Annotated in this window: 53 protein-coding genes (2 of these 53 only partly in view); 27 read left to right on the forward strand and 26 right to left on the reverse strand. The window is 73.2% G+C overall.

Annotated features, from left to right (window positions below; all coding sequences use genetic code 11):
- A protein-coding gene (gene secD, locus ACZ6ZN_RS17670) for a protein translocase subunit SecD (protein ID WP_469647150.1) crosses the window boundary here: on the forward strand, nucleotides 1-2235 show its 3' portion. The gene continues 18 nt to the left of window position 1, outside the view; only the last 2235 of its 2253 coding nucleotides appear in the window; its start codon lies off the left edge, out of view; the stop codon is at nucleotides 2233-2235.
- A gap of 12 nt (nucleotides 2236-2247) precedes the next feature.
- Here the strand turns inward: secD and ACZ6ZN_RS17675 are convergent, their stop codons facing one another.
- Together ACZ6ZN_RS17675 and ACZ6ZN_RS17680 are read right to left on the reverse strand one after the other, a co-directional pair.
- Nucleotides 2248-2673 (reverse strand): hypothetical protein, encoded by a 426-nt coding sequence (locus ACZ6ZN_RS17675; protein WP_469647152.1) that lies wholly within the window; start codon nucleotides 2671-2673, stop codon nucleotides 2248-2250.
- A complete protein-coding gene (locus tag ACZ6ZN_RS17680; protein ID WP_469647155.1) occupies nucleotides 2670-2999 on the reverse strand; it encodes a helix-turn-helix transcriptional regulator in 330 nt (109 codons plus the stop codon). Before ACZ6ZN_RS17680 ends, ACZ6ZN_RS17675 begins: the two co-directional genes overlap by 4 nt.
- A 108-nt stretch (nucleotides 3000-3107) precedes the next feature.
- Here ACZ6ZN_RS17680 and ACZ6ZN_RS17685 point away from each other — a divergent pair, with 108 nt between their 5' ends.
- Nucleotides 3108-3518 (forward strand): STAS domain-containing protein, encoded by a 411-nt coding sequence (locus ACZ6ZN_RS17685; RefSeq protein WP_451879067.1) that lies wholly within the window; start codon nucleotides 3108-3110, stop codon nucleotides 3516-3518.
- A 21-nt stretch (nucleotides 3519-3539) separates the two neighbouring features.
- Here ACZ6ZN_RS17685 and ACZ6ZN_RS17690 read toward each other — a convergent pair whose 3' ends face one another.
- The 5 genes from ACZ6ZN_RS17690 to ACZ6ZN_RS17710 all read right to left on the reverse strand — a co-directional run bounded on the left by ACZ6ZN_RS17690 (nucleotide 3540) and on the right by ACZ6ZN_RS17710 (nucleotide 7659).
- Nucleotides 3540-4316, reverse strand: coding sequence for a GAF and ANTAR domain-containing protein (locus tag ACZ6ZN_RS17690; RefSeq protein WP_469647159.1), 777 nt, complete (start codon nucleotides 4314-4316; stop codon nucleotides 3540-3542).
- 212 nt (nucleotides 4317-4528) lie between these two features.
- Nucleotides 4529-5293, reverse strand: a complete 765-nt coding sequence (locus ACZ6ZN_RS17695; RefSeq protein WP_469647162.1) for an alpha/beta fold hydrolase — start codon at nucleotides 5291-5293, stop codon at nucleotides 4529-4531.
- Nucleotides 5294-5347: 54 nt separating this feature from the next.
- The gene (locus ACZ6ZN_RS17700) at nucleotides 5348-6070 is read right to left on the reverse strand and encodes an SDR family oxidoreductase (protein WP_469647165.1); all 723 of its coding nucleotides are present in this window, start codon (nucleotides 6068-6070) and stop codon (nucleotides 5348-5350) included.
- Nucleotides 6071-6074: 4 nt separating this feature from the next.
- Complete coding sequence (locus tag ACZ6ZN_RS17705) at nucleotides 6075-6992, reverse strand: LysR family transcriptional regulator (RefSeq protein ID WP_469647169.1); 918 nt, start codon at nucleotides 6990-6992, stop codon at nucleotides 6075-6077.
- A gap of 139 nt (nucleotides 6993-7131) precedes the next feature.
- Nucleotides 7132-7659, reverse strand: coding sequence for a DUF4232 domain-containing protein (locus ACZ6ZN_RS17710; RefSeq protein ID WP_469647172.1), 528 nt, complete (start codon nucleotides 7657-7659; stop codon nucleotides 7132-7134).
- A gap of 311 nt (nucleotides 7660-7970) precedes the next feature.
- On the opposite strand from ACZ6ZN_RS17710, the gene ACZ6ZN_RS17715 reads away from it, so the two are divergent.
- Both ACZ6ZN_RS17715 and ACZ6ZN_RS17720 read left to right on the forward strand, forming a co-directional pair.
- Nucleotides 7971-8417, forward strand: a complete 447-nt coding sequence (locus tag ACZ6ZN_RS17715) for an SRPBCC domain-containing protein (RefSeq protein ID WP_451879073.1) — start codon at nucleotides 7971-7973, stop codon at nucleotides 8415-8417.
- Nucleotides 8414-8800 carry an ArsR/SmtB family transcription factor gene (locus ACZ6ZN_RS17720; RefSeq protein ID WP_469647175.1) on the forward strand — a complete coding sequence of 129 codons (387 nt, stop codon included), beginning with the start codon at nucleotides 8414-8416 and terminating at the stop codon, nucleotides 8798-8800. The genes ACZ6ZN_RS17715 and ACZ6ZN_RS17720 overlap by 4 nt, the downstream gene beginning before the upstream one ends.
- A 41-nt stretch (nucleotides 8801-8841) precedes the next feature.
- Here the strand turns inward: ACZ6ZN_RS17720 and ACZ6ZN_RS17725 are convergent, their stop codons facing one another.
- The 3 genes from ACZ6ZN_RS17725 to ACZ6ZN_RS17735 form a co-directional block, all read right to left on the reverse strand.
- Nucleotides 8842-10314 carry a hypothetical protein gene (locus ACZ6ZN_RS17725; protein WP_469648020.1) on the reverse strand — a complete coding sequence of 491 codons (1473 nt, stop codon included), beginning with the start codon at nucleotides 10312-10314 and terminating at the stop codon, nucleotides 8842-8844.
- 293 nt (nucleotides 10315-10607) lie between these two features.
- Nucleotides 10608-11153, reverse strand: coding sequence for a DinB family protein (locus tag ACZ6ZN_RS17730; RefSeq protein ID WP_469647177.1), 546 nt, complete (start codon nucleotides 11151-11153; stop codon nucleotides 10608-10610).
- 51 nt (nucleotides 11154-11204) lie between these two features.
- Entirely contained in the window at nucleotides 11205-11594 is a 390-nt protein-coding gene (locus tag ACZ6ZN_RS17735) for a cupin domain-containing protein (protein WP_469647180.1), read from the reverse strand.
- Nucleotides 11595-11736: 142 nt separating this feature from the next.
- Between ACZ6ZN_RS17735 and ACZ6ZN_RS17740 the strand changes: the two genes are divergently transcribed.
- The 7 genes from ACZ6ZN_RS17740 to ACZ6ZN_RS17770 all read left to right on the forward strand — a co-directional run bounded on the left by ACZ6ZN_RS17740 (nucleotide 11737) and on the right by ACZ6ZN_RS17770 (nucleotide 18366).
- Nucleotides 11737-12498 carry a ZIP family metal transporter gene (locus ACZ6ZN_RS17740; protein ID WP_451879077.1) on the forward strand — a complete coding sequence of 254 codons (762 nt, stop codon included), beginning with the start codon at nucleotides 11737-11739 and terminating at the stop codon, nucleotides 12496-12498.
- Between the two features lie 222 nt (nucleotides 12499-12720).
- Nucleotides 12721-13014 (forward strand): hypothetical protein, encoded by a 294-nt coding sequence (locus ACZ6ZN_RS17745; protein ID WP_398108110.1) that lies wholly within the window; start codon nucleotides 12721-12723, stop codon nucleotides 13012-13014.
- Between the two features lie 274 nt (nucleotides 13015-13288).
- A complete protein-coding gene (locus ACZ6ZN_RS17750; RefSeq protein WP_469647184.1) occupies nucleotides 13289-13852 on the forward strand; it encodes a snapalysin family zinc-dependent metalloprotease in 564 nt (187 codons plus the stop codon).
- Nucleotides 13853-14213: 361 nt separating this feature from the next.
- Nucleotides 14214-16232 (forward strand): galactose-binding domain-containing protein, encoded by a 2019-nt coding sequence (locus tag ACZ6ZN_RS17755; RefSeq protein WP_469647186.1) that lies wholly within the window; start codon nucleotides 14214-14216, stop codon nucleotides 16230-16232.
- A gap of 109 nt (nucleotides 16233-16341) precedes the next feature.
- On the forward strand, nucleotides 16342-16632 hold the full coding sequence (locus ACZ6ZN_RS17760) for a hypothetical protein (RefSeq protein WP_469647188.1): 291 nt from the start codon (nucleotides 16342-16344) through the stop codon (nucleotides 16630-16632).
- Between the two features lie 233 nt (nucleotides 16633-16865).
- Nucleotides 16866-17612 carry an SDR family oxidoreductase gene (locus ACZ6ZN_RS17765; RefSeq protein WP_469647189.1) on the forward strand — a complete coding sequence of 249 codons (747 nt, stop codon included), beginning with the start codon at nucleotides 16866-16868 and terminating at the stop codon, nucleotides 17610-17612.
- 97 nt (nucleotides 17613-17709) lie between these two features.
- Nucleotides 17710-18366, forward strand: a complete 657-nt coding sequence (locus tag ACZ6ZN_RS17770; protein WP_469647191.1) for a TetR-like C-terminal domain-containing protein — start codon at nucleotides 17710-17712, stop codon at nucleotides 18364-18366.
- 22 nt (nucleotides 18367-18388) lie between these two features.
- Here ACZ6ZN_RS17770 and ACZ6ZN_RS17775 read toward each other — a convergent pair whose 3' ends face one another.
- Together ACZ6ZN_RS17775 and ACZ6ZN_RS17780 are read right to left on the reverse strand one after the other, a co-directional pair.
- Entirely contained in the window at nucleotides 18389-20551 is a 2163-nt protein-coding gene (locus ACZ6ZN_RS17775) for an FUSC family protein (RefSeq protein WP_469647194.1), read from the reverse strand.
- A gap of 177 nt (nucleotides 20552-20728) precedes the next feature.
- On the reverse strand, nucleotides 20729-22348 hold the full coding sequence (locus ACZ6ZN_RS17780; RefSeq protein WP_469647195.1) for an FAD-binding oxidoreductase: 1620 nt from the start codon (nucleotides 22346-22348) through the stop codon (nucleotides 20729-20731).
- 67 nt (nucleotides 22349-22415) lie between these two features.
- On the opposite strand from ACZ6ZN_RS17780, the gene ACZ6ZN_RS17785 reads away from it, so the two are divergent.
- From ACZ6ZN_RS17785 to ACZ6ZN_RS17795, 3 genes are all read left to right on the forward strand, one after another.
- The gene (locus ACZ6ZN_RS17785; RefSeq protein ID WP_469647198.1) at nucleotides 22416-23060 is read left to right on the forward strand and encodes a TetR/AcrR family transcriptional regulator; all 645 of its coding nucleotides are present in this window, start codon (nucleotides 22416-22418) and stop codon (nucleotides 23058-23060) included.
- 103 nt (nucleotides 23061-23163) lie between these two features.
- On the forward strand, nucleotides 23164-24018 hold the full coding sequence (locus ACZ6ZN_RS17790) for an endonuclease/exonuclease/phosphatase family protein (RefSeq protein WP_469647200.1): 855 nt from the start codon (nucleotides 23164-23166) through the stop codon (nucleotides 24016-24018).
- A gap of 90 nt (nucleotides 24019-24108) precedes the next feature.
- On the forward strand, nucleotides 24109-24726 hold the full coding sequence (locus ACZ6ZN_RS17795) for a TOPRIM nucleotidyl transferase/hydrolase domain-containing protein (RefSeq protein WP_469647202.1): 618 nt from the start codon (nucleotides 24109-24111) through the stop codon (nucleotides 24724-24726).
- 909 nt (nucleotides 24727-25635) lie between these two features.
- Here ACZ6ZN_RS17795 and ACZ6ZN_RS17800 read toward each other — a convergent pair.
- The gene (locus ACZ6ZN_RS17800) at nucleotides 25636-26517 is read right to left on the reverse strand and encodes an NAD(P)-dependent oxidoreductase (protein WP_469647204.1); all 882 of its coding nucleotides are present in this window, start codon (nucleotides 26515-26517) and stop codon (nucleotides 25636-25638) included.
- Nucleotides 26518-26671: 154 nt separating this feature from the next.
- On the opposite strand from ACZ6ZN_RS17800, the gene ACZ6ZN_RS17805 reads away from it, so the two are divergent.
- Nucleotides 26672-27271: a TetR/AcrR family transcriptional regulator gene (locus ACZ6ZN_RS17805; RefSeq protein ID WP_469648023.1), complete on the forward strand. Its 600-nt coding sequence runs from the start codon at nucleotides 26672-26674 to the stop codon at nucleotides 27269-27271.
- 27 nt (nucleotides 27272-27298) lie between these two features.
- Here the strand turns inward: ACZ6ZN_RS17805 and ACZ6ZN_RS17810 are convergent, their stop codons facing one another.
- The 3 genes from ACZ6ZN_RS17810 to ACZ6ZN_RS17820 form a co-directional block, all read right to left on the reverse strand.
- Nucleotides 27299-27937: an HD domain-containing protein gene (locus ACZ6ZN_RS17810; RefSeq protein WP_469647206.1), complete on the reverse strand. Its 639-nt coding sequence runs from the start codon at nucleotides 27935-27937 to the stop codon at nucleotides 27299-27301.
- A gap of 134 nt (nucleotides 27938-28071) precedes the next feature.
- Nucleotides 28072-29061 (reverse strand): GlxA family transcriptional regulator, encoded by a 990-nt coding sequence (locus ACZ6ZN_RS17815; RefSeq protein WP_469648027.1) that lies wholly within the window; start codon nucleotides 29059-29061, stop codon nucleotides 28072-28074.
- Between the two features lie 5 nt (nucleotides 29062-29066).
- Entirely contained in the window at nucleotides 29067-29654 is a 588-nt protein-coding gene (locus tag ACZ6ZN_RS17820; protein ID WP_469647208.1) for a helix-turn-helix domain-containing protein, read from the reverse strand.
- A gap of 182 nt (nucleotides 29655-29836) precedes the next feature.
- Between ACZ6ZN_RS17820 and ACZ6ZN_RS17825 the strand changes: the two genes are divergently transcribed.
- Together ACZ6ZN_RS17825 and ACZ6ZN_RS17830 are read left to right on the forward strand one after the other, a co-directional pair.
- On the forward strand, nucleotides 29837-30475 hold the full coding sequence (locus ACZ6ZN_RS17825; protein WP_469647210.1) for an HD domain-containing protein: 639 nt from the start codon (nucleotides 29837-29839) through the stop codon (nucleotides 30473-30475).
- 44 nt (nucleotides 30476-30519) lie between these two features.
- Nucleotides 30520-31440 (forward strand): NADP-dependent oxidoreductase, encoded by a 921-nt coding sequence (locus tag ACZ6ZN_RS17830; protein ID WP_469647213.1) that lies wholly within the window; start codon nucleotides 30520-30522, stop codon nucleotides 31438-31440.
- A 57-nt stretch (nucleotides 31441-31497) separates the two neighbouring features.
- On the opposite strand, the gene ACZ6ZN_RS17835 is transcribed toward ACZ6ZN_RS17830, so the two are convergent.
- Nucleotides 31498-32004 (reverse strand): carboxymuconolactone decarboxylase family protein, encoded by a 507-nt coding sequence (locus ACZ6ZN_RS17835; RefSeq protein WP_451879996.1) that lies wholly within the window; start codon nucleotides 32002-32004, stop codon nucleotides 31498-31500.
- Between the two features lie 134 nt (nucleotides 32005-32138).
- Nucleotides 32139-32594, reverse strand: coding sequence for a tellurite resistance TerB family protein (locus tag ACZ6ZN_RS17840; RefSeq protein WP_451879997.1), 456 nt, complete (start codon nucleotides 32592-32594; stop codon nucleotides 32139-32141).
- Nucleotides 32595-32724: 130 nt separating this feature from the next.
- Between ACZ6ZN_RS17840 and ACZ6ZN_RS17845 the strand changes: the two genes are divergently transcribed.
- Nucleotides 32725-33102 carry a nuclear transport factor 2 family protein gene (locus ACZ6ZN_RS17845; protein WP_451879998.1) on the forward strand — a complete coding sequence of 126 codons (378 nt, stop codon included), beginning with the start codon at nucleotides 32725-32727 and terminating at the stop codon, nucleotides 33100-33102.
- Between the two features lie 76 nt (nucleotides 33103-33178).
- Here the strand turns inward: ACZ6ZN_RS17845 and ACZ6ZN_RS17850 are convergent, their stop codons facing one another.
- The gene (locus ACZ6ZN_RS17850; RefSeq protein ID WP_469647217.1) at nucleotides 33179-33931 is read right to left on the reverse strand and encodes a helix-turn-helix transcriptional regulator; all 753 of its coding nucleotides are present in this window, start codon (nucleotides 33929-33931) and stop codon (nucleotides 33179-33181) included.
- 121 nt (nucleotides 33932-34052) lie between these two features.
- Between ACZ6ZN_RS17850 and ACZ6ZN_RS17855 the strand changes: the two genes are divergently transcribed.
- From ACZ6ZN_RS17855 to folE, 3 genes are read left to right on the forward strand one after another with little or no spacing between them, the layout of a single operon-like run.
- Nucleotides 34053-34604, forward strand: coding sequence for a DUF2231 domain-containing protein (locus ACZ6ZN_RS17855; RefSeq protein ID WP_469647219.1), 552 nt, complete (start codon nucleotides 34053-34055; stop codon nucleotides 34602-34604).
- Nucleotides 34605-34657: 53 nt separating this feature from the next.
- A complete protein-coding gene (locus ACZ6ZN_RS17860) occupies nucleotides 34658-35116 on the forward strand; it encodes a hypothetical protein (protein ID WP_469647222.1) in 459 nt (152 codons plus the stop codon).
- A gap of 1 nt (nucleotide 35117) precedes the next feature.
- Nucleotides 35118-35762: a GTP cyclohydrolase I gene (gene folE / locus ACZ6ZN_RS17865; protein WP_469647224.1), complete on the forward strand. Its 645-nt coding sequence runs from the start codon at nucleotides 35118-35120 to the stop codon at nucleotides 35760-35762.
- Between the two features lie 20 nt (nucleotides 35763-35782).
- Here the strand turns inward: folE and ACZ6ZN_RS17870 are convergent, their stop codons facing one another.
- From ACZ6ZN_RS17870 to ACZ6ZN_RS17900, 7 genes are all read right to left on the reverse strand, one after another.
- Nucleotides 35783-38140, reverse strand: a complete 2358-nt coding sequence (locus tag ACZ6ZN_RS17870) for a S9 family peptidase (protein WP_469647226.1) — start codon at nucleotides 38138-38140, stop codon at nucleotides 35783-35785.
- Complete coding sequence (locus ACZ6ZN_RS17875) at nucleotides 38113-39897, reverse strand: N-acetylglutaminylglutamine amidotransferase (RefSeq protein WP_469647227.1); 1785 nt, start codon at nucleotides 39895-39897, stop codon at nucleotides 38113-38115. The genes ACZ6ZN_RS17870 and ACZ6ZN_RS17875 overlap by 28 nt, the downstream gene beginning before the upstream one ends.
- A gap of 208 nt (nucleotides 39898-40105) precedes the next feature.
- On the reverse strand, nucleotides 40106-41299 hold the full coding sequence (locus ACZ6ZN_RS17880) for a carboxylate-amine ligase (RefSeq protein WP_469647229.1): 1194 nt from the start codon (nucleotides 41297-41299) through the stop codon (nucleotides 40106-40108).
- A 232-nt stretch (nucleotides 41300-41531) separates the two neighbouring features.
- Nucleotides 41532-42644 carry a PP2C family protein-serine/threonine phosphatase gene (locus tag ACZ6ZN_RS17885; RefSeq protein WP_451880012.1) on the reverse strand — a complete coding sequence of 371 codons (1113 nt, stop codon included), beginning with the start codon at nucleotides 42642-42644 and terminating at the stop codon, nucleotides 41532-41534.
- Nucleotides 42645-42838: 194 nt separating this feature from the next.
- Complete coding sequence (locus ACZ6ZN_RS17890) at nucleotides 42839-44122, reverse strand: ThuA domain-containing protein (protein ID WP_469647230.1); 1284 nt, start codon at nucleotides 44120-44122, stop codon at nucleotides 42839-42841.
- On the reverse strand, nucleotides 44119-46368 hold the full coding sequence (locus ACZ6ZN_RS17895; RefSeq protein WP_469647232.1) for an RICIN domain-containing protein: 2250 nt from the start codon (nucleotides 46366-46368) through the stop codon (nucleotides 44119-44121). The genes ACZ6ZN_RS17890 and ACZ6ZN_RS17895 overlap by 4 nt, the downstream gene beginning before the upstream one ends.
- Before the next feature lie 63 nt (nucleotides 46369-46431).
- Nucleotides 46432-47817, reverse strand: coding sequence for a ricin-type beta-trefoil lectin domain protein (locus ACZ6ZN_RS17900; protein ID WP_469647235.1), 1386 nt, complete (start codon nucleotides 47815-47817; stop codon nucleotides 46432-46434).
- Nucleotides 47818-48256: 439 nt separating this feature from the next.
- On the opposite strand from ACZ6ZN_RS17900, the gene ACZ6ZN_RS17905 reads away from it, so the two are divergent.
- From ACZ6ZN_RS17905 to ACZ6ZN_RS17930, 6 genes are all read left to right on the forward strand, one after another.
- A complete protein-coding gene (locus ACZ6ZN_RS17905) occupies nucleotides 48257-48517 on the forward strand; it encodes a hypothetical protein (RefSeq protein ID WP_469647237.1) in 261 nt (86 codons plus the stop codon).
- A gap of 83 nt (nucleotides 48518-48600) precedes the next feature.
- The gene (locus ACZ6ZN_RS17910; protein WP_469647239.1) at nucleotides 48601-48897 is read left to right on the forward strand and encodes a hypothetical protein; all 297 of its coding nucleotides are present in this window, start codon (nucleotides 48601-48603) and stop codon (nucleotides 48895-48897) included.
- A 207-nt stretch (nucleotides 48898-49104) separates the two neighbouring features.
- A complete protein-coding gene (locus tag ACZ6ZN_RS17915; RefSeq protein ID WP_333930574.1) occupies nucleotides 49105-49950 on the forward strand; it encodes an RNA polymerase sigma factor SigF in 846 nt (281 codons plus the stop codon).
- Between the two features lie 127 nt (nucleotides 49951-50077).
- On the forward strand, nucleotides 50078-50494 hold the full coding sequence (locus ACZ6ZN_RS17920; RefSeq protein WP_451880010.1) for an ATP-binding protein: 417 nt from the start codon (nucleotides 50078-50080) through the stop codon (nucleotides 50492-50494).
- A gap of 196 nt (nucleotides 50495-50690) precedes the next feature.
- On the forward strand, nucleotides 50691-53300 hold the full coding sequence (gene rph / locus ACZ6ZN_RS17925; RefSeq protein WP_469647242.1) for a rifamycin-inactivating phosphotransferase: 2610 nt from the start codon (nucleotides 50691-50693) through the stop codon (nucleotides 53298-53300).
- A gap of 383 nt (nucleotides 53301-53683) precedes the next feature.
- Nucleotides 53684-54773, forward strand: partial view of an MFS transporter gene (locus ACZ6ZN_RS17930; RefSeq protein WP_469647244.1) — the 5' portion only. It continues 164 nt past the right edge of the window; the window shows 1090 of its 1254 coding nt (coding positions 1-1090); the start codon lies at nucleotides 53684-53686; its stop codon lies off the right edge, out of view.

Genomic DNA, 54773 nt, shown 5'->3' on the forward strand with positions numbered 1-54773 from the left:
GTGAGAGCCCTGCTCGCCCTCACCGTGATCGCCCTGTCCCTGTACATCACCGTCACCGTGCCGGTCCGTCTCGGACTTGATCTGCGCGGCGGCACCCAGATCGTCCTGGAGACCCGCTCCACCGACACCGCCGAGGCCGGTCCCGAGGCCACCGACCGCACACTGGAGGTGCTGCGCGGCCGCATCGACGCCCTCGGCGTCGCCGAACCCACCCTCCAGCGCTCCGGCGACCGCCGGATCATCGTCGAACTGCCCGGCGTCCAGGACCCGAGGAAGGCGGCCGACGTCCTGGGCCGCACCGCCCAGCTCACCGTCCACCCCGTGACCGGCCTCGCCGACGGCACCGACGCCCGCGGGGGATCCGCAACCGAGCGGGCGGGGGAGCGTGTCCTGCCCGACGAGTCCGGCCGGCCGCTGCACCTGGGGCCCGCGGCACTGACCGGACGGGACGTCGAAGGCGCGGACGCCCGGTTCGACCAGCAGAGCGGCGCCGGGTGGCACGTGACCGTCGACTTCGACGACTCCGGCCGCGACGCGTGGGGCCGGCTGACCGGCGCGGCCGCCTGCCGTCCCGCGGGGAACCCCGAGCGCCGCATCGCCATCGTCCTCGACAAGAAGATCATCTCCTCGCCGCAGGTCGACCCGTCGGTCGCGTGCGGGGCGGGCATCACCGGCGGCGCCACGCAGATCACCGGGTCCTTCACCGACGACGAGGCGCGCGAACTGGCCCTGCTCATCAGCGGCGGCGCCCTGCCCGTCCCCGTGGAGACCGTCGAACAGCGCACCGTCGGCCCCACGCTGGGCGCCGAGGCCATCACCGCCAGCTCCTGGGCCGCGGTCATCGGCACCGCCCTGACCGCACTGTTCATCATCGCCGTCTACCGGCTCATGGGCGCCCTCGCGGTACTGGCCCTGGCCGCGTACGGGCTCATCTCCTACGGCGCCCTGGCCGCACTGGGCGCCACCCTCACGCTGCCGGGCCTGGCCGGTTTCGTCCTGGCCATCGGCATGGCCGTCGACGCCAACGTGCTGGTCTTCGAACGCGCCCGCGAGGAGCACACGAAACGCCGCCGGGCCAGTCCGCGCTCCGCCCTCACCACCGGCTTCCGCAAGGCCCTCAGCGCCATCGCCGACTCCAACATCACCACCCTCATCGCCGCCGGACTGCTGTTCTTCCTCGCCTCCGGGCCCGTGCGCGGCTTCGGCGTCACCCTCGGCATCGGCGTCCTCGCCTCGATGATCAGCGCCCTGGTCGTCACGCGGGTCCTCGCCGAGCACGCGGCGTCCCGCCCGTGGGTGCGCCGCCGGCCCCATGTCACCGGTCTGGCCACCGCCGGGCGGGTCAGGAGCCGCCTGGCACGCTCCGGGCCGGAACTGATGCGCCGCCCGCGGCGCTGGCTGGCCCTGTCCGCCGCCGTGCTGGCCGTCGCCGCCTCCGGTATCGCCGTCCGCGGTCTCGACCTGGGCGTCGAATTCACCGGCGGACGGCTGATCGAGTACACCACCGCGCGCCCCGTCGACCCCGAGCGCGCACGCACCGCGCTCGCGGACGCCGGGCTCCCGCACGCCGTCGTCCAGTCCTCCGGCGACAGCGCCCTGTCCGTGCGCACCGGCGAGCTGAGCAACGCGCAGGCCGAGACGGTGACCCGTACCGTCGGCACACTCGGCGGCGCCACGGAGAAGGTCCGCGACGAGCTGATCGGACCCAGCCTCGGCGAGGAACTGCGCCGCAACGCCCTCATCGCCCTGGGCGTGGCGCTCGCCGCCCAACTGCTCTACCTGACGGCCCGCTTCCGCTGGCTGTTCGGCACCGCGGCGGTCGCCGCCCTCGCCCACGACGTGGTCATCCTGGTCGGCGTCTTCGCCTGGCTCGGCAAGCCCCTGGACGGGGTGTTCCTCGCGGCGCTGCTCACCGTGATCGGCTACTCGGTGAACGACTCGGTCGTGGTGTTCGACCGCGTCAGGGAGCTGTGGCGACACGACCGTGCCACCCCGCTGCCGGCCCTGACCGACCGGGCGATCGTCCAGACCCTGCCCCGCACCGTCAACACCGGCATGGGAGCCGCCCTGATCCTCACCGCCCTGGCCGTGCTCGGCGGGGACTCCCTCACAGACTTCGCCCTGGCCCTGCTCATCGGCCTCGTGATCGGCACGTACTCGTCGGTCTTCACGGCCACCCCGCTGGCGATCGAACTGGACCGGCACACGTCCCGCTCCCGGAGACGCCGCCACTGACCGGACGCTGGATCAGCCGGGCTTCTGATCGTCGACCCGTTCGAAACGGCACCCAATGCTGTTGTCGGGGTCGTCTCCCGGAATCTGGAGGAGGATCAGTCGGCCATCGGCCGACAGCATGTCCAAGGGCTCGAAGTCACCGCCTCGCTCCACCTCGACATGCTGCTCGCCCTCCACGGACTCCAGCGCCCAACTCCCCTTGCCGTCTTCCGTGCCGGTGATGCGGCCCTCATCCAGGCTGTAACCGGTCGCCCAGTGTTCCCACCGGGCCGAGCCGTCCTTCTCCAGCACGAGCAAGGAGTCGCACGACTCGCCGGCATGCCAGCGGCCCACCAGGTCGGAGCGCCTGACGTCCTTCGCTTCCGCATCAAAGGAGCATCCGGTGACAAGACCGATGCCGAGGCAGAGAAGCGCTGCGACGGCCGGACGACGATTCATTCATGCCCCGGTTCGGTGTGGCGGTCGGTCTCGTCCTGGACGAGGAGGGAGAGCAGGGAGGCGACGGGGAGTCCTGCTTCGGCGGGGTGGCGCAGGACTTTGCCGGGCTGGACGCGGTAGGTGTTGCTGCGTCCGTCGCGGGTGTGGGAGAGGTACCCGTCGTGTTCGAGGTCCGCGATGATCCGGGAGACGGCGCGTTCGGTGAGGTGGCAGCGGGCGGCGATGTCGCGGATGCGGGCGTTGGGGTTGTCGGCGACGGCGGCGAGCACGCGCGCGTGGCTGGTGATGAACGTCCATCCGCTGTGGGACCGGGGTACTGCGACCATGACCTGCATCTTAGACGCCCGTGGTTGCCTGAACCCGGATACATGACATACTTTTCCGGCAACCGATGACGTGCTCCCGCAGGGGAGAACCACAGAAGGAGCCCGAAGGTGCCCTGGGAAGAGGCCGCCGAGACGGCGCTCACGAGCAACGCCGGCGGAACGCCGCTGTTGCGGCGAGAGACGACCGGGCCCGCCGTGGAGGCGGCCTCGGTGCATCAGTACGCATGGCGCGGGACCTGGGTCGTGGCCGCGCGCGGCGCCTACGACCTGAACTCGATCCAGCCGCTGACGGACGCGCTGGCGAGCGCGGTCCGCGACCACCCGGTCGTGGTCCTGGACGCCTCCGGTGTGACGTTCGCGGATTCGACGCTGCTGAACCTGCTGATCCTCACGCACCAGAGCGGCAAGCTGCGCCTGGTCGCTCCCTCGGCCCACCTGCGGCGGCTCTGCGAGATCACCGGGGTCGACGGCGTGCTGGACATTCGCGAGACGCTGGACGCCGCCACCGGCCCGTCGTGAACGACGGCCCCTGGGCCGCGCCTAGGCCGCTCCAGGGGCGTCGCGCAGGACGTCCGCGGTGATGTCCGCCAGCGACCTGCCGCTGCGGAACGCCTCGGCGCGCATCAGGGCCAGCGCGTCCTCCTGGCTGAGCCCTCGCCGGGTCATTAGCGTCGCGACGGCCCGCGCGGTGTCGAACCAGTGGGCCCGCACGAGCGCCCTCGGCTCCCAGTCCGGTGCCCGCGAACCGGTGATAATCATCTCCCGGGTCCTCATGAGCGCGGCGGTCACCGCGTCCGCCACGTCCGACGCCTGCACCAGGTCCTCCTCGTCGAGGGCGTGCGGCCGCAGGGCGAGCAGATCGACCGTGCCGAGGACGTAGTCGCCGAAGAACAGGGGGAGCGCGTACACCGACGTCATCTGCGGCAGCTTCTCCCGCATCAGCGCCCCGAACAGGGGCCACGGGGTGACGTCGTGGCGCAGGTCGTGCACGGCGACAGGTTCCCCGGTCTGCGCCGCGGCGATGCAGGGGCCCTCAAGCAGCGTGAACTGGATCTCCTCCAGTTGCAGGGCGGCGTCGTCCGACGCGGCGAGCAGCTGCCGGGACGGGGTGTCGGTGAGCAGGGAGAGGGTGGCGCCGTCCACGCCGAGCCCGTCGCGCACCGCCTCGCACACCCGCCGGGGAACGTCCTCGAGCGACGCGCGCGCTGCGGCTTCCGCGACCATCCGCGCCGCCTTCACCGCCTCGGCCGTCATCGCGCCGCCCCGCGTACGGGCGTACGGGTGGCCGTGGACGAGCAGGGAGGCATGGGCACGCACGGACGGACGGCGTCCCACCACGTCTCCCCGCGGGGAGACGGCTGCGGCACGTGTCGAGGAAGGGCCATGGCCCGGAAGTACCCGGCCCGGCCGCGAAGATGCCGCCGAACGTGCGGGGCACCCCGGGTGCCTCCCGGTGCGCGACGCGAGGCGCGGGACAGGGGTCGGACGCGTCCGGCGCGCTGCCGCCGACGGCCGGCCCGGGCGGGGCATCACGGCGCGTCGTGTCGCGCCCCGTCCAGCACCCCGGCCGTGACGTCCGGGAAGCGGTGCGGGAACGCGTGCGCCCCCCGCACCACCACGGCCCGGCCCCGGGCGGCCCGCCCGGCCAGGTACCGCACCCACCCCGGCGGGCTGAGGACGTCGTCCTCGGCCCCGACGAGGGTCACCGGGCAGGTCACCGACGGCAGCACCTCCTCGGGGGCGTCCATCCGGCACGAGCGCGTGCAGGTCAGAAGCCGCCGGGGCCCGGCCGCCAGGTAGGACGGCAGCACGGCCGGCACGACGCCTGGGGACTCCTGCACGGCCGTGCGGAGCCCCGCGCCGAGCAGCGGCCCCCATCGGCGCAGCCGGGGCGGGAACGTCGGCGCCAGCAGCACCAGGGCCCGTACGCGCTCGGGTCTGCGCACGGCGGCGTGCAGCGCCACCTGGGCGCCGGTGGAATGCCCGGCCAGCACCACGGGCCGGCCGGGCACGTCCGTCAGCCACCGGGCGACCGTGTCCGCGAGCGCGCCCAGAGTCTCCCCGCAGACGGGCCCGGCGGGATCCCGGTACCCGGGCACGTCCAGCAGGCGTGCCGGACCGGACCGGGCACAGCGCTCCAGCGTTCGCAGCAGATATCCGGGCGCCCCCAGTCCCGGCACCAGCACCACGGGCACGCTTCCGGGGCCGAGCCGCGGCGTGCCCATGCTGCGTACCGCGGACGCCCCGGCCCGGTCGTGCGTGACGTGCACAAGCGACTTCCCGTGGTGCGTCATGATCGACGGGTACCCGGCACCGGGACGGAGTCGCCCGTGAGGCGTTCCACCCGCTCAGGCGGCGAGGGTCCCGCCGTCGACGACCGAGACCGTGCCGGTCACGTAGTCCTGGTCCATGAGCGCGAGGAACGCCTTGGCCGCGTCGTCCGGATCGGCCACGCGGCCCAGGGGCAGGGACGCGGCGAGACCGGCGTACATGCCCTCGCGGTCGGCCTCGCTCATCCCGGACCACAGCGGCGAGCGCACGACACCGGGCGCCACGACGTTCACCCGGACGGGCGCCAGTTCGACCGCGAGGCTGCGCGCGGCGGACAGCACCGCGCCGGAGACCGCCGCCCCCAGCGTCCAGCCCGGCCCGCCCTTGAACGCCGCGGTGCCGCTGACGAGGGTGACGGAACCGCCGGGTGCCAGGTGCGGCACGGCGAGCCGGACGGCGTCGAGTGCGTGGAACAGACGGAGGCCGAAGAACTCGCTCGCACGGTCGACCGTGTAGTCGGCGAGCGGAAGGCCGCTGAGGTTCTCCCCGGCGGTGTAGGCGAGGTGGTCGAACGTGCCGATCTCGTCGAACAGGGCCGCGACCGCGTCGCCGGAGCTCGCGTCCACGGCCCGTCCCACGACTCCGGCCGGCAGCTGCCCGAGCGCGCGCTCCACCGACGCGGCCCGGCTCGAGGCGATGGTGACGGCCGCCCCGGTGCCGGCGGCGCGCCGGGCGACGGCGAGGCCGATGCCGCTGGTTCCACCGAGGACGACGATGCGGGAGGAAGAGGTGATGGTCATGGATTCAGGGTCCGGCCGGGGCCCTCCCCACGTCCAAGACCCTTTCCGTCGTCAGTGATGCCCGCAGGGTATGAGCGAGCGTGATGGCGCAGTTCAGCAGCGTCGATTCGCGGCCCGCGGCCCAGGCCACGCCGACCGGTCCGGGCGCCAGCCCGGGCATCGGGCGCACGACGACGTCGGGCCGGGTGTAGAACCGGGCCGTGGAGGCCGGCAGGAACGCCACTCCGGACGAGGCGGCCACGCGTTCGAGCTTGATCTCCACCTCGTGCGGATGGTCGCCTCCGGCCGGCACGGGCAGGCCACGCGCGAGGCGGGCCTCACGCCACTCGGGAGCCGCGTCCGGGTTCTGGATCAGGTCGTACTCGGCGAGGGCGTGCGGGCTCAACTCCTCGGCGGCGGCGAGGGGGTGTGACGCCGACAGGACGACGACCCGCTCCTCGTGGAACAGCGCCTCCACCTGGAGTCCGCGGCGGGGGACCGGCAGGCGCACCAGGCCGAGGTCGACGCGGCCGTCGAGGATCGTCTCCACCTGGTCGTCCCAGCCGGTGCGGACCAGCTCGATCCGGATGTCGGGGAACGACTGCCGCAGGCCTTGCACGATCGGCGTGACCAGGAGGCCGGGCATGAAGCCGATGGCCAGCCGCTCGATCCCCTCGGCGGCCTGACGGGCGCGCCGTTCCAGGGCGCCGGCCGACCGCAGCAGCTGGCGTCCGTCCTCCGCGATGAGCCTGCCCGCGTCGGTGAGAGCCGTGCCGCGTGTCGAGCGTTCGAACAGGACGACGCCGAGCTCTCGTTCCAGCACCGCGATCTGCCGGCTGAGGACGGGCTGGGCGATGTGCAGCTCCTGCGCGGCCCGGCCGAAGCTCAGCGTGTCGGCGACGGCCAGGAAGTACCGCAGACGCCGCAGATTGAGCTCTGACATGCGGGAATCCTACGGCGCGGGGAGCGCCTCGGGCGCGGTGAGGACGGGAAGGCGCGCCAGTCGGGGCGGTCGCCGGGACGCCGGGACGCCGGGACGCCGGGACGCCGGGCACCGCGGGGGTGCCCGGCGCGTGAGCCCGTCAGGCGGAGAAGGGCACGGCGTCGGCCGGGTCGGCGTGCCAGTTGGTCGCCTCGGGGCGGTCGACCGTCACGGTCTCCGGCAGTCGGAGCGTGATGGAGTGCAGTTCGTCGCCCATGACGGAGAGGTGCAGGCGGTCGAACTGCCTGCCGTGGTCGCCCGGGGTGGTCTTGGGGTTGATGCCCGCGTAGGCGGCCTTGGCCCCGGACAGGGTCACGCCGTCGCCGACGGCCTGCTCCGCCGGCCCCACCTCGCTGTCGGCGGACGAGCCGAAGGAGGCGGACGGGAAGACGCCCCGCAGGTGGCAGGTGACGCCGGGCTTGGCCTTGGCGGTGACGAGGAGGTAGCCACCCGCCTGCGTCTCGGACGTGACGGTGAAGGACAGGTCGCCGGTGACGCAGGCCCGCGTGACCTGGCCACGGCTGTCGGCCGCGGCGTGAGCCGTCGCCGTGGCGGTGGCGGTCAGGGCGGTGGCCGCCACGGCGGCCAGGGCGAGGCGGGCGGACGAAGAAGCGAGACGTGAACGCATGTCGGGAACTCCAGCTTCGGAAGTGGACGTCCGGCGGACTGCTCGGACCACCGCAGAGTGGAACGGCATCCGTCCCACAGGCCACGGACTGCGGTCACTTCGGGATGCCGGAACGGTGGAACGCCGCCTGACCAGCAGTGATGCGGCCGGCCTGGAATGGACGAACGGGACGCCCCACGGGACCGAAGCCCTCGCTCACCCGGTGCGTGCGGCTCCCCGGGGCACTCAGGTGCAACCGTCAGGTTGCGCGATGGTCCGCAACGTGCAACTCTGAAGTTGCAGATGCTGACGCCGGACACGGAGGGACCGTCATGAACGAGGACAGGATCGAACGCGAAACCCTGATCGAGGCGCCGCTGGAGCGGGTCTGGTCGCTGGTGGCCCAGCCCGGGTTCTGGGTCGCGGACAAGGAGAGCCTGCCCGGCACGGTGGCCCGGGAGGGCGACGTGCTCCTGGTGAAGAACTCCGAGCACGGCGACTTCCCCGTACGGGTGGAGAAGATCGACCCGCCGGCCTATCTGGCCTACCGCTGGACCAGCGCGTTCCCGGGTGAGGAACTGCGTGAGGACAACAGCACCCTGGTCGAGTTCACGCTGACCGCGGAGGGGAGCGGCACCCGGCTCCGTGTCGTCGAGAGCGGCTTCACGGCGCTCGCCGGTTCCGAGGAGCTGCGCAGCCAGAACCTGAAGGACCACACCCAGGGCTGGCCCGTCGAACTCGGCGCGCTCAAGAGCCGCGCCGAGCAGCCTGCCGCGTGAGCGAGGAACGTCCCGGCGCCGCCGAGGTCGTCGACAGCGTCATAGGCGCACTCGCCGACCCGACGCGGCGCCGGCTGCTGGACGTCCTGGCCGCGCGGGGGCAGGCCACCGCCACGACGCTCGCGCAGCAACTCCCCGTCTCCCGGCAGGCGGTGGTCAAGCACCTCGCGGTACTGGACGCTGCAGGGCTGGTCACGGGCAGCCGCGTGGGGCGCGAGGTGCGCTACGCGGTGCGCCCGGACGCGCTGGACACCACGGCCCGATGGATGGCCTCACTGGCTGCGGAGTGGGACAGGCGCCTGGCGCGCATCAAGCGCGTCGCGGAGGCAGCGGAGGCAGCGGAGGCCGCGGAGGCGGCAGACGAGACGCGGCGCCTCGGCTGATGCCGGGGCGCCGCGTGTCGGTGTGTGCCGTCGGGCCCGGTTCAGGGCGCGATGCCCACCGAGGGCAGTCGGCTCCACTTCTTCTCCTGCGAGGCCGTGAGGGCCGGCCAGGTCAGGCCGCCGGGCCGGGGGTTGACGCGGGAGGCGTAGGGCCGGGGAGTGAAGGACGGCTCGTAGAGGCAGCCGGTGCCGTAGCGGGCGTCGTACCCGGGGCACGCGGCCGCGATCGAGGCCGGCGTGGGCTTCCTGCCGCTGCGGACCCAGGTGTCCAGTGCGGCGATGGAGGTGGCGTACTCGGACGGGCTGAGGCCGCTGTGCTCGTGCTCGTCGGTGAAGGTCTGCACGAGGTGCCGGTCCCGCCCGGCGCCCCGCAGACTGGCCCGGTAGGCGGCTTCGTGCTCGACGAACGCCGTCGGGTCGTCGATCGCGTGCAGCGTGAGGACGGGGATCGAGACCTTGCCGGTGAGGTCGCTGTCGTAGGAGAGGTCCCGCACCGCGGTCTGGTCCGCCGAAAACCTCTCGACACCGGCGTTGAGGGCCGCGTCGTCATGGGAGCCGGAGTAGACGACTCCCTTGTTGGAGAACGGGTTCCGGTCGCCCAGCCGGTTGTGCACGATGTCCCGGAACGTGAACGTGGCGAACCGCAGATGCGACTCCAGCGTCCGCTCGGGGATGCCGGTGACCGCGAGGATGTCGTCGAGGTTGCGTTGCTGCAGCGCGGTGCGGTCCTCGGGCGCGGAGGAGAACCCGGTGCACTCCTGGAGCCGTGCGCGCAGACCGGAGGACGTCATCGTCGAACCGGCGCGCAAGCCCTTCCACAACGGATACTGCACTTCGTCCGGCCGCGGATGGTTCCGGCAGTAGTACTGGTAGACCACACGCAGGTCCACGCGGTAGTCGTATCCGCGTGAACCCCCGCCGAGGACACCGTTGGTGAGCAACGCGCCGTCATAGGGCCCGTGTTTCTTCGCACCGTAGATCTCGATGGTCTTCGCGGCGACATTTCCGCCCCACGACTGTCCGTGGAGATAGGTCCGTTCGGGTTTGCGGAACTTCGCGACGAACAGCCGGCGCAGACTTTCCGTGTCGGCGGCCGCCATGCGTGTTCCGTAACCACCGCGCCGGTACGAGGAACCGGCCCAGGCGTACCCCTGCTCCACCATGACCGACCAGCGCTCCAGGTCGCCGACGCTGCGCTCGGGGTCGGAGCCCTCGCCCAGGTCGGGCCCGCCGTGGGCGTGCAGGACCAGGGAGCCGTTCCACTTCTCGGGCACGGCGATCGCGTAGAAGGCGCCGTCCGCGCTCTGCCCGGTGTAGCAGGTCGCCTCGGCGGCCAGGCCGGCGGGACATGCCGTGGCCGTCGGGTCGCCGGATGCGGCGGCGGGCGTGGACAGCACGGGAACGGCGAGCGCGGCGACCAGGGCCATGCCCAGCGCCCCGCTCACGGCCGTCCCTCGACGGCGGGCGGGCAGAACCGCCCGAACGCGTCCGGCCCACGACCTTTTCGGCGGCATGCTCATCAGGCGCTCCCTCATATCGCCGGACGCGACCCTCGCGCGGCGGGCCTGATGCTAGGTGTGCCGGACAAGCAACTGAACGCCTCACCGAATTGAATTCATAATGGTCGGGGCGCGCCGGCGGCCGGAGCCGTCAAGAAGCCGTCCCGCGGAGAAAGCGCGCTATTCGATCCAGGCCCCGTCGCGCGTGATGACCCTGATCTGCAGGGGAGCCGACCATGACGAGCGGACGGGCGGCGCACATGAGCCGCAGGGCCTAGGCCCGGGGACCGAGGCTCGGGGACCGAGGCTCAGACGCCGATCGACCCGTCGATGCGTTCGCGCAGCAGGTCCGCGTGGCCGTTGTGCCGGGCGTACTCCTCGATCATGTGGAGCAGGACCCAGCGCAGCGACACCGTTCCGCGCCAGTCGTCCTCGCCCTCCACGTCGAGGTGCGGCGCACCGTCGGTGAACCGCTCGGCGAAGGCGACCTCGGTACGCCAGGCCGCCCACGCCGCCTCGATCACCTGCGGGTCGGCCGTCGCGCCGTCGAAGTCCCCGTCGGGGTCCGCCGCGCACGAGAAGAGCGGGGGCGCATCCTGCCCGGCCAGGACCTGACGGAACCAGCGGCGCTCGACATCGGCCAGGTGCCGGATCAGGCCGAGGAGCGAGAGGGCCGACGGCTGCACGGAACGCACGGCCAACTCCGTCGCCAGGCCGGAGCACTTGATCTCCAGGGTCGCCCGTTGAGCAGCCAGCACGTCGACGAGCATGCGCCGCTCGTCACCCGTCGTCGGACCCGTGAACCGGCTCTCGTCGCCGGCGAACAGCTGACCTCTCCTGGTGCGGCCGCTCATGCCGTCCCCCTTCTGCGTCCATCTCGCCCCTGGTCCCGGTCGGTCGACGAGTCACCGCCGGCCGATCCGCATCCCGGGACGCCGTCGGTGCACGGTCACGTAGGCCATGCCGTTCTCGCCCGCCGTCAGGCTGCGCACGCTGCCGTGGGGGAGCCAGACCAGGGTGCCGGGTTCCAGTGTCTGCGGCTGCTCGGCCCGGCCGAGCGTGCCCCCACCCGTCACGACGAGCAGCAGGACGTCGAGGTCCGGCTCGGCGTGGGCGTCGATGTGCCCGTGGGCGGGGATGCGCACAAGGTTGGCGTCCAGCTGCCGTCCCGGTTCCGCCAGCCGCCACAGCGCCCCGGTCGACTCCGCGCCGGCCTCGGCGATCGACGTCGTGTTGGCCAGGATCCGCGGAAGGGGGGCGCCGTCGGCAACGGGACGCCCCTCCGAGTCAGTCATGGATCGACCCCTTGCCCGTTGCGCGCCTGTCCTGGACGAATGCAGCAATCTAGCATCGGGCCGCCGGTGCGTGATCTGCCACATCCCCCGCCTCCGTCCGCCCTCGCGTGCCGATCACGCTCCCCGGGGTACACGGTCCCTCATGTCCGAAGCGATACAGGCAGGCGGTTGGGGACTGCTCGCGGGCAGCGCGCTGCTGCTGGGAGCGGTGATCGGTTACGGCCTGCGCGTGCCGCAGCAGGTCATCGCGCTGGTCATGGCCTTCGGGGCGGGCGTGCTGCTCTCGGCCGTCTCGTTCGAACTGGTCGGTGAGGCGTACGAACAGGGCGGCCTGGCCCCGGCGGTGGTGGGGACGCTGGGCGGGGCCGCGGCGTACACGGCGGGCAATCTGTGGCTCGCGCGCCGCGGGGCCCGCCACCGCAAGCGATCGGGCCACCACACCGGGCAGGCGCAGCCGACCGAGCAGCAGCAGAGTGGTTCCGGTCTCGCCCTCGCCCTGGGCGCGCTGCTGGACGGCGTGCCCGAGTCGGCCGTGATCGGTGTCAGCCTGCTCGACGGTGGCGCGGTCAGTCTCGTGACCGTCGCGGCCGTGTTCATCAGCAACGTCCCCGAGGGCCTGTCCAGCTCGGCGGGGATGAAGAAGGCCGGGCGCGGCAAGGGGTACGTCTTCGCCGTGTGGGGTGCGATCGCGGCCGCGAGCACCGTCGCCGCGATCCTCGGCTACGTCGTGCTGGGGGGCTTCTCGGCCACGGTGATCGCCGGGGTCACCGCGGTGGCCGCCGGGGCGATCCTCGCGATGATCGCCGACACGATGATCCCCGAGGCGTTCGAGGAGGCCCACCTGGCGATCGGGCTGGTCACGGTGGCCGGCTTCCTCGTCTCCTTCGCGCTGTCCCACGCCTGACGCCCGGCTCCGTCCTGCCCTACCGGTGTGTCCGGCGTCGGCTCCGCACGGCCCGACCGGTGTGCCCGGCGCCGGCTCCGCCCCGTCCGACCGGTGTGTCCGGCGTCGGCTCCGGGTTGCCGGGCCGGCTGTTGCCCGGATATGCGGGCGTACCGGACGGCCCGTGTGTCACGAGTTGGCTCGGGGACGTTGGAGCGCGCGATTCGGGGTACCAGCGTCGGCATGGCACCGGAAACTGATCACGCTGAGTCCGTACGAGCCCTGCGGCAGCTGCGCAAGATCCGCATGTTCTACGCCGCGGGTGCGGCCCTGTGGGCCGTGTCGGCCGCCTCGTCGGCATGGGACGAGCCGGGAGGCCGCCAGATGTGGGTCTCGCTGGTGTTCCTGGTGGTCTTCGCCGCCCTGCTGGTCATGTCGTCCGTGTGGCTGCGGCGGCGGCAGGCCGACGGTTCCGGCGAGGCCGTTCACCACGCCGCCCCGCGGCGGGCGGCTCTGGGCCGGCACGCCAACGCCTGACGACCACAAGCGCGTTGTGACGGAATCGGCGGTCGATCCGCTTCCCGGTGCCGCAAGGACGGCACTGAGGAGCGGACCGGCCGCCGATCGGTGTGCCGTTCTTCTCTCCGAAGCTGCCGGGCGGTCGACCGCCCTTCGGGTGCGGCGCCGCTCGTCGTGCACCACCGGCCCCCAGGGCCCCGCTGATTGACGGATTGACGAGCCGTACGACCGGGCAGGGACAGCCCGAGAATGTCATGAGCACGACTGCCCTTCCCCCACAAGGAGGTCGATCATGCACGTCCGTACGCTGACAGGCGGTGTCGCCGCCGCCTGTCTCGTGGCCCTGTCCCTGACGGGCGGACCCGCCGTCGCCGCAGCCCCGGCGGCGAACGACGCCCCTCTGGCCGCCCGGGTCCTGACCTACGATGCCAGCGGTTCCGCGGAGTTCAAGAGCGCCGTCGACCGGGGTGCGGCGATCTGGAACGAGAGCGTCGACGCCGTCGAACTGCGTCCCGTGGCCTCGGGACAGCGCGCCAACATCCGGGTCCTGGCCGACAACGGCTGGCCGCGCGCCCTGCCCTCCGGCCTGGGCAGCGGCACCGTCTACATCGGACGCCAGGCCGTCGCCCAGGGCTACAACACCGTCCGCATCTCCTCGCACGAACTCGGGCACATCCTGGGCCTCCCGGACCGCAAGCCCGGACCGTGTTCCAGTCTGATGTCCGGTTCCAGCGCGGGCACCGCGTGCACGAACCCGTACCCGAACTCGGCCGAGAAGGCGGAGGTCGAAGGCAACTTCGGTGGCGCACTCGCCGGACGGAAGGCGGCGGTCCGCACGGGGGTGATCGTGGACTGACCCGCCCGGACCGGCCCGCTGCGGCCGGTTCCCGTCCCGGTGGCCGTGGTGGCCGTGGTGGCCCCGGCACACCGGCCACCGGGACGTCGAGTGCGGCGGAAGCGGGCGGCGGGCGGCGGTTGCCGCTCGGCGACTCCTCTTGTGATGACCCGTCAGTAAGTAGCGCTGACATGTGACTTGACTCACTGCCCGGCAGTGGCCATCCTCGACCCATCCTGAGTGTGGTCATGACAAACGGGTCGTCCGGGCTCCCCGCGGTCCGGAGAGCGGCCCGACGTGTCGGCCGCGCCTTCCCGTTGACCGAGGGACGTGGGCTGTGACCCGGACGAAGCGCTCGTACCGCCGGCGTAGGCACATCACCGTGACGTCATTGCTGCTGCTCGTACTGGCCGTCGTACTGGGGCCCACGCCGAGCTCGGCGGCGGGCGGCGACTGGTGGAACCCGACCGCACGTCCCGCCCCGGACTCGGGCATCGGCGTCACCGGGGAGCCCTTCACGGGCACGGCCGCCGGCGGCGAGGTGCGCGGCTTCGTCGACGCGCACGACCACATCTTCGCCAACGAGGCCTTCGGGGGGCGCCTGATCTGCGGCAAGCCGTTCTCCGAACAGGGCATCGCCGAGGCGCTCAAGGACTGCCCCGAGCACTACCCCGACGGTTCCCTCGCCGTCTTCGACTTCATCACCAAAGGCGGTGACGGCAAGCACGACCCGGTCGGCTGGCCCACCTTCAAGGACTGGCCCGCCCACGATTCCCTGACCCACCAGCAGAACTACTACGCGTGGGTCGAGCGCGCATGGCGCGGCGGGCAGCGGGTGCTGGTCAACGACCTGGTCACCAACGGCGTCATCTGCTCCGTCTACTTCTTCAAGGACCGCAGCTGCGACGAGATGACCTCCATCCGCCTCCAGGCCAAGTTGTCGTACGACATGCAGTCCTACATCGACAGGATCTACGGCGGGCCCGGCAAGGGCTTCTTCCGCATCGTCACCGACAGCGCCCAGGCCCGTGACGTCATCGAGCAGGGCAAACTCGCGGTCGTCCTCGGCGTGGAGACCTCCGAGCCGTTCGGGTGCAAACAGGTCCTGGACATCGCCCAGTGCAGCAGGGCCGACATCGACAAGGGCCTCGACGAACTGCACGCCCTGGGTGTGCGCAGCATGTTCCTGTGCCACAAGTTCGACAACGCGCTGTGCGGGGTCCGCTTCGACTCCGGCACGCTCGGCACGGCCATCAACGTCGGCCAGTTCCTGTCGACCGGCACCTTCTGGAAGACCGAGAAGTGCACCGGCCCGCAGCACGACAACCCCATCGGCAACGCCACGGCGGCCGGGGCCGAGAAGAAGCTCCCGGCGGGCGTGGCCGTCCCGTCCTACGCCGCCGACGCCCAGTGCAACGTCCGCGGGCTCACCGACCTCGGCGAGTACGCCGTGCGCGGCATGATGCAACGCGGGATGATGCTCGAGGTCGACCACATGAGCGTCAAGGCCACCGGCCGGGTCCTGGACATCTTCGAGGCCGCTTCCTACCCCGGCGTGCTTTCCTCGCACAGCTGGATGGACATGGACTGGACCGAACGGGTCTACGGACTGGGCGGGTTCATCGCCCAGTACATGCACGGCTCCGAGGGCTTCGTCGCCGAGGCCGAGCGCACGGAGGCGCTGCGCGACAAGTACCGCGTGGGCTACGGCTACGGCACCGACATGAACGGCGTCGGCGGCTGGCCGGCCCCGCGCGGCGCGGACGCCCCCGACAAGGTGACCTACCCGTTCAGGAGTGTCGACGGCGGCTCGGTGATCGACCGGCAGACCACCGGTCAGCGGACCTGGGACCTGAACACCGACGGAGCGGCCCACTACGGCCTGGTGCCCGACTGGATCGAGGACATCCGCCGGGTCGGCGGACAGGGCGTCGTCGACGACCTCTTCCGGGGAGCCGAGTCCTACCTCGACACCTGGGCCGCCTCGGAGCAGCACCGGCCGATGACCGATCTGGCCGAGGGGGCGACCGCATCGGCCAGTTCCTCGGAGTGGAGCCTGTTCACCAGCTACAAGCCGCAACGGGCCGTGGACGGGGACAGCGGCACGCGCTGGGCGAGCGACTGGAGCGACGACCAGTGGTACCGGCTCGACCTGGGCTCCACGCGGTCCGTCCGGCAGGTCACCCTCGACTGGGAGCGGGCCTACGGCGCGTCCTACCGCATCGAACTCTCCACCGACGGCACGAACTGGCGCACCGTGTGGTCCACGACGGCGGGCGACGGCGGCCTGGACACGGCGCGCTTCACCGCCACACCCGCTCGCTACGTCCGCGTCCAGGGCCTGCGACGCGCCACCGACTGGGGCTACTCCCTGTACGAGGTGCGCGTGCACGGGAGTTGAGACGAGCGGGTTCGAGCCGAGCGCGGGCCGGCGGGGCCCGCCGGCCCGCCCCGGCAAATCCGCTGAGCCCCCCGCGGGTGACGAGGAGCGGGCGTTGGGGTTCTGGCGGTTGCCGGAAGTACTCGCGGGGGAGCTCGCCGGCTGGTCGGCCGCGGGGCCGGTGGCGTACGTGGAGGCGGAGTACTTCGCTGGCCTGGGGGAGCAGCGCGCCGCCGTGTGGGACGGCGGTGCCCTGGTGTTCGGGCCGCTCCATGTCGACGAGGGCGAGCCGTCCCCGCCGGCCGGCAGCCCGATCTCCCAGGCGCTGCGGCGGCTGGGCGTGGTGACCGGTGCCGGCGAGGACGAGTTCTCGGCGTTGGGGCTTGACCGGCATCGCGACGACGATGCCTGGATCAGCTGAGCGAGCCGTCCACCGCTGTTCCTCGACGGGGACGGGCGCCCCCGCGCTGGTGCACCGCGTCGGACGGGCCTCGCGCTCGTACACCACGTCGACTCCCGGGCTCGGCCCGCGGGAGGACGACGTCCCCACCTCTCATCGACCTCCTGGACCCCACACGGGCAGAGAAGTGGACGGCGTGTTCATTTGCTGGTTATATGGACTCAACGTTCACTTCCCAGTGCTGGAGGCAGGTCATGACCGCCACCCCCGAGACCACCCCCCGCGTCGCCCTCGTCACCGGCGGGTCCGGCGGCATCGGCAGGGCCGTCGTCGAACGGCTCGCCGCGGACGGCTTCGCCGTCGCGGTGCACTACGCCGGCAACAAGGTCAAGGCCGACACGCTCGTCGAGGAGGTCACCGCATCCGGCGGCCGGGCCCTGGCCGTCGGCGGTGACGTCGCCGACGAGCGCGCGATGGCAGCCGCGTTCGACGCCGTCGAGACCGCCTTCGGGGGGATCGACGTCGTCGTCAACACCGCCGGGATCATGGTGCTCGCGCCCATCGCCGAGCTGGACCTGGACGATCTGGACCGGATGCACCGCACGAACATCCGCGGCACCTTCGTCGTCGCCCAGCAGGCCGCGCGCCGGGTCCGCCGCGGAGGCGCGATCATCAACGTCTCCACGTCCGTCACCCGCACCCAGTTGCCCACCTACGGCGCCTACGTGGCCAGCAAGGCCGCCGTGCAGAGCATCTCGCTGATCCTCGCCAGGGAACTGCGCGGCAAGGACATCACCGTCAACACCGTCGCCCCCGGCCCGGTCGCCACGCCGCTCTTCCTCGAAGGCAAGGACGAGAGCACGGTCGCCCGCTTCGCCGAGGCCACCCCGCTGGAGCGGCTGGGCGAACCCCGCGACATCGCCGAGACGGTCGCCTTCCTCGCGGGCCCCGCCCGCTGGGTCAACGGCCAGACCCTCTACACCAACGGCGGACTGGTCTGACCCGGCCGGAGGCCGCAGGGCGACCTGGACCGTACACCGTCCCGGACGGACCCGGTCCCGGACGGACCCGGTCCCGGACGAACGAGGGAGAGACGACATGACGAAGCAGGCCGAGGAGGCCGAGCAGGCCGCGGAGGCCGTGGGACGGCCGGCCCGCGGGCGGGGACGCCGCCCGGCCGAAGAGGTGCGCGCGGACGTCTTCCGCGTGGTCGGGGAGATCCTCATGACCGAGGGGATCTCCGATCTGACCTTCGAACGGGTGGCCCGCCAGTCCAGTGTCAGCAAGACGACGCTGTACAAGTGGTGGCCCTCCAAGGGCGCGCTCGCCCTGGACGGCTACTTCCACGCCGTGGAGGAGACGCTCGCCTTCGAGGACACCGGCGACATCCGCGCCGACCTGACCCGCCAGCTGCGCGCGTTCGCCCGCATCATGACCGAGAGCCCGGCCGGCCGGGTGGTGACCGAGCTGATCGGCCAGTCCCAGACCGACGAGGATCTGGCCACCGCCTTCCGCTCCCTGTACTCCTCCGGGCGCCGGCGGCTGGCGGGGGAGCGGCTGCTGCGTGCCCGGGAGCAGGGGCAGATCCGTGCGGACGTCGACGTCCAGGTCCTCGTCGACCAGTTGTGGGGCGCCGTCTACCACCGTCTGCTGATCCCGGACGAGCCCGTGACCGAGGACTTCGTGCTGGCCCTGGTCGCCCATGTGCTGGACGGCGTCTCTCCCCGGCCCGGGGAACGCCCGGCCGGCTCCTGAGCCCCCGGGCCCGGAGGCCTGGTCACCGGTGGGACCGTCGGCGCCCGGCGGGACCGGCCGCTGCCCGGCCGTCCGGGGCGCCCGGTGCGCTCCGGCGGTGGCCGGTGGCCGCGCGGAGGTCGGCGGCGAGAGCGCTCAGCCAGACCTCCACGTCGATGAGGGGCGGCAGCAGCCGCGGGGGCACCGCGGCGGCCACCTCCAAGGGCAGCGGGGTGAACCGGACCTCCTCCGGCCGTGGTGGGAAGTCCGCCACCTGCCGGGCGGCCGCCTCCACCTCGCCGCACGCACGTGTGACCCAGCCCCGGGCCACGGGCGGCAGACCGCCCCCCTCACCCGTCCGAGGCAGCCAGTAGGCACCGACCAGGACGCGCGCGCCGTAGTTGAGCGCGGCGAGCCAGTCGGGTCCGTCGGCCTCGGCGCGCGGGGGCGGCTCGGTGCGGTACTGGGCGTAGGCCCCCTCCGCGATGCGGAGCCGGTGCCGGGTCAGCCGCAGGGCCTGGTCCGCGGGCTCCCGCGCCGCCCCGGGACCCGGCCCCGTGGTGGCCGCCCCGGCGGTCGCGCCGACCAGGGGAGCCGTGGTCCGCAGCAGGACGCCGACGCTGTGCCGCACCTCGGCGCGTGCCCCGGCCGGCCAGGCGAGGAGACCGCACAGCAGACCGATCGCACTGCCGGTGAGTACGTCCACCAGACGCGCTTCCGCGAGCCGCCACGTCACGGGGGCGAGCTGCGCGAACGCCGTGGCGACGACCAGGGTGAACAGTCCCTGGGCCCAGGCAGGGCCCTCCACCGGCCCGACCGTGAAGGCCACCAGCATCATCGGCACCAGCAGGTACGCGTACACCTCGTCCGATCCGCCCGCCCCGACGACGAGCAGCCCGGCGGCGAACGCGCCCACCAGCGTGCCCACCGCCGCCGACCGCGCGACCGACCAGGTCGCCACGGCCGTGGTGCGCCCCAGGGTCAGTACCGACAGCAGCACCCAGAAGCCGTGCGGAAGATCGAGCGAGCCCGCCACCAGCCGGGCCAGCGCGAGCCCGAGGGCGACGCGCCAGGCGTTCTGGAAGACGACGGAGCGCCGGGTGAGATGACCCGTGGCCCGGATCAGCCACAACCGGACGGCGCCCGTGCGGGCGTACCAGAACTGCTCGCGGGGCAGCCCCTGCACCGGGGTGCGGCCGTCGGCCGCCAGGGCCACCGCCGTACGCGCGGTCACGGCCGACACCGCGATCGTCAGCACCGTCGACTGCCGCCGCAACAGGGCGTGCGCGGACGGGGTCCGCACCTCGGGCGGGGCGCCGCGCACGGCCAGGAAGTGGGCGATCATCTCCTCGAGCCGCTCGGGACCGGAGGCGGGCCGGACCCGGCGCAGGGCCTGCGCCGTCTCCAGGCAGCCGGCCGCGACACCGCGCAGAAGGGCGTCCGAGGCCGGATCGGCTCCGGTGGCGGGCAGGCCGTTGAGCGTGGCGAGCTGGTCCAGCAACCGGCGCGTCGCGGCGCCCGCGTGGGCCAGCGCGCGGTCCTTGCGCCCGGGCCCGGTGGGGCGGGTGGCGGGCGGCTGCCGGGACAGGCGCAGGTCCCGGCCGGCCTGCCGCAGCTCCGCGGCCCCGGCGGGCTCGGTGGCGCCGCCGACGAGGCGCCCGGCCGCGCGGGCCGCGTAGGCCAGGGCGTCGGCGACCCGCTCCCGGTACGAGGTCTCCGCGGGGTCCGGCAGCAGGAGCAGTTCGCCCAGCGACAGCAGCACCATGCCGACGGCCAGACCGGCCAGGCGGTGCGGCAGGGTGTCCGGGGCGTACGGCGGGAAGCAGGCCAGGATGTAGAACAACTCCAGGCCGGGCGCGGTCCCGGCCGGCCGGGGACCGAAGGTCGTGCCGAACGTGAGCACGAACCCCACGACGAGCATGCCCGCCACGGCCGACCAGGTCGACACGGCGAGGACGGTGCCCAGGGACACCAGAGCGGCGGCGGCCGGCAGGACCCGCAGGACGGTGCCGGCGCGTCTGCGGCCGGACCCGGGATTCGGGGACAGCACACCGAACGCGATCGGGGCGAACAAGGCGTAGATCGCGGCGACGGGCTGGTCCCACAGGTGCAGGGCGGGGTAGAAGCCGACGGCCGAGGCGGCCGTCACGCGCAGGGCCCGCCGGCCGGCCCGGAGAGACGCGGAGAGCGACGGCCGTTTCGCCATGGGCGACCTCCACGCGCACCGCGTCCGGAGCCGGTCCGGGACACTCCTGTCCCACCAGTGTCACCCGGCTCCGCCGCTCACGCGGCGGCACACGGCGGCACGGGCGGCACACGGCGGCACGCGGCGCACGGCCGTGTCGCCGGCCGTCCGGGCACGACGAGCGCCGCGGCCGCCGCCTCAGTCGACCAGGACGCCCGGGTTGAGGACGCGCCGGGGGTCCAGGGCGTCCTTGGCGGCGCGCAGCGCGGCCGCGAAGGGCCCGGGACGCTGGAGGTCGTAGCCGGGACGGTGGTCGCGGCCGACGGCGTGGTGGTGGGTGATGGTCGCGCGGTGCCGGTGGAGCACCTCGCAGGCGGCGGCCTTCACCTCGTCCCACACGGCGACCTCGTCACCGGGGCGCGCGGCGACGGCGACGGTGAAGTAGGGGGCCGCGCCGTCCGGGTACACGTGCGTCAGGCGGCAGTTGACCGTGGCCGGGTGCCCGGTGGCCTTCCGCGCGGCGGCGCCGACCTCGGTCCGTACGGTGTCGACGAGGGCGGGGACGCGGTCCCAGGTGGTGGCCGTCTCGAAGGTCTCCACGACGGCGCCCATCCGGGCCAGGCCGTCCCGCAGGTACGGCATCCGCAGGAACGCCGAGCGCCACGCGCCGACCGCCGCGTCGGCCGGGGCGTCCGGCCCGGCCGACGGTGCGCCGCCGGCAGCGGCCCGGCCACCGTGCGCGCGGGCCAGTTCCACAGCCGTGGCGAGGCGGTCGTCGACGGGCGCGGTGGCGGACTCGAAGCCCAGCACGAGGACGGAGGAACCGTCCCGTGCGGCCCCGCACAGCAGTGCCTCCCCGGAGTCGAGCAGACGGCAGTTGGCCGGGGCGAGGTCCGACTGGGCGAGGGCCCGCACCGCGTCGAGCCCCTGGTGGAAGCCGGTGAAGGCGACGGACGCCGAAGCCTTGAAGCGGGGACGTTCCCGCAGGCGCATCCACGCTTCGGTGATGACGCCGAACGCTCCCTCGGAGCCGAGGAAGAACCGGTCGGGCGACGGTCCGGCACCGGACGCGGGCAGACGCCAGGACGTGCCGGAGCCCGCGGGTGTCACCACGGTCATGCCCTGCACGAAGTCGTCGATGTGGGTGCGCTCCGTGGCGTAGTGGCCTCCGGCGCGGGTGGCCAGCCAGCCGCCCAGAGTGGAGAACTCGAAGCTCTGCGGGAAGTGGCGCAGGGTGAGTCCGTGGGGCCGCAACCGCCGTTCCAGCGCGGGCCCGAGCGCGCCCGCCTGGATCCGGGCCGCGCGGCCGGCCGCGTCGATCTCCAGGACCCGGCCCATCGCGGTCAGGTCCAGCGACAGCACCGCGCGGTGGGCGTCCCCCCGGTACTCCACCCCGCCGACGCCCGAGGTGCCGCCGCCGAACGGGATGACGGCCACGCCCCGGTCGCCGGCCCACTCCAGCAGGTCGGCCACGTCCTGGTCGCGGCGCGGCCGGGCGACGAGGTCGGGGATCCGGCCCGGCCGGCCGTGCAGGGCCCGGGCGATGTCACGGTAGGCCTTGCCCATGGCATGGGTTGCGCGTACGTCGGGCTCGGCACTGATCAGAGGGGCCAGCGCGGCGGGCGGTACCGCGCCGGGGCGGCCGATCCGCAGGTCGGCGACCCGCGGCGGGGGCAGGGGGCGGGCCCGCGTGCCCGGCAGGAGGGAGCCCAGAGCGACGCACTCGGCGTCACTGGGCTGGGCGTCGGTGTACCCCCAGCCCCACCACGAGCGGGCGCGGGCGGGACCGGTGCCGGACGGCGCGGAGGACGAGGACATGCGTGTGCTCCCGACGAGACGCAGGAAGTTACCCGACGGAAAATTACCCTAAGGTAATATCGGGGTCATGCCAACGCCGCCTGCGCGGGCCGGTACCAAGGGAGTGCCCAGGGCCGCCCGCGAACGACAGATGCTCGCCGCCGCCACCGAGGAGTTCGGCCGCCGCGGCTACGAGGCCACCACCATGGCCGCCGTCGCCGCCCGGGTGGGCGTCACCAAGCCCCTGCTCCACCAGTACTTCGGCAGCAAGCAGGACCTCTACCTGGCCTGTCTCGACCCGGTCGGCCGCCGTCTGCTGGACGCGGTCCGCAGCGCCATGGCCGAACCAGGCCCGGGCGCGCCGCCCACGCCCCTGCGCGTGCTGAGCGCCCTGTTCACCGCGCTGGACGGGCAGCGCGCGGCCTGGTTCGTCCTCTACGACGCCACCCTGCCGCCCGGCAGCGACGCCGCCCTGCGTGCCGCGCACTACCGGGACGCCATCGACGACCTGGCCGCCGTCGGCACCGCCGACCTGCTGCGCAGCGCGGGTTCCGCCGATCCGCTGGACGCCGACGCCCTCACCTACGCCTGGCGCGGTCTGTGCACCGCCCTGGTGCGCTGGTGGGTGACGCACCCGGACCAGACGCCGCAGGCCATGACGGAACGCTGCGCGCGCCTGTTCACGGCGGGGCGTCGCATCCTCGCCGCGGACGAGGAGGGCACGGGTCCGTGACGGCGGCCCGGCCACCGGGAGTTGCCCGGGCGCCGCGGACCGTCCCCGCGCCCATCCCATAACCTCGTGCGTGAGAGGTCGTACGTCCCTCAAGGAGGTCCCGGTGCTCGGAAGAGGCCCGCGGTTGCTCGCCGGCGCCCTGGCCGCGGTCTGTCTGCTGCTCATCGGCCCCAGTGCGCCGAGCGGCGCCCTCGTCGGCGGTTCCGCACCCGTCGAAGCCGCCAGGGACGTCGTGCCGAACCGGGTCATGACGTGGAACCTGTGCAATCCCTGCGAGGTCGGCGACGCCGAACGGGCGGCGGAGATCGCCGAGTACGCTCCGCAGGTCGTCGGCATGCAGGAGGCGTGCGTCCGGGACGTCGAGCGGATCCGCGACTACCTGGAGCATCTGCACGGACTGGTCTACCACGTCGAGTACGGCTCCGTCCTGCGGAGTTGGGGACGCTGCGGAGGGCTGCCGTGGAACCCGGGGGGCTTCGGCCAGGCGATCCTCTCGGCGGCCCCCATGACCGGCCTGGTCACCGCCGAGTACCCCGACGGCGGGTCCGAGGACCGCGGGTACATGGCGGTCACGACCACCGTGGGAGACCGTCCGGTCAGGGTCTTCAACACGCACCTCGCGCAGCGGCGCCAGGAGGAGGTCCGCGCGGGCCAGGTCGGGGTCCTCACCGAGGAAGTGGCGCGGCACGACCGGGCGATCGTCCTCGGCGACTTCAACGCCGTGCCGGAGGCACCCGAACTCACCGGGATGTGGACCCTGGCGACGGACACCGACCCCCAGTGCCGACCCGCACCCAGCGGCACCTGCCGGCCGACCACCGACTGGCAGAGCAAGTTCGACTACGTCTTCCTGCGCGGCATCGCCCCTCGCGACCACCGCGTCCACCCGAGCCCCGCCTCCGACCACCACGTGGTGTACGCCGACCTGGACCTGCCCGGGCCGGCGCGTCGGTCCTGAACGGGTGCGGGACGGCGGCCGGGTTCGCGCCGGGCCCCTCGGGGAAAAGCGCTCGCGCCCGGGGGCCCGCGGGGCAGAGACTCGTGCCCCATGAGGGACATGGGGGCGTTCGAGGACGCGGTGACGGCGTGGGCGGTGGGCGGCTCCGGCGGCCCCGCGCGCGAACTGGCGTCGCTGCTGCGGGTACGGGCCGCCGTCCTGCTCGAAGGGCGGAGCGACGTGGCCGCGGTCCACGCCCTGGCGGCCCGTCGGGGCCGGGACCTGGCGGCCGAAGGGATCTGCGTCCTCTCGATCGGCGGAGCGATGAGCGTGGGGCGCTACGCCCGGCTCCTGGGCCCACCCGGGCTGGGCCTGCGCCTCACGGGGCTGTGCGACGAGGGCGAACGCGACTACTACGCCCGGGGTTTCGCGAACGCCGGTGCGGCACGGGACGACTTCTTCGTCTGCGTGGCGGACCTGGAGGAGGAACTCATCCGCGCCCTGGGCGTGGCGCGCGTGGCGGAACTCGTCCGGGAGGAAGGGGACGGCCGGCCCCTCCAGACCTTCCTGCGCCAGCCCGCCCAGCAAGGCCGGGCCCCGCAGCAGCAGTTGCGCCGGTTCCTCGGGACGAAGAAGGGCCGCAAGATCCACTACGGCCGCGTCCTGGTCGAGGCGCTCGCATCGGACCAGGTGCCACAGCCGCTGGACGGTCTGCTCGCGGTGCTGTGAGCACGCCGCCCGCGCCTGGGCCGCCGGGCCGCCTGCACCTTGGCTGCCCCCGGTCCGTCTGAACCTGGCCGCCGCTGTGCCGCCCGCGTCTGGCCGTCCCGCGCCGCTCCCGCCCCCGGCTGCGGCCGCGCCGCCCGTGCCTGGCCGCCGTCGCGCCGCCCGCAGCCGATCACCGTCGCGCTGCCTACGTCTGGCCGCCGTCGCGCTGTCCGCGCCCCGGCCGTCGCCGCGTCGCCTGCGTCTGGCCGCCGTCGCGCTGTCCGCGCCCCGGCCGTCGCCGCGTCGCCTGCGTCTGGCCGCCGTCGCGCCTTTCCGCCCCGGTTGTGGCCGCGCCGTTCCCGAGTTGGCCGTCGCCGCGTCGCCTGCGTCTGGCTGTCGCCGTGCCGTTCCCGCCCCGGCCGTCGCCGCGTCGCCCGTGCCCCGGCCACACCTGGACATGCCGTAGCGCCGCCCGCGCCTGGTCGTCGTAGCGCCGCCCGCGCCTGGTCGTCGTAGCGCCGCCTGCGTCTGGCCATCGCCGCGCGGTTCCCGAGCTGGCCGCCGTCGCGCCTCCCGCGCCTGGCCATCGCCGGACACGCCGTCGCGCCCCCGCGCATGGCCGTCGCCGCGCGGTTCCCGAGCTGGCAGTCGCCGCGCCGTCCGGGTCTGGCCGTCGCCGCGCCGCCCACGCTCCGGCCACCGTCGGACATGGCGCCGCGCCGCCAGCGCCTGGCCGCGTCACGCCGTCCCCGCCCCAACCGCCGCCGCGCCGCCTGCGTCCGGTCGCCGTCGCGCTGTCCGCGACCCGGCCGCCGTCGCGCTGCCTGCGTCCGGTCGCCGTCGCGCTGTCCGCGACCCGGCCGTCGCCGCACCCACCGTCGCCGGACCCGCCGTTCCCGCCCCCGCCGTCGCGAGACCGGCCGTCGTCGGTTACGCCCCCGCCTCCGCCGTGCGGGCCTCGATCGCGCGGAGCACCGCGACCATGTCGTCGCCGCCGTGGCCCTGCCGCACCGTCTCCTCGTAGAGGGCGTGGCAGACGTCGAGGAGCGGGGACGCCACGTCGGCCTTGCGGGCGGCCTCCGCGATCAGGCGGTTGTTCTTCAGCACGTCCGCCGCCGCGGCCTGGACCGAGAAGTCGCGCTCCAGCAGCTTCGGCCCCTTCATGCGGGAGACGGCACTGGCCATCGGGCCCGCGTCCAGGACGTCCCGCAGCAGACCCTGGTCCAGCCCGTGCCGGCCGGCGAAGTGGAAGGACTCCGCGAGCCCGGTGACCACGGTGATCAGGAACAGGTTCACGGAGAACTTCATCAGCAGCGCCCCCGGGACGGGCCCGCACCCGAAGGTCTCCTTGCACACCGGCGCGAGCAGCGGCCGCACGGCCGCCACCGCGTCCTCGTCCCCGGCCAGCATCCCCACCAGCTCGCCCCGCTCGGCGGGCACGCGGCTCCCGGAGACCGGGGCCTCGACGTATCGTCCGCCGGCGCCCCGGATCTCGCCCTCCAGGGCCCGGGAGTACTCCGCCGAGGTCGTGCCCATGTGGACGACCGTGCGGCCGGCGACGCGCCGGCCGAAGTCCGGGGTGCCCCGCCCGAGCACGGTGTCGACGGCGGCCTCGTCGGCCAGCATCAGGAACACCGTGCCCGCCCGGTGGAACACCTCCTCGGCGTCCGCCGCCACGTCGGCGCCGGCGGCCCGTAGCGGCTCGCATCGCCCGGGCGTGCGGTTCCACACCACGAGCCGCGTCCCGGCGCCGGCCATGTTCCGTGCCATGGGCTGTCCCATGACCCCCAGGCCGATGAAACCGACGTCCATGACGCACCGCCCTCTCCGCCCGCCTCTCGGCCCACCCGATCGCCGGGCCGCCGACGAGCCCCTCGGCTATGACAGCCGTCATAGTAGCCGCCGCCATGACAGCGGTCATAGGGTGAGCACAGACGGGATCACGCGCGGCACGACGGAGGGCTCGATGGCGGAGCGGGAACGGACACCGCGCGAGCGGATGGTCTTCAGCGCCGCCCAGCTCATCCGCCGTGAGGGAGTCGTCTCCACCGGCATGCGCGAGGTCGCCGTCGACGCCGGCGCGCCGCGCGGTTCGCTCCAGCACTACTTCCCCGGCGGGAAGACGCAGCTGGTCGACGAGGCGGTGGACTGGGCGGGGGGCTACGCGGCCCGGCGGGTCGCCCGGTTCCTGGCCGCCCTGCCCGAGCCGACGCCCGGCGCGCTGTTCGCCGCGATGGTGCGTCAGTGGACCGACGAGTACGAGACGGCCGGCTTCTCCGGCGGCTGCCCGGTCGCCGCCGCCACGGTCGACTGCGCCGAGTCCGCCGACTCCACCCGCCGGGCGGCGTCCGCCGCCTTCGGCAGGTGGACCTCCGCGGTGGCCGACGCCCTGACCGGGATGGGCGTGCCGGGGGAGCGGGCCGGCGCGCTCGCCACCCTCATGATCAGCAGCCTCGAGGGGGCCATCCTCCTCGCCCGGGCCGAGCGGGACGTCCGCCCCCTCACGATCGTGGCCCGGGAGCTGGGCCCCGTTTTGGACGCCGCGGCCCGGACGAAGGGCGACTGACGTACGCGACCGGGTCGGCCGCGTCGCTCACTCGGGCCAGTCGGAGCCGTTGACGACGTCCACGAAGTCGACGCGGCGGAAGCCGGGCACGAAGTGGGCCAGCACGTCCGCGTTCACCGTGCCGAAGGTGGTCGCCGGGCGGTGCCGGAACCCGTCCGTGAACGCCTGGAGGATCCGGCGCTTGAAGTCCGGGCGGGGGTGGGCCGCGGTGACCTCCTCGACCTGGGCCCGGGTGAGGTTGCCCAGGTTCAGGCCGAGCACGTCCGTCTCCACCCCCGCGGTGGTCGCCGCGATCTCCGGCGCGAGTTTGTAGGGCACCTCGGGCGTGGTGTGCAGGGCGACGGCCGTCCACACGGTCTCCGCGTCGGCCGCGGACATCCCGTGGGCCAGCGCGAACGCGCGGGCCTGGTCGGCGCCGTCCATCTCGAAGCGCTGGTCCGCAGTGCGGTAGGGCTCGACCAGCCCGGTGTCGTGGAACAGCGCCGCCACGTACAGCATCTCGGGATCGGGCGTGAGGCCCAGTGCCGCCGCCTGGAGACTGCCGAAGAGGTACACCCGCCGGGAGTGGTGGTAGATCAGCGGCGGGGTGGTGCTGCGGATGAGATTCGTGGCCTCGCGGACGAGCGCGCTGTCGGGGACGACGACGCCGGCGATCTTCTCACTCATGAGGGGCTCTCCTCGGTGCGGGGGTGGTCGGTCCCTCCACCCTCCGTCCGCCGGGGGTGCCGCGTCCCCTCCCGGACGGTCCACAACCCCTCGCGAACGGCCACCCCCGGCACGGCGGCCGACGGGCCCGCGGCTCACCGGGAACCGGGCGCGGCGCGCGACCCCGAGCCCGTCGTGGTGAAGCGGCGCTGATACCTGGTCGGGGAGACGCCCAGATGGCGCGCGAACGCCCGGCGCAGACTCTCGTAACTGGGGAAACCCGAACGGGCGGCCGCCTCCGTCGCGTTGTGCCCCGAGTCCAGCAGGGCCTTAGCCATGTCGAAGCGGATCAGCTCCACGTACCTCATGGGCGTGGTGTCCAGCTCCGAGCGGAACATGCGCGTCAGATGCCGGGGACTGACCCGCACCCGCGCGGCCAGGGCCTCCAGGCTGTGATCGGCCGTCGGATCGGCCTGGACGGCGTCCTGGACCCGGCGCAGCACCGGCGTCTGCGGGGCCGGCCCCCGCAGCGACGCCGAGAACTGGGACTGGCCGCCCGACCGCTGCATGTACACCACGAGGGACCGCGCGACACTGCGGGCCAGGTCCGCGCCGTGCTCCTGCTCCACCAGGGCGAGCGCCAGGTCGATGCCCGCCGTCACCCCGGCCGAGGTGTAGAGGTCCCCGTCCCGGACGAAGAGCGCGTCGGGCTCGACGCGGGCCGTGGGGCAGCGCCGGGCCAGCAGCTCCGTGTGCTGCCAGTGCGTCGTCGCCCGCCTGCCGTCGAGCAGGCCCGCCGCGCCGAGGATGAACGCACCGGTGCAGATCGACGCGACGCGACCGGCCCGGGAGGCCAGCTCGCGCGCGGCGGCGGCGAGGTCCGGTTGCACGTGCCCCTGAGGCACCCGGTCGCCCCCGACCACCAGCAGGGTGTCGAAGGCGGGGGCCGCGCCGGCGTCGGTGTCGACCGGCACCCGCACGCCGATGGAGGAGGCGACCGGGCCGCCGTCGACCGACACGAGGGTCAGCCGGTAGTGCGCCCCGAACCGATTGGCCTCGCTGAAGACCTCGGCGGGCCCGGACAGGTCCAGCATCTTCATACCGTCGAACACGAGCACACCGACGCTGTGCTCGTGCGGCTTCATCGTCGTCACCCTCGGACTCCCGGCTCCCCGGCACAAGCGCGTTCAGTCCATTCTCCCCGCTGCGCCGCAGGCCGCTCGGCTTCCGGGCCGTCCGCACCTCGGGCCGGGGGCCGGCCGTCGCGCCGGGTGGTGCCGAAGCGCCGCTGGTAGGCGGCCGGGCTCATGGACACCTCGCGCACGAAGACCCGGCGCAGGCTCTCGTAGCTCGGGAATCCGGCCAGGAGCGCCGTCCGCGTCGCCGTGTGCCCCTGGTCCAGCAGCGACTTCGCCAGATCGAACCGGAAGGACTCGACGTACCGGGCGGGTGTGGTGGACAGTTCCTCGCGGAAGAGCCGGGTGAGGTGGCGTGGTCTCGTGTCCAGGTGCCCGGCGAACTCGGTGAGCGAGTGCCGCCCCGGGGGGTCGGCGAGCACGACCGCGACCCGGATGCCGATCGACGAGGTGACCTGCTCGCCCGTGGGTGACAGCAGCCGGATCCGGTAGTCGGCGCCGAGCCGGTTCGCCTCCTCGAACACCTCGGCGGGACCGGCGAGGTCCAGCAGCGTCACCCCGTCGTGGACGAGGATCGCGATGTGGTGAGCGGTGGGGTGCATGGGGTCTTCCTGCCTGTCCTGATTCGGGTGGTTCCTGGCCGGACCGAGGCGGCGCCGGAGCAGCCGCGGCGGCACGGTGGAGGAAAGGACACCCGCACCGGCGGGAGGCACTCCGTCACAAGCACTCCGCCGGTGACACCCGGTGAACGCCGGTGACCCCCGTATGGAAAGGGAACGACGTCATGACCGACACAGTCGCTGGAATCGCATTCCCCCGGACCGCGGCGACCGACGGAGCCACCCGACGCGTCCGGGAAATGGTAAGCCCACTGGTCTTCCACCATTCCCGGCGGGTCTTCCTCTTCGGCTCCCTGCACGCCCGGGCGCTCGGCCTGCGGCCGGACTCCGAGCTGCTCTACCTGGCGGCCATGTTCCACGACACGGGCCTGCTGACGCCGTTCTCCGACACCGTCCAGCGGTTCGAGCTCGACGGTGCGGACCACGCCCGGAAGTTCCTGCTCGACCAGGGATTCTCCAGCGGTACCGCGGACGTCGTCTGGCAGGCGGTGGCCCTGCACTCGACGCCCGGCATCCCCGGCCGGATGGGTCCGGAGATCGCCGCCACCCACTTCGGTGTGCTGACCGACGCCATCGGCTGGGGACTGGACGAGCTGGACGCCGATGCGGTGGAGGCCGTCACCGCCGTCCATCCGCGCGGCGACTTCAAGAAGGAGTTCCTGCAGGAATTCGTCGACGGGCTCAAGAACCGCCCGGAGACGACGTACGGCACCGTGAATTCCGACGTCCTCCAGCATTTCGTGCCCGATTTCCGGCCCACCAGCATGGTCGAGCGCGTCACCGGCTCGGCCTGGCCGCGGTGAGCACCGCGGGTCCGACCCCTTGTGACCATCGAAAGGAAAATGCCATGCGAGCCGTCACCGTACGGGACCGCTCCGCCGGGATCGCCGGACTGTCCCTGACGGAGCTGGACCACCCGCACGCCGCCGAAAACGACGTCGTCGTGCGCGTGCACGCCGCCGGCTTCACCCCCGGTGAGCTGGACTGGCCGGCGACGTGGACCGACCGGGCCGGCCGGGACCGCACCCCGAGCGTCCCCGGCCACGAACTGTCCGGCGTCGTCGTCCAACTCGGCTACGGCACCACCGGACTGACTGTGGGACAGCGGGTCTTCGGCCTCGGCGACTGGGCGCGCGACGGCTCGCTCGCCGAGTACACGGCGGTCGAGGCGCGCAACCTCGCCCCCCTCCCGGCGGACGTCGACCACACGGTCGCGGCGGCCCTGCCGATCTCCGGACTCACCGCCTGGCAGGCCCTGTTCGACCACGGGCAGCTCGCCACCGGCCGGACCGTGCTGATCCACGGCGCCGCGGGCGGGGTGGGGTCGCTCGCCGTGCAGCTCGCCCACGACGCCGGGGCCCGGGTCATCGGCACCGGCAGGGCCCACTCCCGTGAGACGGTGCTGGGCCTGGGCGCGGACGCCTTCGTGGACCTGCACGGCGACCGGCTGGAGGACATCGGCGAGGTCGACCTCGTCCTCGACGTGCTCGGCGGAGAGATCCTCGACCGTTCGACCGCGCTGGTGCGCGCCGGCGGCACCGTGGTCACCATCGCCGAACCGCCCCGCGTCCGGCCGGAGAACGGCCGAGCCGTGTTCTTCGTCGTGGAACCCGACCGCGCCCGTCTCTCCGACCTGGTCCGGCGTGTACGGGACGGACGGCTGCGGCCCCTCGTCGGCGACGTACGCCCTCTGTCCGAGGCGCCCGACGCCTTCGCCCCCGGCAAGCGAGCTCCGGGCAAGACGATCATCAGGGTGGCGGAGGACTGAGGCCACCGCGGCGGGCCGGCGAACCGGCGGCCCGCCGCAGTGGCAGGGTTCACCGCGTCACTTCCACGGCGCCGAGAACGCCCGCCCGGGCACGGGCTTGGCGATCAGCGCCACCGGGATGAAGAAGTTGACCTGGCCGATCACGAACATCAGCGTGGCCAGCGCCTTGGCCTCGTAGTGCTCGGCCGCCTGCGCGTACAGCTCGTCCCGCACCCGCTCGCCGTCGGTGGACGGTTGCAGGACGGCCTCCACCAGTGCCAGCGCGGCCCGCTCGGCAGCGGAGAAGTACGGCGAGTCCTGCCAGGAGGCCACCGAGGTGATCCGCTCCTCCTGCTCCCCGGCCTTGCGCAGGAAGCCCGTGTGCAGAACGGTCAGATAGGTGCTGCCGACGATCTGCCCGGCGCGCAGCTGCACCAGGCCGATCGTGGAGCGCGGCACCGACCCGTTTCCGGTGACCCGGAACAACGCCGCCGACACGTCGGCCAGTTCGGGGACGAGCTCCGCCGGGTCCTCGGGCATCCGCGGGGCCATCGGGATCTCGGCCGTGATCGCACGTGTTTCCATGACTGTCTCCTCGGTCTCCTGGTCGCTGTCACCTCTGTGACGGATCGCGGCGCGGAAGTGTGACCGAGGCGCACGAGCCGTCTCGTGCAGCGGCACCCGGCGGGAGCCGCGCCCGTCCCGTGCGCGGCCGCCGGTCAGAGGTCGAACTCGTGCGGGGGCAGGTCCAGCGCGTAGCACGCCTCGCGGACCACCGCCTGCTCGTCCTTGTCGAAGTCGCCGTCGGCACCGCCGATGACGATGCCGATCTGGATGACGGCCCGTGCCTCGGCCGGCTTCTTCTTCGCCTTGGCGATCTCCTGCATGACGCTCACCTTGCCGAAGTCGAAGTCGGCGGCGAGCTTGTCGAGGTTCTCCTCGAACCGGCGGCGCAGGTCGTCCGCGGAGAAGTTCTGGAGCACCTCGTTGGTTCCGATGAGCTGGGCCACGCGCCGCCGCTCGGACGGGTCGACGGAGCCGTCGGCCGCGGCGACCAGGGCGCACATGGCCATGCTCGCGTCGCGGAACGCGCCGCTCTTGAGGTCGTTCTTCTTCGCGACGAGCTGGGTCTGCATCGTCGAGGCGGATTCCTTGAGGCGGTCCCACAGTGCCATGGGTGAACTCCGTAAGCGCGTCGGTTACTTCTACAGTGATGTAGAAGCTACCAGGGTGAGGGGCGTGGTGGGCCCACGGGGGAGGAGTTCGTCCAGGACCGGGGCCCGGGGCGGCTGGTATTACTGGGGCATGCATGAAGAGACCGCCCAGTCCGCGATCGACACGTTCATCTCGGCCTTCAACGCCTCGAACGACGGCTATGTGACGGGGCTGCTGTCCCAGGCGCTGACCTCGGACGTGGTCTTCTGGGGGCCGCTGGGGCGCAGTGAGGGCATCGAGGCGGTCGAGCGGTTCGTGCTGGACATCAGGCGTCACCCGGCGGGCGCCGGCACGATGGTGCGCTGCTCGGCCGTCGACATGCCCGACGAGTGGGCCCGCTACCAGTGGGTGTTCACCACGCCGGACGGAGGCCCCCGCCTCGGGGGAACCGACATCGTTCATCTGCGCCGGAGTCTCATCGACCAGATCATCGTCTTCGCGGGCGAGATCGAGCCGTCCCCGCACTGAGCCGCCGCCGCCGCGCCCGGGCCGTCGTCAACCGTCCTGGTCCGTCGGGTCACCCGGCCCGGTCCGTCGGGTCAGGTCACCCGTCCCGGTCCGTCGGGTCACCCGTCCCGCCGTCGTCCGGGCCCAGGCGCACGCAGCACTCGCCCGGCCGAGGGGCCAGGACCGCACGCACACCGCTGACCCGCAGGCCGTCGAGGTAGCCGCCGAGGAAGGCGTGGTTCATGCCGCACACCAGGTCCGGCGCCTTGGCGGCCAGCGGGTGGAAGGGGCAGTTCCGTAGCCGCAGTTCCGTGGGGGTTTCCCGCACGGGCTCGTAGCCGTACCGCTCCAGCAGGCCTTCGCACGCGGTCAGACCGCGCTCGGGGCCCAGTCGCCCCGGGCGGGTCTCGTCCCGGGCGGCCTCGCCCATCCGCCGCCCCCGCTGCCCGGCGGAACGCACCGCGGCCTGAGCGGCGCTCTCGTCGGCGCCCTCGGTCAGGACGGCGTCCAGCAGGAGATCCGCCAGGAGTTCGTGGCGCCGCTCGGGGATGCTCACGGTGATCTGGGCGTCGGTGGGCTCATACACCTTCGGCTGCCTGCCGACCTTGCGGATCCCGCCGGGCGTGCCGTACCGCGCCCGGAGGAGGCCCGCGTCGACGAGCTTGTCGAGGTGGAAGGCGGCGAGCTTGCGGGAGATGCCGACGCTGGCCGCGGCCTCGTCGCGGGTGACGGCGCGGCCCGCGCGCCGGACGAAGGCGAACATCCGCCGGCGGGAGTCCTCGCCGAGGACGCTGACGGAGTCGATGGCGCTGTCGGCCGTCTCGGCGCGAGGGTTGGGGTCGGAAGCCACACGACCACCGTAACTCCCACGCGCATGGGCACATCAGTTCCCGCGAAGTTTCCGGGCTGCCCGTCTTGACTCGCCTCCGTAATAAGACCAAGACTTGTTGGTGAAATTAAGGGAGGTCGCGATGGCTGATGAGTCGCAGATGCAGGCCAAACGCCCGGTCAGTCCCTCGCTCGCCGGTCCGTACGGTCACCCGTTCCACCCGATCCTGGTCACGGTGCCGATCGGCGCCTGGGTGACCAGCCTGGTGTTCGACGTCGCCTCCCGGGTCGTCGACGAGCCGGGATTCCTGACCCGGTCCTCGCAGTGGCTGATCGCCGTCGGGGTGATCGGTGCGCTGCTGGCGGCCCTGGTCGGCTTCCTCGACCTGTTCGCGATCCCCGGCGGCACCCCTGCCTTCCGCACCGCGCTGGTCCACATGACGCTGAACCTGCTGGTGACCGCCGCCTACGCGGTCAACTTCCTGTGGCGGCACGGCGGCGCCCACACGGCCGGCGACAGCGTCCCGGCCGGGCAGATCGTGCTGTCGGCGCTGAGCGTCGCGGCGCTGGCCGTCTCCGGGTTCCTGGGCGGCAAGCTCGCCTACCGCTACGGCGTGCGGGTCGCCGACGAGAACACCCAGGCCGAGGGATACACACCCGCCCGTCCCCGCACGGGCGCCCGCTCCCGGGGCTGACCCGGCACCACTCCCTGCTCCCGCCCCACCCGTTCGCTCTCCTGGAGATCCTCATGGACATCGCCGCACTGATCGCCTGGGTGCTGACCGCCCTCGGCGGCTTCGTCATGCTCGGCACCTGGATCCGGCACGGCGGAGCCCGCCGGCAGCAGACCGGCGCCAGCCACCTGCCCGTACCCGTCGTCCTCGGCCACTTCGCCCTCGCCGCGATCGGCCTCGTCGTGTGGATCGCCTACGTCGTCGCCGACACGTCCGCCCTGGCCTGGACCGCGTTCGCACTCCTGCTGCCGGTCGCCCTGCTCGGCTTCGTCATGCTCGCCCGCTGGATCCCCGTCCGCCGCGGCGGCACCGCGAATCCGGTGGCGCACACGGCCGCCACCGGCCCCGGCGCCGAGGGGACCGTCCCCGCGGAACGCCACTTCCCGGTGCCCGTCGTGGTGGCCCACGGGCTCCTCGCCGTGGTCACGCTCGTCCTGGTGCTGCTCACCGCCCTCGGCGTGGGGGACAGCTGACATGGCCGAGCACGCCCACGACACCACCGCCCGCACCGAAGACCCGGGTGGAACGGCGCCGGTACGTCCCGCCCTGCGCGTCGTCCACGAGCCGGACGGCGTCGACGTGGCCGCCGCCGAAGCCGCGGCGGCCCGGTTCCTCCTCGCCCTCGGCATCTCCACCGACTCCGACAGCCTGCGCGGCACGCCGGGCCGCATGGCGCGCGCGTACGCCGAACTGTTCAGCCCGCGCCCCTTCGACCTGACGACCTTCCCCAACGACGAGGGCTACGACGAACTCGTCCTCGCCCGCGGCATACCCGTCCGCACGGTCTGCGAGCACCACCTGCTGCCGGTCGTCGGCACGGCACACGTCGGCTACCTGCCCGGCGCCCGGATCCTCGGCCTGTCCAAACTGGCCCGCGTGGTGGAGCACTTCGCCTGCCGCCCGCAGGTCCAGGAACGCCTGACCAAGCAGGTGGCCGACTGGCTCCAGAACCAGCTGCGCCCCCAGGGCATCGGCGTCGTGATCGAGGCGGAGCACGCCTGCATGACCCTGCGCGGCGTACGGGCCGCCGGCTCCACGACCATGACCTCGACCCTGCTCGGCGTGCTGCGCTCCGACGCCCGCTCCCGCGGCGAGTTCCTCGCCCTCACGGGCCGGTGACCGCCGGCCGACGGTGCCGGTCAGCCCGACAGGTGGCGCTGGATCCAGTCCGCCGCGGTGCGGCGGAACAGGCGGCGGTTGTCGGCGCGGCGGAAGTCGTGCCCCTCGTGCTGGAGGACGACCAGTTCCGCCTCCACCCCGCGGTCCCGGGCCGCCCGCACGAACTGCTCGGACTCACCCGGCGGCACGTTGGTGTCGTGCTGGCCGTGCACCGCCATCACGGGCGCCCGCAGGGCGTCGATGCGGCTCATCGGCGACAGGGAGCGCAGCAGCTCCCGGTCGCGTTCGGGATGCCCGTACTTGTGGGCCGCCGACCGGGCGATCCACGGCTCGGTGCCGGCGAAGAACGTCGCGAAGTCCGACATGCCGCAGACGGCCACACCCGTGCGGAACAGGTCCGGGTGCCACACCAGGGACGCCAGCGTCAGGTAGCCGCCGTAGGAGTGGCCCATGACGGCGAGCCGCCTCGGATCGGCCAGCCCGGCGAGGATCGCGTGCGCCGCACAGTCCGCGACGTCGTCGATCGCGGCGAACCGGCCCGTGCCCAGGTCGGCGTCGACGAAGGAGCGCCCGTAGCCGGAGGAGCCGCGCACGTCGGGGGCGAACACGTCCAGGCCACGGCCGACGAGCTCGTGGTAGAGCGGGTCGAACACGGGGCGTTCCTGGTCCTCCGGGCCACCGTGGAGATGGATGACGCAGGGCGCGGGCTCGCCCGGCCCCCGGCCCGGGGCCCGGTAGTACCAGCCGCCGAGGGTGAGCCCGTCCCGGGCGGTGGGCCGCATGGGCACCGGCCGCACGGGCGGACGGTCACCGGGGACCGTGTCCTCGTCCCGGGAGGACCAGGGGGTGCGCAGGGCCGTGCCCTGGTACAGCCACCACAGGCCCGGGCGCCGCTGCGACCCGGAGAGTGCCACGACCGGGCCGTCCGGGTCGGCGGTGGAGGCGACCCGGGTGACGACCTCGTGCGGCAGGGGCACCTCCCGCGCCGGTCCCACCGTGGCGACGGGCCCGGCCACGGCCGGGGAGCCGGCCGGCGCGGCCGTGCCCGGGGGAGCGGCCGTGCCCGCCGTCCCGTCCACCGGGTCCGCCGCCGTGTGGAGCGCGACGATCTCCAGCTCGCTCACGCCGCGCACGTTCCACACGAGCGCGGCGCCGCGGCCGTCGCGGTCCACGGCCAGCAGTTCCAGGCCGCAGTCGGAGCGCTCCGCCGCCACGGTGAGGCCCGTGCGCCGTCCCCGCGCGTCCAGCCGCAGCGCGTACAGGGCGGCGAACTCCCGGTCATGGTCGCTGCGCAGCCACAGCGTCCGCCGGTCCGGTGAGAACCCGCCGATCCACGGATCGCCGTCGGCGACGGGAAGCGAGCAGGTGATCCTCAGGTCGCGGGTGTCGACGACCAGCGCCTCGCGGCGGCCGCGGGGTCCGCGCCGCAGCAGGGCCAGCCTGCCGTCGCGGCTCAGGTCGCAGACCCGCAGGGTCGCCGCGCCGCGCTCGCTCGCCAGGAACACCGGCGCGGAGGCACCCTCCGGGTCGACGAGGTACGTCGACAGCGTCAGCGGCGCCGGCTCCTCGCCCCCGGCGCGGTGGCCCTCCGGGGCGCGGCCGTCGCCGGTGACGGTGAACGAGGGCGCGGGCGCGGAGGGTTGCCCGCCCAGCAGGACGGCGGGGCCGTCGCGCGTGTCCCAGCCGGGCGGCAGGGACGGTCCCGGGGCGCCGCTCTCGGACCGCACCGGCGCCACCTCGGTCCCACCCGGGCCGCTGTGCGGCGGCGGCTCCGCGACCGTCACGGCGACGGCCGAACCGTCACGCCGCCAGCAGCCCAGATGGGCGGAGCTGCCCGGCTCGGCACCGGCCAGGACCCGCCGTCCGGTGCCGTCCGGGCGCACGCACAGCACGCGGGTCAGCTCCCCGCCCTCGGGGGCGGTCGTGTACGCGATCCACCGGCCGTCGGGGGACCAGGACACCTCGATGACCGGGTCCGGGTCGGCGTCCAGCAGATGCACGTCCCCGTCGACGGGCCCGGCCCACAACTGCGGGACACCGCGGCGGTCGCAGATGAACGCCACCTGCCTGCCGCTCGGGTCGGCCGACGGGTACCAGCAGCCGTGCCCCGCCAGCACCGTCGGCCCGTCGTCGGGCGCCGTGGCGTCGGGCAGGTGCAGGGGCGCGGGCGCGGGCAGCGAGCCGCCGGACGCCGGGTCCGCCGCCGGGCCGGCGTCCAGCAGGTCCCACCACCGGGTGGCGGTGTCACTCCCGTCCACCACCGGCCAGGGAGCACCCGGCGCGTCAGGCGTAGTCGTCCCCGGCGCACCGGCCCAGGGGGAGGGGGCGGCCCGCTCCGCGCGCCTGCCGGTCAGTTGATCCCGTGCGTCTGCAGCCATATCTCCAGCAAAGCTACCTGCCACAACGTGTTGGCCCCACGACGGGTGCGGTGCGCGTCGGGCGCGGCGAGCAGTTCGGTCACGTACTCCTGGCGGAACACACCCCGGCCCTTGGCCTCGGGGGCGGTCAGGGCCTCGCGGACCCGCTCCAGCACCGGACCGGCCATGTGCTTGATCGCCGGCACCGGGAAGTAGCCCTTGGGCCGGTCCACGACCTCACGCGGCAGCACCTTGCGCCCCACGGCCTTCAGGATGCCCTTGCCGCCGTCGGCGAGCTTCAGTTCGGGCGGGCAGGCGGCGGCCAGCTCGACCAGGTCGTGGTCGAGGAACGGCACCCGCGCCTCCAGGCCCCAGTCCATCGTCATGTTGTCGACGCGCTTGACCGGGTCGTCGACCATCAGCACGTGCGTGTCGAGCCTCAGGTCCGCGTCCAGCGCGGTCTCGGCGCCCGGGGCCGCCATGTGCCGCCGCACGAACTCGGCGGACACGTCGTGCGTGGGCATCAGGGCCGGCTCCAGGATCCGGGCCAGGTCCGCGTGCGAGCGGTCGGAGTAGGCGTCGAGGTAGGCCTGCGCGGCGCGCTCGCGCGGCACGCCCGCCATGGCCGGGTACCAGCTGTAGCCGGCGAACACCTCGTCGGCGCCCTGGCCGCTCTGCACGACCTTGACTTCCTTGGCGACCTGCTCGGACAGCAGGTGGAAGGCGACCACGTCGTGGCTCATCATCGGTTCGCTCATGGCGGCGACCGCGCCGTCGAGCGCCTGGGACACCCGGTCGGAGGGGACCAGCAGCTGGTGGTGATCGGTGCCGAAGTGACGTGCCACCAGGTCCGAGTAGTGGAACTCGTCGCCCTCCTCGCCTCCTTCGGACTCGAAGCCGACGCTGAACGTCGCCAGGTCGCGCTGCCCCTCCTGGGCCAGCAGGGCGACGATGAGGCTGGAATCCAGGCCGCCCGAGAGCAGCACGCCCACCGGCACGTCGGCGACCATGCGGCGGCGCACGGCGGTGCGCAGCGACTCCAGCACGGCGTCCGTCCAGTCGTCGGCGCTCATCGCCGCGTGCTCGGGACGGCGCACGTAGTCGGGCTGCCAGTAGCAGTGGTCGCGGTGCGTGCCGTCCGGCTCGATGACGCGGACGGTGGCGGGCGGCAGCTTGCGCACGCCGTTCAGGACCGTGCGCTCGGCGGGCACGGTGGCGTGCCAGCTGAAGTAGTGGTGCAGGGCGACCGGGTCGAGGGAGGTGTCGACCCCGTCCCCGGCCAGCAGCGCGGGCAGCGACGAGGCGAAACGCAGCCGGTCGGCGGTCTGTGTGAGGTACAGCGGCTTGATGCCGAGCCGGTCCCGGCCCAGGACCACCCGGCCGGTGTCCTGCTCGACCAGCACGAACGCGAACATGCCGTAGAACCGCTCGACGCAGGAGCTGCCCCACTCCTCGTACGCCTTGAGCACCACCTCGGTGTCCGAGTCGGAGAAGAAGGTGTGGCCCAGGCGGCGCAGTTCCTCGCGCAGCTCACGGTAGTTGTAGACGCAGCCGTTGAACACGCCGGCGACCCGGCCGCCCGGGTCGGTCATGGGCTGGGCGCCGGTCTCCGACAAGCCGATGATCTTGAGCCGGCGATGGCCGAGGGCCACCGGTCCCTGGGACCACAACCCGCGCCCGTCGGGGCCGCGCGGCGCGAGCCGGTCGGTCATGCGCTCGACCGCCGCGATGTCCGGGCGCCGCCCGTCGAAGCGGATCTCTCCGCTGAGTCCGCACATCAGACCCGCCCCCTTCCGTCGCCGTCGACGACTGAAGCGGGCCGCGGCACGCTGCGGACGGCGTGCGGCGCCGGCGAAGGGGGCCACGAGCTGGGCATGGGGGAACAACTCCTTGATCTCGGCGAAGGTGTCGGCAGGCCGGGCGAGCCGGGCCTGCCACGGCGGCGGGAAGTCGGGGAGAACGAAAGACGGTGCAGCGGCATGGGACTCAGCCCGCGATTCCCCCGGCCGCGCTCCGGCGGAGCTCCGGGCGGACCGCCGCGTTGCCCCCGCCGGTGAACGGCCGCAAGGGGGCGGGGGCGGCCCGCCGGGCGGTACGTCCGCCACGCGTCTCATCGACCAGGAGGTCGACGCTGGCCAGCAGGTCCTCGGAGGCCGCCACGCGCCGCAGCCGCTGGGCGGCGCTCCCGGCGGCCAGCGCCTCGTCCAGCAGGGTGCTCACGGTCTCCCAGTCGCCGGAGGCCTGCAGCGCCGGGCGCAGGCGGTCGCGCATCCGGCGCAGCACCGCGGCAGCCGGGGCCGCCCGCCGCGTCCGCGGGTCGACCAGGGGCCCTTCGAGGCCGGAGCGGGCCGCACGCCAGGTGGCGGCGCGCAGCCACTCGTGGTGGCCGTCGCAGACGGGGCCGCTGTCCTTCTCCAGCCGCTCGCAGGCGTCGCGCACCAGCGCCCGGAACAGCCCGGCGACCAGCACGACCGTCTCGGCCCGGGGGCAGGCGTCGCAGATGCGCAGCTCCAGCGTTCCCTGGTGGGCCGAGGGGCGTACGTCGTGGTAGAGCATCCCCGGGTCGCTGATGACGCCCGAACCGATCAGCTCGGCGACGGCGGCGTCGTACTCCTGGGCGCTGCCGTGGCAGCCGGCGGGGCCCGTGGTGGGCCAGCGCTGCCACACCATCGTGCGCCAGCTCGCGTACCCGGTGTCCGAGCCCAGCCAGAACGGCGAGCTCGCGGAGAGCGCGAGCAGCGGCGGCAGCCAGGGCGACACCAGGCACATGGCACGCACGGCGGTGTCGCGGTCGGGCACGTCGACATGGATCTGGGCGCTGCACACGAGCTGCTCGTGCACGAGCTTGCGGTACTCGTCGGCCATGTGCCGGTAGCGCGGGTCGTCGGTGACGTCCTCGGCGCCGAGCTGCGCGAGCGGGACGGTGCCGGCCGCCACGACGGCGAGGCCGAGGGAGGACGCTGCCGCGTCCAGCCGGCGTCGCGCTCCGGTGAGGTCGGCGTGGAGGGCGTCGAGGGTGTCGTGCACCTCGCTGTTGCGCTCCACCGACGATCGCTGGAGCTCGGTGGTGAACCCGGGTCTGTCCAGCCGCTCGAGCACGGCTCGTCCTCGTGGCACCAGGCGCCCGCTCTCCACGTCCACCACGTGGAACTCTTCTTCTGCCCCGATACGCAACGTCACGGTCTCTCTCCCCTTGGCGGGTCCTGCGTCGGCCGCCGGAGGACTGCGGCCCCTGTGGCCGCGGCGGAGGCCGATCCGCGCCTACCGAGTGCCCTGACCTGGCTCGTACAAGCATGCGATGTGCCACATGGGGCCCAGCAGCCTCACATGAGCGATACGGCCCCGGGCGTTACGGCGGCGCCGCCGGTCCGGCGAGCGGGTCCGGCGGGCCGGTCCCGGTCCGGTACGCCGGTCAGGCCGTGTCGCCGCGGCCGTGCCAGTCGAGGCACATCACCGTGGCGTCGTCCTGGGGGTGGCCGTCGCAGGCGTCCTTCACGGCGTTGGTGAGGACCTGCACGGCCTGCCGGGGGTGCAGGTCACGGGTGTCGCGCAGCAGGCCGCGCAGGTCGACGGCGGCCGCCTTGCGGTCCTGCATGCCGTCGGTGATCAGCAGCAGCCGGTCCCCGGGGCGCAGGTCGATCTCCTGGATCCGGTAGGGCACTGGTGAGGGCACGCCGAACGGCAGGTTCACCGACAGGCGGATCTCCTCCACGGTGCCGTCGCGCAGCCGCAGCGGCCAGGGGTGGCCCGCGTTGATCAGCTCGACGCGTTCCTCCTGGAACTCGATGCACAGCAGCTGCCCGGTGGCCATGGCGCCGCGGCCGTGGGCCCGCATCGCCCGGTGCGCATGACGGGCCTGCTCCAGCACGTTGCACCCGGCCCGGCGGGCGCCGCGCAGGGCACCGAGCAGCAGGGTCGCCAGGAGGGCGGAGTCGACGTCGTGCCCCATGGCGTCGGTCAGCGACAGGTGCAGGGTGTCGCGGTCGAGGCAGTAGTCGTAGGTGTCGCCGCCGATGTCGTCCGCGGGGACGAGGGCGCAGGCGACGGTGAACTGCGGTGCTTCGCAGGAGGACGCCGAGGGCAGCAGCTGGTGCTGGATCTCCGCGGCGAGGGTCAGCGGAGTGGTGCGCTGCCCCCACTGGTAGAGGTCGGTGAAGCGGCGGTCGGTGACGATGATGTACGCCAGTGCGTGCGCCGCCTCGGTGACGTGCCGCAGTACGGTCTCGTCGGCGTGGGGGAGCGTCATCTCCAGCACGCCGACGCAGTCGCCGCGGTTGGTGACCGGGGCGATGACGCGCGCTCTGCCCTCCGCGTCCGTCTCCTGGTGCAGCCGCTGCGTGCGCAGTACCCGGTCGTAGGGGCTGCCCCGAAGGGGGGTGCGCTCGGCGTCCGCCTCCTCGGCGCCGGCGTCCGCCGCCTTCAGGCGCACCAGCTCCTGGCCGACGAAGTCGAGGAACAGGAAGGAGGTCGACACCGCACCGAAGCGCTTCTGCAGATAGCCGGCCACCACGTCGACGGACTCCATCGGCGCTGCGTCCTCGGCTGCCGCCAGCACCTCGCCCAGATCGAATTCGACGGCCACGGCGACCCCCCTTTCCGGTCGCCACCTCTTTTATCCCGCTTCGAGGAGGGCACACCTGGGGTCCGGCTTCCGCCGTCTCCGCACGCCGCCGCCGACCGGGTCCCGGCGGCGGTGCGCCGTCGGGACCCGGTCGCGGCTCAGGACACGGCGGTGAGCCGGAACCTCTGCCCGGCCGAGCCGTCGCAGGGGCGCTGCACCAGCTGCGTGCCGGCGGTCGCCGTGCCGGTGGTGCTCAGGCACTTGCCGCTGTGCCGGGCGACGAAGCGGTACCCGCCGTCCGGTTCCCGCACCGGGCGCCACTGCTGGTTCCCGCCACCGCCGTAGGACCACAGTTGCAGGGGTGCGCCGTCGGCGGTGGAGACGCCGGTGACGTCGACGGACTGCTGCGGGTTGCCGCGGGCGGCGATCCGGCTGTAGCCGCCGTCGGTGGGCCGGAACTGCCACTGCTGGGCGGCGGTGCCGTTGCAGGTGTACTGCTGCACGGCCGTTCCGTCGGCCGTGGCCGCCGCCCGTGCGTCGACGCAGGTGCCGTGGGCGCCGTCGGCCAGGGAGTACCAGGCCGTCCCCGAGATCGGGTCGTCGGGGGCGGGCCCGTTCCCCGCCCCGCCGAGCCACTTGAGGCCGTCGATGAGGAAGCGGTTCTGGGTGGCGCTGGCGAACGTGGACGACAGTCGCGTGTTGGTGTCGTAGTTCATGGCGTTGTGGCCGAAGTTCGCGTACAGCATCCGGTACTGGGTGTTGGTCCACAGGATCGGGTAGTAGCCGCTGTACCACGACTGGTTCGGGTCGGTGCCGAGGGGGAAGCTCGACGGGTCCACCGACGCCAGGACCTTGATGTCCGGATTAGCCCGCAGGTCGTTGGACCAGCTGTACCACTCGCTGACCGACGAGGTGAACGTCGCGGGCAGGGCGGCGGTGGCCGGATGGGTCCGGTCCTCGGTGCGCAGCACCGCCGTGGTCGGTCCCCAGGTGTTGGACCGGAAGGCGCCGCTGCCGAGGAAGGAGTTGTAGAACCAGGGCCAGGAGCCGGCCTGGGTGGTGAACGCCGAGACGTGGAAGCCCAGCCAGCCGCCCCCGGCCCTGACGTACCGCTCGAAGCCGGCGCGCTGGGCCGCCGTCTGCGGCGCGTCGTCCAGGAAGAGGACGACCTGGTAGTCGTCCACGCCGCCGTCGGCCAGCAGGTTCCAGTCGGTCGTCGCCGTGTAGGCGAAGCCGTTCTCCGCCGCGGCCCGCGGGAACCACGCGTTGGCTTCCTTGACGAAGTCGATGTGCGCGGCGTCCCAGGTCCCGTTGTAGAAGGCGATGACCTTGAACGCGGGGGCCCGTACGGCGGCGGATGCGGGGGGCCCGGCGAGGGCCGGGGCGATCAGCCCCAGCACCAGCGCCGGCAGGAGCAGCAGCCGTGCCGCGAGCCGCCTCACGGGTAGCTCACCAGGTTCGCCACGTTGGTCGAGGAGTTCGACAGCCCGCCCCGGTCGTTGATGACGTGCCGGATGGTGCCGGTGCCGCCCAGCGAGACGGTCACCATGTTCCGGAAGCGCACGTCGGGTCGGTTCGGCACCTCGAAGGCGTGCTCCGCGGTGACGGCGGGGTTGACGTTGAAGTAGCAGTAGCTGCCCAGTCCGTACGCCTGGTGGCTGGTGACCGAGTCGGCGACCTTGTAGGCGGCGTAGCCCTGCGTCGAACCGTTCATCCAGGCGGCCTGGTTGGGCGGGTCGTAGGGCATCTCGTTCTGGTAGAAGTACGTCCGGCCGCCGTTGCCGTTCCAGATGGTCTGGTGCTTCTGGTAGTGCTCGACGAACAGGCCGTACATGGTCACGTCGTCGCCGTTCACGACGAGTCCGGTGTCGGCGGTGTTGGTGTTCCAGCCGATGCCCGAGCCGTGGTCGCCGCGCCAGATCCACATGTGGTCGCCGATGACGTCGTCGCTGTGGACGACGAGGCTCGTGGTGGCCTTGCCGACGGCCGCGCCGCCCACGCGGAAGTACACGTCGTGCAGCGAGGTCGGGTTCGCCCCGTGGTCGGCGGACGCCCCGGACGGCCCGATCTCCACCAGCGAGCGGGAGTTGGTGGTGCCCGCGTCGAAGAGGACCCCGGCGATCTTCACGCCGTCGACGTCGGCGACGGTCATGGCCGTGACGCCGTTGTCCGGGATGAACGTCGCGAGCCCCAGGCCGAGGACCACGGTGTTCGCGCGGGTCACGCGCAGCGTCTGGTCCAGGTGGTACACGCCCGGAGTGACCAGCAGGTTCTTGCCCTCGGCGAGGGCCGCGTTGATCTGCGCCGCGGTCGCGCCCGGCTTGACGACGAAGAACTGGTCGATGCCGAGCGAGGTGCCGGCGGCGTTCCCCCCGGCCCAGGTGGTGGCCGAGGAGTCGGCCCGCAGCGCCGGGACGAACACCTTGTAGGCGCCGGCGCCGTCCACGTACAGGAAGGGCTTCTCCCGGACGGTGGGGGTCTGGTTCACCGTCGTGTAGGGCGGGTTGGGGAAGGTGTTGCCCGGCACGCCCTGGCTGCCGACGAAGACCATGTTCCAGTTGGAGCCGGTCCAGCTGCCGAGCTGGGAGTTGCGGGTGAGCCACTGCTGCTGGCTGCCCGAGCGCACCTGGCCGTCGATCTTGCTGTCGGCCATGAAGCCGCCGCTGGACCAGCCGCCGTCGCTGAGTTCGAGGTTGCCGCGGACGTGCATGCGCCGGTAGCCGGACGCCTGGGAGACGGCCCAGCGGTCGGTGCCGCCGGTGGGGTTCACCGACAGGTTCTCGGCGCCGCGCCAGAAGTTCTGGGTGGCGTTCTGCGGCGGGAACCAGTCCGCCTCCACGTGCACCGCCCCGTTGATGGTCACGGAGTCGGGCGACTGGCCGAGGCCCAGCACCTGCGTGTAGAAGCCGACGTTGACGTCGTTGCTGTACGTGCCCGGCTTGAACATCACCGCGTACCGCTGGGACCCGAACTGGTTGGTCTCCTGCTGCCGGAAGATGGAGTCCAGCCGGCTCTGGATCGTCGAGGAGGGCATGCTCGGGTCGAAGACGACCACGTTGGGGCCGAGGTCGGCGTCTCCGGGAGCGGTGTTCACCGGGGACACCTGGAAGCGCTGCGCCGCCGTGCCGTTGCAGGTGTACTGCACCAGCTGGACGCTGTCGGCGGTGGAGGCCGCGGGAACGTCCAGGCACTTGCCGCTGTGCCGGTTGACGAAGTGGTAGGCGCCACCGCCCTCGTCGACGGCCCGCCACTGCTGGTTGCCGCCCCCACCGTACGTCCACAGGTGCACGGCCGCGTTGTCGGCGGTGGAGACGTCGCTGACGTCCACGACCTGCTGGGCGTCGTTGCGGTTGTCGATCCGCACGTAGCCGTCGCTGGTCGGGGTGAAGCTCCACTGCTGGGCGGTGCTGCTGTTGCAGGTGTACTGCTGCACGGCGGTGCCGTTGACGGTGGCCGCCGCGCGGGCGTCCAGGCACTTGCCGCTGCCGCTGTTCACCACGGTGGACCAGCCGTCGGGCAGCGCCGCCGCCGCCGCGGGAGCGGAGGGGGCCGCCTGCGCCGGGGGAGCGGCCCCGAGCAGGGAGAAGACGGTGGCGGCGGCCGCCAGGGCGGCGACCACGTGGGTGCGGGTGGCGGTGCGGGCGGACCGCGGGCGGCCGCCGGGGGCTGGTCGGAGGGCAGGAAGCATGGCTTCTCCTGTGCCGGGGGTACGGCGGGGTGGGGGACGTGAGGGACGTGGGGGAGGGGGCGGTCAGCCGTTGTACTGGGCGAGGACCCGGGTGAAGTCCCACGGCTGCTGGGAGACGCCCGAGCAGGTGTCGGCCCCGCCGCCCGTGCAGGGCCGGTCGCGGTTGACCGACCAGAAGGTCAGCCGCGCCAGGTGACGCTGCTGGGCGTAGGCGAGGATCGTGCGGAAGTCGGCGACCGTCACGGTCTCGCCGTTGTCGGTGATGCCGTTCATCGAGGAGATGCCGGTGTGCCGGTAGGCCTGGTCGTCGCTGTATCCGTAGGCGTTCTTCACGGCGGTCTTGAGGCCCTCGGCGGCACGGACGCTCAGCCGGCCCATGTCCTGCCCGGCGCCGCCGAAGTTGAACGGCATGATCGTCCAGCTGTCGACGGTGAGCCCGGAGGCCGCGGCCCTGTCGATCAGGCCGGTGTCCGGTCCGTTCTGGCCGGTGCCGAAGGTGACGTACACCTTGAGGCCCGGGTTGTTCGCCTTGACGGTCTTCAGCGCGTCCACGGTCCGCTGCTGGACGGTCGGGCTGTCGTAGGCGGCCGCCTCGATGTCGATGTCGATGGCCTTGAGCCCGTAGGCGTCGACGACCTTCTGGTAGGCGGCGGCCAGTTCGCCCGCGCTGCCGCAGGAGCTCTCCAGCTTGTTGCCGCTCCAACCGCCGAAGGACGGGATGACGTCGCCGCCGGCCGCCCGGACGGTGGTGACGGTCCGCTGGTCCACGCCCCCGGTCAGGGGCCGGCTGCCGTCCCACTGCGGGTTGCAGTAGCCGTTGCTGAGGACGAAGGCGAGCGTGAACCACTTGACGCCGGTCGCGTTCATCACGGTGGTCGGGTCGGGCGGGCTGCCCCAGCCGTTGTAGAGGTAGGGCGCCACCGCCATCGCGCCGGGGGAGGGGGCCGGGCCGCCGGAGGTGGGGGCGGTCCACTTCTGGTTGGCCGCGCCGGTGCAGGTCCAGATCTGCAGCCTCGTGCCGTTGGCGGAGCTGTTGCCGGTGGCGTCCAGGCACTTGTCGGCCTGCGGGTTGACGATGTCCCGGGCGGAGGTGACGGTCCACTGCTGGGCGGCGCTGCCGTTGCAGTCCCAGAGCTGCACCCTGGTTCCGTCGGCAGTGGCGCCGGAGGCGACGTCGAGACACTTGCCGAGGGCCCGGACGGTGCCGTCGGCGGCCACGTCCCACTGCTGGGCGGCGCTGCCGTTGCAGTCGTAGAGCTGCACGGGCGTGCCGTTGGCCGTGGCGGCGCCGGCCACGTCCACGCACTTCCCGCCGAGTCCGGTGATCCGGCCCGTGGCTGCGGCCGCGCCGCTCGCGGGGGTGCCGCCGAGGCCCACGAGGAGTGACGCCGCCGCGGTGATGCCGAGCAGGTGGCGTCCGGTGGAGCCGGCCGCGAGGTGTCTGATCATGGGGTCACGTCCGTTTCTGGCGACGAGCGCGGACTCGGGCAGGTCATGGGCATGACACGCCGCAGGTCGCGCGCACTCGCCGCGGGCCGGCCGCCGGGGCGGGGGTGGGGGGTGTGGGGGTGAGGCTCGGGAAGCGGAGGGTCGGGGGGAGGGGGCGCTTGGGGAATCCCGAGTCTTATTTCAGTTCATGATTTAAGAAGTGATGCAAGCGCGTGTCAAGGCTTTGGTACAGGCCAATCCCCGCTTCCTCGCGCCGTGTTGAGCGACGCCGGCCAGCGGTCGAGCCAGTCGCCGATCACCGGGTGGCCACCCCGGCGGCGCCGCAGCGGAGGCCCATCTTCCGTATCAGTGAAGGGAGTTGGCGGTGTGCCGTAGCGCCCGCCGGGTATCCGGAACGCCTGCGGGAGCACACACCCTCAGCACACGGGAGGAACCGTCCATGTCGCATCAGGACGCGTCGGAGCAGCACGGACTCGGCACACTCGAACCCGGCACCAGGCAGCGCGCCCAACTGCCGACCCGCATTGCCGACATCGCCTGGAGCGCGCTGGCGGTGCTGGTCGCGCTGTGGGCAGTCTGGGCCTCCTTCGGGGCGGTACGGGGGACGACCGCGTGGGGCTACTGCGCGGCCGCCTGGGTGTTGCTGGCCGTCGCCCTGACGATGCGCGTCCTCGCCGTCCGCCGCCGGGCCGGGGTGTGAGCGGGGAGCCCGCCCCGGCGAGCGAGCACCGCGGTTCCGCCGGGCAGCCGCCGTTGTCAGTGGTGGCTGCGAGGCTGGACGGCATGAACGGAGACGAGCAGCTGCTGCGGGGCCGGGTGTACGGCCATGACCACGACGACCCCGACCCGGGACCCCTGCCGCACCAGACGTACGCCGCGCTGACGGGCGGGCCGCTGGACGGGCTGCTGCTGGACATCACCGGATGGCGCCTGGAGGAGGTCGACGACGGCGCCGCCCTGCCCACCGAGCTGGGACAGTTCCCCGGCGGCCGCTCCCTGTACGACCCGCGCCCCGGTGAACCCCGCGGCAGCGGCCCCGGAGTGAGCTGCCGCTTCTACTACTCCGGGGACACGCCCTGACCCTCGCGGACCTGCGGTGACAGGGCCCGGCCGGTCTTCCGGGGCCGTGGAGGCGCAGCCGGGGCGTCCGGCCGACGGGCCCCTTACGGTCCGGTCGGCGGACGAGGCAGAATTGGGTGCGCATGTATGCGTGAAGTCGGGGTAGACGGCCTTGCGCCGACCCGAGACGGGTCGGCGCCGAGCTGGACGGATGGGGAGGGAAGCATGATGGCGACAGCCATAGCTGCAGAAACGGACACGGACAAGGTGCGTCTGCCGGAGGTCGCCGATCCGTCGAAGGTCGCGCCCAAGGACGCCCGTGAGCTGTCCCGGATGTTCTTCGACCAGCTGGCCGTACTGGAGGAGGGCACGCCCGAATACCAGTACGCGCGCAACACGCTGATCGAGATGAACATGTCCATGGTCCGCTTCGCCGCCGGCCGGTTCCGCAGCCGCGGCGCGGAGGAGATGGAGGACATCGTCCAGGTCGGCATGATCGGCCTGATCAAGGCGATCGACCGGTTCGAGCTGACGCGCGAGGTCGAGTTCACCTCCTTCGCGATCCCCTACATCGTCGGCGAGATGAAGCGGTTCTTCCGTGACACCACCTGGGCCGTGCACGTGCCCCGCCGTCTTCAGGAAGCCCGCGTCCAGCTCGCCCGCGCCACCGAGGAACTGCGCAGCCGGCTCGGCCGCACCCCCACGGTGAAGGAGCTCGCCGAGCTCATGAGCCTGTCCGAGGAGGACGTCCGGGAGGCGCAGATCGCCTCCAACGGCTACAACTCCTCCTCCCTCGACGCCGCCCTGAGCACCAGCGACGACGGCGAGGCGGTCCTGGCCGACTTCATCGGCGCCGACGACCGCGCCCTGGAGCTCGTGGAGGACTTCCACGCCCTGGCTCCCATGGTCGCCGCGCTGGACGAGCGGGACCGGCAGATCATCCACATGCGGTTCGTGGACGAGCTGACCCAGGCGCAGATCGGCGAGCGTCTCGGCGTCTCCCAGATGCACGTCTCCCGGCTGCTGTCCCGCTGCCTGGCCCGGCTGCGTGAGGGCATGCTCGCCACCGGCTGACCCAGCCCGTCCACCTCGGATTCTCCAAGCCGCCAGGCCGGCCGGACCCGCTCCGGCCGGCCTGGCGGCTTTGTGCACACCTGGTGCACAGGGGCGTCAAACGTGTTCCCCCGGGTACGCGGGACGTGTGAACGGGGAGCGAGATCTCACGGTGGCCCTGGACGGAGACATAGCCAAGGCCCGCCACTTGGCAGCCGAATTCCTGGCCCGGCACCAGGCGGAACAGGGGCTGAACATCTCCCAGCGGAGCGTGGACCTGACGCAGCTGGTGGTCAGCGAGCTGGTCACCAACGTCCGCAAGTACGCGCCCGGCCGGGCCCGCATGGACCTGCGGATCGACGACGACGCGGTCGAGGTGACCGTGTGGGACTCGGATCCGGTGCTGCCGGTGGCCAGAGCCGCCGACGCCGGACGGGTGGGCCAGCACGGCCTGGAGATCGTGAAGGCCGTCGCCCAGGACTTCGAGGCGCGCCGGGAGCCCGTCGGCAAGAGCATCACCGCACGCGTCGCCCTACTGGACGGGCCCGACGACCTCAGGCCATAGGGCACCGGCAGGCACGCGCCGGACACGCGCCGGACACGACGAAGGGCAGGGATACATCTCCCTGCCCTTCTCAACGTATAGCGCACAGGGGGGCTTGCGGCAAGGCCCCCGTCACCCCGCACAATCGTCGACCGAGGCCGCGACCTGCGTAAACGGCGCAAGAGGTCCGTGTGCCGCTGACGGAAGGCAACGGGAGATGACCGAGCAGTACCTGCTGGACCTGCACGAGATCGACGCGACGCGGGCCGCGGACGTCGGAGGCAAGGCCGCACACCTGGGGGAGCTCTCGCGCATCGAGGGCATCGGCGTGCCGGGTGGTTTCTGCGTCACCACGGGCGCCTACCGAGGCATCGTGGCGGGAGCGCCCTCCCTCGACGAGGACCTGGAACGCCTCGCGCGCACGGACGCGGACGACCCGGAGGCCGTCCGCACGCTCAGCGCACGGATCCGCCGGACCGTCGAAGCGATCGCCGTCCCCGACGACCTCGCGGCCGCGATCACCCGCGCTCTCGCCCGGCACGGGGAACAGGACGCCTACGCCGTGCGCTCCAGCGCGACCGCGGAGGACCTGCCGACCGCGTCCTTCGCGGGCCAGCAGGACACCTACCTCAACGTCGTGGGCCCCGAGGCCATCCTGCGGCACATCAGCCGGTGCTGGGCCTCGCTGTTCACCGAGCGGGCCGTGACCTACCGTCAGCGCAACGGCATCGACCACCGAACGGTCCTCATGGCCGTCGTCGTGCAACGGATGGTCGTCCCGCACGCCTCCGGGATCCTGTTCACGGCCGACCCCGTCACGGGCAACCGGAAGGTCGCCACCGTGGACGCCGGCCTCGGCCTCGGCGAGGCCCTGGTCTCCGGCCTGGTGAACCCGGACGTCTACCAGGTGCGGGACGGCGGGATCGTCGCCAGGACGATCGCCGCCAAGGAACGCGCCGTACGGGCCCTGCCGGCCGGCGGGACACGGCAGGAGGCCGTCGACCCGCGCGAGCAGAAGCAGCCGGCCCTGACCGACGCGCAGGTCCTGGAACTCGTCCGGACCGGACGCCGCATCGAAGCACACTTCGGCCGCCCCCAGGACATCGAGTGGTGCCTGTGCGACGACGGCTTCCGGATCGTGCAGAGCCGGCCGATCACCACGCTCTACCCCGTCCCGCGGGCCGCCGACCAGGACAACCACGTCTACGTCTCCGTCGGTCACCAGCAGATGATGACCGACCCCATGAAGCCGCTGGGCATCTCCCTGTGGCAGCTGACGGCCATGGCGCCCATGCACGAGGCGGGCGGCCGGCTGTTCGTCGACGCCACCAAGGCCCTCGCCACGCCCACCGGCCGCGCCGGTCTCCTCGACGTCGCCGGCCGCTCCGACCCACTCGTGCGGGACGCCCTGGAGACCGTCCTCGACCGGGGCGACTTCGTCCCGTCGCTCCCGGACCCCCAGCCCGCCGGCCGGCCCGCGGGGCAGCCGGCCGACCCGGCCCCGGCCCCCATCCCGACCGACCCGGCGCTCGTCACGGAGCTGATCGCACGCAACGAGGCGTCCCTCGCCGACCTCGAACGCGGTATTCGGGACAAGACCGGACCGGCCCTGTTCGACTTCCTCCGGGAGGCGTTCGAGGAGCACAAGCGCATCCTCCGTGACCCGCTGAGCATGCAGGCGATCATGGCGGGGATGGAGTCCACGTGGTGGCTCAACGACAAGCTGGGGGAGTGGCTCGGCGAGAAGAACGCCGCCGACTCCCTCACCCTGTCAGCCCCGGGCAACATCACCTCCGAGATGGGCCTGGACCTCCTGGACGTGGCGGACGCCGTCCGGCCGCACCCGGAGGTGGTGGCACACCTGCGCGCCGTCCAGGGCGACGACTTCCTCGACGACCTGCCGAAACTGCCGGGCGGAGCCGAGGCACGCGACGCCATCGAGGCCTACCTGGACCGGTACGGCGTGCGCTGCGCCGGCGAGATCGACATCACCCGGCCCCGCTGGCGCGAGCGCCCCGGCACCCTGGTCCCGGCCATCCTCGACAACGTCCGCAACTTCGCACCGGGTGCCGCCAAGAGGCGGTTCGAGCAGGGGCTGCACGAGGCGCGGCAGAAGGAGCAGGAGGTCCTGGCCCGCTTGCGGGAGCTGCCCGACGGGGACCGCAAGGCCGACGAGACCAAGCGGATGATCGACCGGGTCCGCACCTTCATCGGCTACCGGGAGTACCCGAAGTACGGCATCATCCGCCGCTACTTCGTCTACAAGCAGGCCCTGCTGGCCGAGGCCGGGCGTCTCGTGCGGGCGGGAGTGCTCCCCGACCCGGAGGACGTCTTCCACCTGACCTTCGACGAGTTCGGCGAGGCCGTGCGCACGCACCGGGTGGACCACGAGCTCGTCCGGCAGCGCAAGGACGCGTTCCGCTCGTACCACGCGCTCACACCGCCCCGGGTCCTCACCTCGGACGGTGAGATGGTCAACGGGGCGTACCGGCGCGACGACGTCCCCTCCGGTGCCCTGATCGGCCTGGCCGTCTCCGCCGGGACCGTCGAGGGCAGGGCACGCGTCGTCCTCGACATGGCGCAGGCCGACCTGGAGGCGGGCGACATCCTGATCACGCCCTACACGGACCCCAGTTGGTCGCCCCTGTTCGTCGGCATCGCGGGTCTGGTGACGGAGGTCGGCGGACTGATGACGCACGGCGCGGTGATCGCCCGTGAGTACGGGCTGCCGGCCGTCGTGGGGGTGGACCGGGCCACCCGGCTGATCCGCGACGGGCAGCGCGTCCGGGTGCACGGCAGCGACGGATACGTCGAGATCCTCCCCTGACCGGCCGGGGCGCGCCGGAGGCCGTGCACCGCCCTCCGGCGCCCCGGCGTCCCGGCGCTCCGGGATCCCCCGGGGGCGACCGTCAGGAGTCCCGGAAAGCGTTTCCCGTGCCGTCCCCCGGCGGCTACGTTGAGCAGCACCGGATCCCCGTGAGGAGTCGACATGGTCGGTCGCCCGAGCACGCGTTGACGCCGTGGCCGTCACCGGCCCGTCATCGTGTGCCGCCCTTGATGCCGCGGCGCAGCGAGCTGTCTCCTGCCCGAACCGCCGGGACCCGTCAACGGGTCCGGCGGCGGGCGCCGTTGCCGAGCACACAAGGGACTCCCGTGCCGTCCGACTCCTCCCGTGGGAACGACCTCCGCCGTACCCCTTCCCTCCGCCTGGTGCGTGACGCCGACTTCCGCGGGCTCTGGCTGGGGCAGACCGCCTCCCAACTCGGCGAGCACGCCACCTCGGTGGTCCTGCCGCTCCTGGCCGTCCTGACGCTCCAGGCCGACGCCGGCCGGCTGGGCGCGCTGCGCGCGGTGGGGCAGGCGCCGATCCTGCTGCTCGCGCTCCTCGCCGGGGTCTGGGTGGACCGATGGCGGACCCGCACGACGATGACGCTCGCCGACGCCGGCCGGGCCCTCGCCCTGGCCGTGGCGGCCGTGGCCTGCCTGTGCGGCCGGTTCGGGCTGCCCGGGCTGTTCGTCCTCGCCTTCACCGTCGGCGCCCTGTCCGTGTTCTTCGACGTGGCGTACCAGGCGTCCCTCGTCCGCCTGGTACGACGGGACCGGCTGCTGAGCGCCAACAGCGCGCTGGAGGGCAGTCGTTCGGCGGCCCAGATCGGTGGACCCGCCCTCGGCGGGGCGCTGGTGTCCCTGCTGCCGGCCCCGGCCGCCACGGCCTCCGGCGCGGTGCTCTTCGCGCTGTCGTTCCTGGCGATCCGGCGGATCCGAGGCACCGAAGCGCTGCCGGAGGGTCCTGCGCGACCGCCCCGGGTCCGGCAGGGCGTCGTCGAGGGGCTTCGCTTCGTCGCCCGGGACGGGCTGCTGCGCGCGGTGTGCCTGGCCTCGGCGGCCTTCCAGCTGTCCTTCGCGGCCCTGATGACGGTCTACCTGCTCTTTCTGCCGCGCGAACTGCACTTGTCGGGCACGGTGGTGGGCCTGACGCTCGCGGTGGCGGGGCCCGGCGCGCTGCTGGGCTCGGTGCTGGCGGCTCGGCTGCCCTTCCGCTTCGGGTACGGCCCGATGCTCGTGGGCGCGGCGGCAGTCGGCGACGCCGCCTTCCTCTGCGTGCCCGCGCTGCACGGCTCCTCCGCGCGGACCGTGGCCGTGCTCCTCGTGGTGGGCCTCGTCTTCGGGTGCGCGGGCCAGTTGGTCAACGTCGCCCTCATGGCGGTCCGTCAGACCGCGACCCCCGACCGGATGCAGGGGCGGGTCGCCGCGACGATCACCTTCGTCGGGATGGGACTGACACCGCTCGGCTCCCTGA

It is taken from the genome of Streptomyces sp. NPDC053665, from assembly GCF_055585285.1.

Excerpts from the sequence above, each read along its gene's own strand:
- ACZ6ZN_RS17905 (WP_469647237.1), top strand. The coding sequence starts at position 48,257 with ATGTCGCATCAGGACGCGTCGGAGCAGCACGGACTCGGCACACTCGAA.
- folE (WP_469647224.1), top strand. The coding sequence starts at position 35,118 with ATGGCCGAGCACGCCCACGACACCACCGCCCGCACCGAAGACCCGGGT.
- ACZ6ZN_RS17715 (WP_451879073.1), top strand. The coding sequence starts at position 7,971 with ATGAACGAGGACAGGATCGAACGCGAAACCCTGATCGAGGCGCCGCTG.
- ACZ6ZN_RS17750 (WP_469647184.1), top strand. The coding sequence starts at position 13,289 with ATGCACGTCCGTACGCTGACAGGCGGTGTCGCCGCCGCCTGTCTCGTG.
- ACZ6ZN_RS17795 (WP_469647202.1), top strand. The coding sequence starts at position 24,109 with ATGAGGGACATGGGGGCGTTCGAGGACGCGGTGACGGCGTGGGCGGTG.
- ACZ6ZN_RS17870 (WP_469647226.1), bottom strand. The coding sequence starts at position 38,140 with ATGGCTGCAGACGCACGGGATCAACTGACCGGCAGGCGCGCGGAGCGG.
- ACZ6ZN_RS17885 (WP_451880012.1), bottom strand. The coding sequence starts at position 42,644 with ATGGAGTCCGTCGACGTGGTGGCCGGCTATCTGCAGAAGCGCTTCGGT.
- rph (WP_469647242.1), top strand. The coding sequence starts at position 50,691 with ATGACCGAGCAGTACCTGCTGGACCTGCACGAGATCGACGCGACGCGG.
- ACZ6ZN_RS17845 (WP_451879998.1), top strand. The coding sequence starts at position 32,725 with ATGCATGAAGAGACCGCCCAGTCCGCGATCGACACGTTCATCTCGGCC.
- ACZ6ZN_RS17830 (WP_469647213.1), top strand. The coding sequence starts at position 30,520 with ATGCGAGCCGTCACCGTACGGGACCGCTCCGCCGGGATCGCCGGACTG.
- ACZ6ZN_RS17785 (WP_469647198.1), top strand. The coding sequence starts at position 22,416 with ATGCCAACGCCGCCTGCGCGGGCCGGTACCAAGGGAGTGCCCAGGGCC.
- ACZ6ZN_RS17740 (WP_451879077.1), top strand. The coding sequence starts at position 11,737 with ATGTCCGAAGCGATACAGGCAGGCGGTTGGGGACTGCTCGCGGGCAGC.
- ACZ6ZN_RS17910 (WP_469647239.1), top strand. The coding sequence starts at position 48,601 with ATGAACGGAGACGAGCAGCTGCTGCGGGGCCGGGTGTACGGCCATGAC.
- ACZ6ZN_RS17800 (WP_469647204.1), bottom strand. The coding sequence starts at position 26,517 with ATGGACGTCGGTTTCATCGGCCTGGGGGTCATGGGACAGCCCATGGCA.
- ACZ6ZN_RS17770 (WP_469647191.1), top strand. The coding sequence starts at position 17,710 with ATGACGAAGCAGGCCGAGGAGGCCGAGCAGGCCGCGGAGGCCGTGGGA.
- ACZ6ZN_RS17725 (WP_469648020.1), bottom strand. The coding sequence starts at position 10,314 with ATGCCGCCGAAAAGGTCGTGGGCCGGACGCGTTCGGGCGGTTCTGCCC.
- ACZ6ZN_RS17695 (WP_469647162.1), bottom strand. The coding sequence starts at position 5,293 with ATGACGCACCACGGGAAGTCGCTTGTGCACGTCACGCACGACCGGGCC.
- ACZ6ZN_RS17915 (WP_333930574.1), top strand. The coding sequence starts at position 49,105 with ATGGCGACAGCCATAGCTGCAGAAACGGACACGGACAAGGTGCGTCTG.
- ACZ6ZN_RS17875 (WP_469647227.1), bottom strand. The coding sequence starts at position 39,897 with ATGTGCGGACTCAGCGGAGAGATCCGCTTCGACGGGCGGCGCCCGGAC.
- ACZ6ZN_RS17810 (WP_469647206.1), bottom strand. The coding sequence starts at position 27,937 with ATGAGTGAGAAGATCGCCGGCGTCGTCGTCCCCGACAGCGCGCTCGTC.
- ACZ6ZN_RS17680 (WP_469647155.1), bottom strand. The coding sequence starts at position 2,999 with ATGGTCGCAGTACCCCGGTCCCACAGCGGATGGACGTTCATCACCAGC.
- ACZ6ZN_RS17825 (WP_469647210.1), top strand. The coding sequence starts at position 29,837 with ATGACCGACACAGTCGCTGGAATCGCATTCCCCCGGACCGCGGCGACC.
- ACZ6ZN_RS17840 (WP_451879997.1), bottom strand. The coding sequence starts at position 32,594 with ATGGCACTGTGGGACCGCCTCAAGGAATCCGCCTCGACGATGCAGACC.
- ACZ6ZN_RS17780 (WP_469647195.1), bottom strand. The coding sequence starts at position 22,348 with ATGTCCTCGTCCTCCGCGCCGTCCGGCACCGGTCCCGCCCGCGCCCGC.
- ACZ6ZN_RS17700 (WP_469647165.1), bottom strand. The coding sequence starts at position 6,070 with ATGACCATCACCTCTTCCTCCCGCATCGTCGTCCTCGGTGGAACCAGC.
- ACZ6ZN_RS17765 (WP_469647189.1), top strand. The coding sequence starts at position 16,866 with ATGACCGCCACCCCCGAGACCACCCCCCGCGTCGCCCTCGTCACCGGC.
- ACZ6ZN_RS17815 (WP_469648027.1), bottom strand. The coding sequence starts at position 29,061 with ATGAAGCCGCACGAGCACAGCGTCGGTGTGCTCGTGTTCGACGGTATG.
- ACZ6ZN_RS17675 (WP_469647152.1), bottom strand. The coding sequence starts at position 2,673 with ATGAATCGTCGTCCGGCCGTCGCAGCGCTTCTCTGCCTCGGCATCGGT.
- ACZ6ZN_RS17805 (WP_469648023.1), top strand. The coding sequence starts at position 26,672 with ATGGCGGAGCGGGAACGGACACCGCGCGAGCGGATGGTCTTCAGCGCC.
- ACZ6ZN_RS17855 (WP_469647219.1), top strand. The coding sequence starts at position 34,053 with ATGGCTGATGAGTCGCAGATGCAGGCCAAACGCCCGGTCAGTCCCTCG.
- ACZ6ZN_RS17735 (WP_469647180.1), bottom strand. The coding sequence starts at position 11,594 with ATGACTGACTCGGAGGGGCGTCCCGTTGCCGACGGCGCCCCCCTTCCG.
- ACZ6ZN_RS17710 (WP_469647172.1), bottom strand. The coding sequence starts at position 7,659 with ATGCGTTCACGTCTCGCTTCTTCGTCCGCCCGCCTCGCCCTGGCCGCC.
- ACZ6ZN_RS17860 (WP_469647222.1), top strand. The coding sequence starts at position 34,658 with ATGGACATCGCCGCACTGATCGCCTGGGTGCTGACCGCCCTCGGCGGC.
- ACZ6ZN_RS17775 (WP_469647194.1), bottom strand. The coding sequence starts at position 20,551 with ATGGCGAAACGGCCGTCGCTCTCCGCGTCTCTCCGGGCCGGCCGGCGG.
- ACZ6ZN_RS17900 (WP_469647235.1), bottom strand. The coding sequence starts at position 47,817 with ATGATCAGACACCTCGCGGCCGGCTCCACCGGACGCCACCTGCTCGGC.
- ACZ6ZN_RS17730 (WP_469647177.1), bottom strand. The coding sequence starts at position 11,153 with ATGAGCGGCCGCACCAGGAGAGGTCAGCTGTTCGCCGGCGACGAGAGC.
- ACZ6ZN_RS17820 (WP_469647208.1), bottom strand. The coding sequence starts at position 29,654 with ATGCACCCCACCGCTCACCACATCGCGATCCTCGTCCACGACGGGGTG.
- ACZ6ZN_RS17895 (WP_469647232.1), bottom strand. The coding sequence starts at position 46,368 with ATGCTTCCTGCCCTCCGACCAGCCCCCGGCGGCCGCCCGCGGTCCGCC.
- ACZ6ZN_RS17705 (WP_469647169.1), bottom strand. The coding sequence starts at position 6,992 with ATGTCAGAGCTCAATCTGCGGCGTCTGCGGTACTTCCTGGCCGTCGCC.
- ACZ6ZN_RS17745 (WP_398108110.1), top strand. The coding sequence starts at position 12,721 with ATGGCACCGGAAACTGATCACGCTGAGTCCGTACGAGCCCTGCGGCAG.
- ACZ6ZN_RS17835 (WP_451879996.1), bottom strand. The coding sequence starts at position 32,004 with ATGGAAACACGTGCGATCACGGCCGAGATCCCGATGGCCCCGCGGATG.